General features: G+C 70.9%; 51 protein-coding genes (1 of these 51 only partly in view). 28 read left to right on the top strand and 23 right to left on the bottom strand.

Annotation, left to right across the window (positions count from 1 at the left end; genetic code table 11):
• Positions 1–209: 209 nt before the first annotated feature.
• From AC07EQ_RS39490 to AC07EQ_RS39500, 3 genes are read right to left on the bottom strand one after another with little or no spacing between them, the layout of a single operon-like run.
• Positions 210–1214 carry a substrate-binding domain-containing protein gene (locus AC07EQ_RS39490; protein WP_478392925.1) on the bottom strand — a complete coding sequence of 335 codons (1005 nt, stop codon included), beginning with the start codon at positions 1212–1214 and terminating at the stop codon, positions 210–212.
• Positions 1215–1239: 25 nt separating this feature from the next.
• Positions 1240–2277 (bottom strand): ABC transporter permease, encoded by a 1038-nt coding sequence (locus tag AC07EQ_RS39495; RefSeq protein ID WP_478392926.1) that lies wholly within the window; start codon positions 2275–2277, stop codon positions 1240–1242.
• Positions 2274–3866 (bottom strand): sugar ABC transporter ATP-binding protein, encoded by a 1593-nt coding sequence (locus AC07EQ_RS39500; RefSeq protein WP_478392927.1) that lies wholly within the window; start codon positions 3864–3866, stop codon positions 2274–2276. The genes AC07EQ_RS39495 and AC07EQ_RS39500 overlap by 4 nt, the downstream gene beginning before the upstream one ends.
• Before the next feature lie 239 nt (positions 3867–4105).
• On the opposite strand from AC07EQ_RS39500, the gene AC07EQ_RS39505 reads away from it, so the two are divergent.
• Positions 4106–4981, top strand: a complete 876-nt coding sequence (locus tag AC07EQ_RS39505) for a DUF6542 domain-containing protein (RefSeq protein ID WP_478392928.1) — start codon at positions 4106–4108, stop codon at positions 4979–4981.
• A gap of 57 nt (positions 4982–5038) precedes the next feature.
• On the opposite strand, the gene AC07EQ_RS39510 is transcribed toward AC07EQ_RS39505, so the two are convergent.
• Positions 5039–6058 carry a 4-hydroxy-3-methylbut-2-enyl diphosphate reductase gene (locus AC07EQ_RS39510; RefSeq protein WP_478392929.1) on the bottom strand — a complete coding sequence of 340 codons (1020 nt, stop codon included), beginning with the start codon at positions 6056–6058 and terminating at the stop codon, positions 5039–5041.
• A 293-nt stretch (positions 6059–6351) separates the two neighbouring features.
• Here AC07EQ_RS39510 and AC07EQ_RS39515 point away from each other — a divergent pair, with 293 nt between their 5' ends.
• From AC07EQ_RS39515 to AC07EQ_RS39530, 4 genes are all read left to right on the top strand, one after another.
• Complete coding sequence (locus AC07EQ_RS39515; protein WP_478392930.1) at positions 6352–6798, top strand: lipid droplet-associated protein; 447 nt, start codon at positions 6352–6354, stop codon at positions 6796–6798.
• A 111-nt stretch (positions 6799–6909) separates the two neighbouring features.
• On the top strand, positions 6910–8136 hold the full coding sequence (gene xseA / locus AC07EQ_RS39520) for an exodeoxyribonuclease VII large subunit (protein ID WP_478392968.1): 1227 nt from the start codon (positions 6910–6912) through the stop codon (positions 8134–8136).
• Between the two features lie 14 nt (positions 8137–8150).
• Positions 8151–8570, top strand: a complete 420-nt coding sequence (locus AC07EQ_RS39525) for a hypothetical protein (RefSeq protein ID WP_358575137.1) — start codon at positions 8151–8153, stop codon at positions 8568–8570.
• Between the two features lie 35 nt (positions 8571–8605).
• Positions 8606–8821, top strand: a complete 216-nt coding sequence (locus AC07EQ_RS39530) for an exodeoxyribonuclease VII small subunit (RefSeq protein ID WP_478392969.1) — start codon at positions 8606–8608, stop codon at positions 8819–8821.
• A 191-nt stretch (positions 8822–9012) separates the two neighbouring features.
• Here the strand turns inward: AC07EQ_RS39530 and AC07EQ_RS39535 are convergent, their stop codons facing one another.
• On the bottom strand, positions 9013–9606 hold the full coding sequence (locus AC07EQ_RS39535; RefSeq protein WP_478392931.1) for a DUF4245 domain-containing protein: 594 nt from the start codon (positions 9604–9606) through the stop codon (positions 9013–9015).
• A gap of 179 nt (positions 9607–9785) precedes the next feature.
• Between AC07EQ_RS39535 and glpX the strand changes: the two genes are divergently transcribed.
• Together glpX and AC07EQ_RS39545 are read left to right on the top strand one after the other, a co-directional pair.
• Positions 9786–10820 (top strand): class II fructose-bisphosphatase, encoded by a 1035-nt coding sequence (gene glpX, locus AC07EQ_RS39540; protein ID WP_478392932.1) that lies wholly within the window; start codon positions 9786–9788, stop codon positions 10818–10820.
• A 211-nt stretch (positions 10821–11031) separates the two neighbouring features.
• Positions 11032–11778, top strand: coding sequence for a S1 family peptidase (locus AC07EQ_RS39545; RefSeq protein WP_478392933.1), 747 nt, complete (start codon positions 11032–11034; stop codon positions 11776–11778).
• 81 nt (positions 11779–11859) lie between these two features.
• On the opposite strand, the gene AC07EQ_RS39550 is transcribed toward AC07EQ_RS39545, so the two are convergent.
• On the bottom strand, positions 11860–12843 hold the full coding sequence (locus tag AC07EQ_RS39550; protein WP_478392934.1) for an NAD(P)/FAD-dependent oxidoreductase: 984 nt from the start codon (positions 12841–12843) through the stop codon (positions 11860–11862).
• A gap of 198 nt (positions 12844–13041) precedes the next feature.
• Between AC07EQ_RS39550 and AC07EQ_RS39555 the strand changes: the two genes are divergently transcribed.
• Positions 13042–13803 (top strand): S1 family peptidase, encoded by a 762-nt coding sequence (locus tag AC07EQ_RS39555; RefSeq protein WP_478392970.1) that lies wholly within the window; start codon positions 13042–13044, stop codon positions 13801–13803.
• A 267-nt stretch (positions 13804–14070) separates the two neighbouring features.
• Entirely contained in the window at positions 14071–15465 is a 1395-nt protein-coding gene (locus AC07EQ_RS39560) for a class II fumarate hydratase (protein WP_478392935.1), read from the top strand.
• Positions 15466–15525: 60 nt separating this feature from the next.
• Here AC07EQ_RS39560 and AC07EQ_RS39565 read toward each other — a convergent pair whose 3' ends face one another.
• The gene (locus AC07EQ_RS39565) at positions 15526–17376 is read right to left on the bottom strand and encodes a vWA domain-containing protein (RefSeq protein ID WP_478392936.1); all 1851 of its coding nucleotides are present in this window, start codon (positions 17374–17376) and stop codon (positions 15526–15528) included.
• A gap of 118 nt (positions 17377–17494) precedes the next feature.
• Here AC07EQ_RS39565 and AC07EQ_RS39570 point away from each other — a divergent pair, with 118 nt between their 5' ends.
• The 4 genes from AC07EQ_RS39570 (at position 17495) to AC07EQ_RS39585 (ending at position 21866) form a co-directional block, all read left to right on the top strand.
• Positions 17495–19009, top strand: coding sequence for an ATP-dependent DNA ligase (locus AC07EQ_RS39570; RefSeq protein ID WP_478392937.1), 1515 nt, complete (start codon positions 17495–17497; stop codon positions 19007–19009).
• Positions 19010–19021: 12 nt separating this feature from the next.
• Positions 19022–19435, top strand: a complete 414-nt coding sequence (locus AC07EQ_RS39575; protein WP_478392938.1) for a DUF4288 domain-containing protein — start codon at positions 19022–19024, stop codon at positions 19433–19435.
• 139 nt (positions 19436–19574) lie between these two features.
• Positions 19575–20132 carry a hypothetical protein gene (locus AC07EQ_RS39580; protein ID WP_478392939.1) on the top strand — a complete coding sequence of 186 codons (558 nt, stop codon included), beginning with the start codon at positions 19575–19577 and terminating at the stop codon, positions 20130–20132.
• Positions 20133–20426: 294 nt separating this feature from the next.
• Positions 20427–21866 (top strand): GuaB1 family IMP dehydrogenase-related protein, encoded by a 1440-nt coding sequence (locus tag AC07EQ_RS39585; protein ID WP_478392940.1) that lies wholly within the window; start codon positions 20427–20429, stop codon positions 21864–21866.
• Between the two features lie 42 nt (positions 21867–21908).
• Here the strand turns inward: AC07EQ_RS39585 and AC07EQ_RS39590 are convergent, their stop codons facing one another.
• Positions 21909–23252, bottom strand: a complete 1344-nt coding sequence (locus tag AC07EQ_RS39590) for a PhoH family protein (RefSeq protein WP_478392971.1) — start codon at positions 23250–23252, stop codon at positions 21909–21911.
• Between the two features lie 493 nt (positions 23253–23745).
• Complete coding sequence (locus tag AC07EQ_RS39595) at positions 23746–24960, bottom strand: DUF885 domain-containing protein (RefSeq protein ID WP_478392941.1); 1215 nt, start codon at positions 24958–24960, stop codon at positions 23746–23748.
• Positions 24961–25218: 258 nt separating this feature from the next.
• Here AC07EQ_RS39595 and AC07EQ_RS39600 point away from each other — a divergent pair, with 258 nt between their 5' ends.
• Both AC07EQ_RS39600 and AC07EQ_RS39605 read left to right on the top strand, forming a co-directional pair.
• Positions 25219–25464: a hypothetical protein gene (locus tag AC07EQ_RS39600; protein ID WP_478392942.1), complete on the top strand. Its 246-nt coding sequence runs from the start codon at positions 25219–25221 to the stop codon at positions 25462–25464.
• A gap of 310 nt (positions 25465–25774) precedes the next feature.
• On the top strand, positions 25775–26020 hold the full coding sequence (locus AC07EQ_RS39605) for a hypothetical protein (protein ID WP_478392943.1): 246 nt from the start codon (positions 25775–25777) through the stop codon (positions 26018–26020).
• A 63-nt stretch (positions 26021–26083) separates the two neighbouring features.
• Here AC07EQ_RS39605 and AC07EQ_RS39610 read toward each other — a convergent pair whose 3' ends face one another.
• Positions 26084–26860: an isoprenyl transferase gene (locus tag AC07EQ_RS39610; protein ID WP_132483056.1), complete on the bottom strand. Its 777-nt coding sequence runs from the start codon at positions 26858–26860 to the stop codon at positions 26084–26086.
• A 176-nt stretch (positions 26861–27036) separates the two neighbouring features.
• Between AC07EQ_RS39610 and trhA the strand changes: the two genes are divergently transcribed.
• Positions 27037–27714 carry a PAQR family membrane homeostasis protein TrhA gene (trhA, locus tag AC07EQ_RS39615; protein WP_478392944.1) on the top strand — a complete coding sequence of 226 codons (678 nt, stop codon included), beginning with the start codon at positions 27037–27039 and terminating at the stop codon, positions 27712–27714.
• 81 nt (positions 27715–27795) lie between these two features.
• On the opposite strand, the gene AC07EQ_RS39620 is transcribed toward trhA, so the two are convergent.
• Both AC07EQ_RS39620 and AC07EQ_RS39625 read right to left on the bottom strand, forming a co-directional pair.
• Entirely contained in the window at positions 27796–28389 is a 594-nt protein-coding gene (locus tag AC07EQ_RS39620) for a hypothetical protein (protein ID WP_478392945.1), read from the bottom strand.
• A 348-nt stretch (positions 28390–28737) separates the two neighbouring features.
• On the bottom strand, positions 28738–30762 hold the full coding sequence (locus AC07EQ_RS39625; protein ID WP_478392946.1) for a thioredoxin domain-containing protein: 2025 nt from the start codon (positions 30760–30762) through the stop codon (positions 28738–28740).
• A 275-nt stretch (positions 30763–31037) separates the two neighbouring features.
• On the opposite strand from AC07EQ_RS39625, the gene AC07EQ_RS39630 reads away from it, so the two are divergent.
• The 3 genes from AC07EQ_RS39630 to eccCb all read left to right on the top strand — a co-directional run bounded on the left by AC07EQ_RS39630 (position 31038) and on the right by eccCb (position 35508).
• Complete coding sequence (locus AC07EQ_RS39630; RefSeq protein ID WP_478392947.1) at positions 31038–31175, top strand: hypothetical protein; 138 nt, start codon at positions 31038–31040, stop codon at positions 31173–31175.
• Between the two features lie 67 nt (positions 31176–31242).
• The gene (gene xylB / locus AC07EQ_RS39635; RefSeq protein ID WP_478392948.1) at positions 31243–32628 is read left to right on the top strand and encodes a xylulokinase; all 1386 of its coding nucleotides are present in this window, start codon (positions 31243–31245) and stop codon (positions 32626–32628) included.
• A gap of 312 nt (positions 32629–32940) precedes the next feature.
• Positions 32941–35508: a type VII secretion protein EccCb gene (eccCb, locus tag AC07EQ_RS39640; RefSeq protein WP_478392949.1), complete on the top strand. Its 2568-nt coding sequence runs from the start codon at positions 32941–32943 to the stop codon at positions 35506–35508.
• 59 nt (positions 35509–35567) lie between these two features.
• Here eccCb and AC07EQ_RS39645 read toward each other — a convergent pair whose 3' ends face one another.
• Together AC07EQ_RS39645 and mca are read right to left on the bottom strand one after the other, a co-directional pair.
• Positions 35568–35882 (bottom strand): hypothetical protein, encoded by a 315-nt coding sequence (locus AC07EQ_RS39645; protein WP_478392950.1) that lies wholly within the window; start codon positions 35880–35882, stop codon positions 35568–35570.
• Positions 35879–36760 carry a mycothiol conjugate amidase Mca gene (gene mca / locus AC07EQ_RS39650; RefSeq protein WP_478392951.1) on the bottom strand — a complete coding sequence of 294 codons (882 nt, stop codon included), beginning with the start codon at positions 36758–36760 and terminating at the stop codon, positions 35879–35881. Before mca ends, AC07EQ_RS39645 begins: the two co-directional genes overlap by 4 nt.
• 200 nt (positions 36761–36960) lie before the next feature.
• Here mca and AC07EQ_RS39655 point away from each other — a divergent pair, with 200 nt between their 5' ends.
• Both AC07EQ_RS39655 and greA read left to right on the top strand, forming a co-directional pair.
• On the top strand, positions 36961–37398 hold the full coding sequence (locus AC07EQ_RS39655; protein WP_478392952.1) for a DUF4307 domain-containing protein: 438 nt from the start codon (positions 36961–36963) through the stop codon (positions 37396–37398).
• Between the two features lie 194 nt (positions 37399–37592).
• Positions 37593–38081: a transcription elongation factor GreA gene (gene greA / locus AC07EQ_RS39660; RefSeq protein WP_207954845.1), complete on the top strand. Its 489-nt coding sequence runs from the start codon at positions 37593–37595 to the stop codon at positions 38079–38081.
• A 302-nt stretch (positions 38082–38383) separates the two neighbouring features.
• Here the strand turns inward: greA and AC07EQ_RS39665 are convergent, their stop codons facing one another.
• Positions 38384–38884 carry an Lrp/AsnC family transcriptional regulator gene (locus tag AC07EQ_RS39665; protein ID WP_478392953.1) on the bottom strand — a complete coding sequence of 167 codons (501 nt, stop codon included), beginning with the start codon at positions 38882–38884 and terminating at the stop codon, positions 38384–38386.
• Positions 38885–39100: 216 nt separating this feature from the next.
• Here AC07EQ_RS39665 and hppD point away from each other — a divergent pair, with 216 nt between their 5' ends.
• Entirely contained in the window at positions 39101–40246 is a 1146-nt protein-coding gene (gene hppD / locus AC07EQ_RS39670; protein WP_478392972.1) for a 4-hydroxyphenylpyruvate dioxygenase, read from the top strand.
• A gap of 150 nt (positions 40247–40396) precedes the next feature.
• Here the strand turns inward: hppD and ilvA are convergent, their stop codons facing one another.
• Positions 40397–41608: a threonine ammonia-lyase gene (gene ilvA / locus AC07EQ_RS39675; RefSeq protein ID WP_478392954.1), complete on the bottom strand. Its 1212-nt coding sequence runs from the start codon at positions 41606–41608 to the stop codon at positions 40397–40399.
• A 236-nt stretch (positions 41609–41844) separates the two neighbouring features.
• Between ilvA and AC07EQ_RS39680 the strand changes: the two genes are divergently transcribed.
• Positions 41845–42084, top strand: coding sequence for a hypothetical protein (locus AC07EQ_RS39680; RefSeq protein WP_478392955.1), 240 nt, complete (start codon positions 41845–41847; stop codon positions 42082–42084).
• Between the two features lie 148 nt (positions 42085–42232).
• Here the strand turns inward: AC07EQ_RS39680 and AC07EQ_RS39685 are convergent, their stop codons facing one another.
• The 3 genes from AC07EQ_RS39685 to AC07EQ_RS39695 all read right to left on the bottom strand — a co-directional run bounded on the left by AC07EQ_RS39685 (position 42233) and on the right by AC07EQ_RS39695 (position 46013).
• Complete coding sequence (locus AC07EQ_RS39685) at positions 42233–43372, bottom strand: cystathionine gamma-synthase (protein ID WP_478392956.1); 1140 nt, start codon at positions 43370–43372, stop codon at positions 42233–42235.
• 103 nt (positions 43373–43475) lie between these two features.
• Entirely contained in the window at positions 43476–44543 is a 1068-nt protein-coding gene (locus tag AC07EQ_RS39690; protein ID WP_478392957.1) for a hypothetical protein, read from the bottom strand.
• A 102-nt stretch (positions 44544–44645) separates the two neighbouring features.
• Positions 44646–46013 carry a cystathionine beta-synthase gene (locus AC07EQ_RS39695; RefSeq protein ID WP_358575174.1) on the bottom strand — a complete coding sequence of 456 codons (1368 nt, stop codon included), beginning with the start codon at positions 46011–46013 and terminating at the stop codon, positions 44646–44648.
• A gap of 245 nt (positions 46014–46258) precedes the next feature.
• On the opposite strand from AC07EQ_RS39695, the gene AC07EQ_RS39700 reads away from it, so the two are divergent.
• A complete protein-coding gene (locus AC07EQ_RS39700) occupies positions 46259–47185 on the top strand; it encodes an SGNH/GDSL hydrolase family protein (RefSeq protein ID WP_478392958.1) in 927 nt (308 codons plus the stop codon).
• A 218-nt stretch (positions 47186–47403) separates the two neighbouring features.
• A complete protein-coding gene (locus tag AC07EQ_RS39705) occupies positions 47404–48624 on the top strand; it encodes an acetyl-CoA C-acetyltransferase (protein WP_478392959.1) in 1221 nt (406 codons plus the stop codon).
• Between the two features lie 393 nt (positions 48625–49017).
• On the opposite strand, the gene AC07EQ_RS39710 is transcribed toward AC07EQ_RS39705, so the two are convergent.
• Complete coding sequence (locus AC07EQ_RS39710; RefSeq protein ID WP_478392960.1) at positions 49018–49812, bottom strand: Bax inhibitor-1/YccA family protein; 795 nt, start codon at positions 49810–49812, stop codon at positions 49018–49020.
• Positions 49813–50241: 429 nt separating this feature from the next.
• On the opposite strand from AC07EQ_RS39710, the gene AC07EQ_RS39715 reads away from it, so the two are divergent.
• Positions 50242–51645: an MSCRAMM family protein gene (locus tag AC07EQ_RS39715; protein WP_478392961.1), complete on the top strand. Its 1404-nt coding sequence runs from the start codon at positions 50242–50244 to the stop codon at positions 51643–51645.
• Entirely contained in the window at positions 51642–52289 is a 648-nt protein-coding gene (locus AC07EQ_RS39720) for a class F sortase (protein WP_397526125.1), read from the top strand. Before AC07EQ_RS39715 ends, AC07EQ_RS39720 begins: the two co-directional genes overlap by 4 nt.
• Positions 52290–52458: 169 nt before the next feature.
• Here the strand turns inward: AC07EQ_RS39720 and yidC are convergent, their stop codons facing one another.
• The 3 genes from yidC to AC07EQ_RS39735 all read right to left on the bottom strand — a co-directional run bounded on the left by yidC (position 52459) and on the right by AC07EQ_RS39735 (position 56402).
• Positions 52459–53511: a membrane protein insertase YidC gene (gene yidC, locus AC07EQ_RS39725; RefSeq protein WP_478392962.1), complete on the bottom strand. Its 1053-nt coding sequence runs from the start codon at positions 53509–53511 to the stop codon at positions 52459–52461.
• A 180-nt stretch (positions 53512–53691) separates the two neighbouring features.
• Entirely contained in the window at positions 53692–55086 is a 1395-nt protein-coding gene (locus tag AC07EQ_RS39730) for an FAD-binding oxidoreductase (protein ID WP_478392963.1), read from the bottom strand.
• Complete coding sequence (locus tag AC07EQ_RS39735) at positions 55083–56402, bottom strand: MFS transporter (protein ID WP_478392964.1); 1320 nt, start codon at positions 56400–56402, stop codon at positions 55083–55085. The genes AC07EQ_RS39730 and AC07EQ_RS39735 overlap by 4 nt, the downstream gene beginning before the upstream one ends.
• 130 nt (positions 56403–56532) lie before the next feature.
• Here AC07EQ_RS39735 and AC07EQ_RS39740 point away from each other — a divergent pair, with 130 nt between their 5' ends.
• Positions 56533–57087, top strand: partial view of a LysR family transcriptional regulator gene (locus tag AC07EQ_RS39740; protein ID WP_478392965.1) — the 5' portion only. It continues 402 nt past the right edge of the window; only the first 555 of its 957 coding nucleotides appear in the window; its start codon is at positions 56533–56535; its stop codon lies beyond the right edge, outside the window.

The raw sequence follows: 57087 nt of genomic DNA on the forward strand, positions 1-57087 counted from the left end.
CATCACCGCCAGCCCACGCAAAATCACCACGATCGTCCGCGCCGCACTCACCCTCACCCACCACGAACACACCAAAACCCACTGAGATCACCTCAATGAAATTATTCGGAAATCGCGATCATTCGCAATAGCGCAGGGCATTGCCACGAGCGCCCAGTCGTGAGTGGTCGTGGCCGCCGGGGCGACCACGACCACTCACGACGCGGATGTCAGCTCTGGTTCAGCCGGGCGTAGACCTCGGCGGCGTTCTCCTTGGTGACCAGCTCGGTCTGCAGGGTCTGTGCCTTCCCCACCGGCTGGCAGTCGATCAGCAGCTTCTTGGCCGCTTCCACGGCTTCCGCGCCGCCGGTCGGGTACAGGTTGGTCGCCTGCAGCCGGCCGTCCTCGACCGCCTTGATGCCTCCGGACGGGATGGGCAGCCCGTCGATGCCGACGAACTTCAGGTCGTTGCGGCCCGCCGCCTGGGCCGCCAGGTACGCGCCCTCGGCCATCGGGTCGTTCTGCGCGTAGACCGCCTTGATGTCGGGGTTCGCCTTGAGCAGCGCGTCCATCTTCTGCTGCCCGACCGACCGCTCCCACTCACCATCGGCGGTGGCCACGACCTCGATCTGCGAACCCTGGATGCCTTCCTGGAAGCCCTTTTCCCGCTCCGCGGCCGGGGTCGACCCGGACAGCCCCTTGATCTGCACGATCTTGCCGCCCTCCGGCAGCAGCGTGCTCTTGAAGTACTCGCCCGCCTGCCGGCCGATCTGGACGTTGTCCGCGCCGATGTAGGTGGTGTAGGCGTCGCCGTCGACCTTCCGGTCCAGCACCACGACCGGAATGCCCTTGTTGTAGGCCTTCTTCACCACGTCGGTCAGGGGTGCGGCCTCGTTCGGCGAGATCATCAGCAGGTCGACCTGCTTGGTGAGGAAGTTCTCGACGTCGCTGATCTGCTTGGAGTTGTCCTTGGCCGCGTCGGAGAACTGCACCTCGAACTGCGGCACCTTCTCGGCCGCCTTGCGGATGTCGTCGTCCATCCGGACCCGGTACGGCTCTGCGAGGTTGGCCTGGCTCATGCCGATGGTGTACTTCTCGTTCGGCCCCTTGCAGTGCTGGGTCGGGTCTTGCGCCTGCACCTTCCCGGTGTTCTCGCTGGTCGTCCCGCAACCGGCGGCGGCGAGCGCGGCCGCGGCGCACGTGACTGCGATCAAGGACTTCGTTGTCTTGCGCATCGTGCTTCCTCCCGGACGAGGGGTTTCAGGACGTCGGTCGCAGGCGCTGCAACGCCGCCGCCGCGACGATCACCAGGCCCTTGATCAGCAGTTGCAGGTCGGTGTTGACGCTGTTGAGGCTGAGGATGTTGTTCAGGATGCCGAGCAGCAGCGCACCGGCGATGGTGCCGATCACCGAGCCCCGGCCACCGGCCAGGCTGGTGCCCCCGACCACCACGGCGGCGATTCCGTCGAGTTCGTAAGCGATTCCGTCGTTCGGGCTGCCCGCGTTGAGCTGGCCAGCGTGCACGATCCCGGCCAGCGCGGCGCAGAACCCGGCGATGCCGAAGGCGATGATCTTGACCCGGTTCACCGGCACGCCGGAAAGCCGGGCCGCCTTCTCGTTGCCGCCGATGGCGTAGAGGTGGCGGGAATAGGCGCTGCCGCGCAGGAACAGGATCGCGACGATGGCGACCACCGCGAAGATCAGCGCCGGGATCGGCACCACGCCGCCGAAGGTGCGCTCCCCGAGCAGGGAGAACAGCATCGGCGCCTGGCCCGGCCCGTCGCCGTAGGAGATCTGCACCGTCTCGCCGCCGGACCACATCCGCGCCAGCCCGCGCGCGATCTGCAGTCCCGCCAGGGTGACGATGAAGGCCTGCACGCCGAGCAACGCGACGGCGGTGCCCTGCAGCAGGCCGAAGACGATGCCCGCGAGCAGCACCAGCGCGACGGTGGCCCAGACGCCGTAGCCGTCCTCGACCATCAGCACGGCCGAACCCACCGCCGCCAACCCGAGCACCGAGCCGACCGACAGGTCGATGCCGCCGATCAGGATCACGAAGGTCAGCCCGATCGCGATGATCCCGATCTCGGACACCGCGCGCACGATGTTGAACAGGTTGTCGCTGGTCAGGAACAGGATCTGCCCGTCGTTGCGGGGCGAGAAGACCACCGCCGCCAGGAACACCGCGACCAGGCCGAAGAAGCTCTGGAACCGGAACAGCGTGGCCACGACGTTCGTCCGCCGCGGCGCGGCGGACGCGCCGGACCCCGCGGGCCGTTCCTCCGTCTGGTTGCTCACCGCGCTCCTCCCCCAGTGCTCTGCCGACCGGTGCCGACGACCGGCCCGGCCCCGCCGGCCGCCACGCCCTCGCCCATGGCGGCCGCCAGCAACTCCGCTTCGCCGACCTCGGCGGTGTCGAACTCGGCCACGCTGCGGCCGGCGCGCAGCACCACCACCCGGTGGCACACGCCGACCAGCTCCGGCAGCTCCGAGGACGCCAGCAGCACCCCGATGCCGCGTCCCGCGATCTCGCCGAGCAGCTGGTAGATCTCCGACTTCGCGCCGATGTCCACGCCGCGGGTCGGATCGTCCAGCAGCAGCAACCGCGGCTCGGTCAGCAGCATCCGGCCGAAGACGACCTTCTGCTGATTTCCACCGGAAAGGGTGCCGACCGGGTCGAGGATCCGGCCGAGCTTGATCTTGAGCTGCTGCACGCTGCGCTCGGTGGCGGACACCTCGGCGCGGCGGCGCACCAGCCCGGCCACGCCGAGCCGGTCCAGCACCGAGAGGACCGTGTTGGCCAGCACCGAATGCTCCAGCACCAGCCCGGAACTCCTGCGGTCCTCCGGCACGAAGGCGATGCCCTCGCGCAACGCGCGGTGCGGACCCCTCGGCCGCACCGGACGCCCGTCGAGGGACACCTCCCCCTCCCACGTGCCGGAGGACCCCGCCCCGAACAGCGATTCCAGCAGTTCGGTGCGACCTGAGCCGAGCAACCCGCACAGCCCGACGATCTCCCCGCGACGCACGGTCAGATCGATGCCGTCGGGTTCCCGGCGACCCACCCGCGGCCGGCGCGGGCGGACGGCGAACCCGGACACCGACAGCAGCTCTTCGCCGACGGCGCCGCTCTCGGCGCGGAACATCGTCTGCACCGAACGGCCCACCATGGCCTCGGCGGCCTGCTCCGCGGTCAGCTTCCGGGCGTCGAACTCCGCGACCTTGCGGCCGTTGCGCAACACGGTGGCGCGGTCGGCGACCCGGCCGATCTCATCCATCCGGTGCGAGATGTAGACGATGCCGGTGCCGCCGCGGCGCAGCTCGGCGATCACCGCGAACAGCCGCTCGACCTCCGTGCTGGACAGCGCCGACGTCGGCTCGTCCATGATCAGGACCTTCGCGTCCAGCGACAGGGCGCGGGCGATGGTCACCAGCTGCTGCTCGCCGACGCGCAGCTCGCCGACGGACCGCAGCGGGTCCAGGTCGATGCCGGTGTGGCGCAGCAGCTCGCGGGTGCGCACGGCCATCTTCCGGCGGTCCACCACGCCGAACCGGTTGCGCAGCTCGCGGCCGAGGTAGAGGTTCTCGGCGACGCTCAGCCCGGGAACCAGGTCGAGCTCCTGGTGGATCATCGCGACCCCGGCGTGCTGCGCGTCGGCCGGCTTGCCGAACTGCACCACCCGGCCTTCGATCGAGATCGACCCAGCGTGATCGACGACGTCGCCGGAGAGCACCTTCATCAGCGTGCTCTTGCCCGCGCCGTTCTCGCCCAGCAGCGCGTGCACCTCGCCGGCGCGGACTTCCAGGTCCACGCCGTCACACGCGAGCACACCCCCATAGCGCTTGGTGATGCCGGTCATCTCGACCAGCGGTGGCGCCGTGCTCATAGCACCCCCGTCACGCCGCTCGCGAATCGTGAGAAAACGATTGCCCGGACGCTAAAATGGTCACGCTACCTGTGTCAAGGTTCACACACCCGCCCAAGTGACAGGGCATCCATTCGGCTGCACCGACATCACATGGCGGTCACGTCGGCGAGGGTCGCAGGTAACCCAACGTGCATTAACGCGCAAGTTCCGGAAGAGGGCTCTCGGCCCGGGGTACTGGACCGTTACCGTTGGGACTCGTGACCGCGATCCGCGATAGCCAGAGCGCCCCACCCCCCAGCAGCGGCGCCTCCCAGTGGTCGACGCGCTCCGCATTCGGGGCGAAGGGCGTGCCGCTCTGGGGAGCCGTGCTGCTGGCTGCCGTCCCGACCGCGGTCGGAACAATCCTCGACATCCTGCTCTGGTCGCAGCCCGACATCCTGTTCAAGGCGTGCTTCTTCGTCGGCTGCGTGCTGGCCGTGCTGCTGGTCAAACGCCGCAGCGTGTTCGGACCGATGGTCCAACCGCCGCTCGTGCTCACCATCGTCATGCCGCTGCTGGTGCTGATCACCGGCAACGGGGTCACCGCGGGCGCCGGCATCACCGCCAAGGCGCTCGCCATCGCGCGACCACTGATCAGCAGCTTCCCGATCATGGCGGGCGCCACCATCGTCTGCCTTGGCATCGGCCTCGTCCGCATGTTCGTTACCCAGCGGTCCCGGCCCCGCCCCGAGATCGCGGACAGCGACGCGGCGACCAAGAAGCGCCGCCCCGTCGCGCCGCCGCGCAAGAAGCCGGCCGAAGACGTCAAGAAGCGGCGGCCCGAAGAGCGCGAACGCACCAGGAAACCGCGCGCTGACGACGCAGCGCGCCCGCAGCGAGCCCAAGCGGAGCGCGGGCGGGCCCAGGCCCCCGGGCGGCCGCGCAGCGGCGATGCGCCCGGCCGGGCACGAGGCGACGCGCCCGGCAGGGCGCGCGGAGCCGAGCCGCGGCCGGAGCGCGACGGGCGCGCGGTGCCGCCGCGGCGGGGCGCAGCCCCGCGGCAGGCGCCCGGGCGGCCGCGAGCGGCGGAGCCGCCGCAGGGGGAGCCGCCCCGGCGACCCCGGCGGCCGCGACGGGACGAGCAGTTCGGGTGAGCCGGGACTGAAAAAGGGGCATCCGCGCAGCGCGGATGCCCCTTTTTCGCTACTCGGTCAGCGGACGCCCTTGGGCTTGTCCGGGTTCTCGTCGAGGTCCTTGCGGAGCTCCCGCGGCAGCGCGAAGCTGATCTTCTCGTTGGCCGTGGTGACCTCGTCCACCTGGTTCCAGCCGCGCTCGGCCAGGTGGTCCAGCACCTGCAGCACCAGCACGTCCGGCACCGACGCACCGCTGGTCACGCCGACGGTGGTGACGCCGTCCAGCCAGGCCTCGTCGATCTGGTTCGCGAAGTCCACGAGGTGCGCGTCGGACGCGCCCGCCTGCAGCGCCACCTCGACCAGGCGCTTGGAGTTCGAGGAGTTCTGCGAGCCGACGACGATCACCAGGTCGCACTCCGACGCCATCGCCTTCACCGCGTACTGCCGGTTGGAGGTCGCGTAGCAGATGTCGTCGCTCGGCGGCGCCTGCAGACCCGGGAACCGCTCCTTGAGCTGGTCGACCCGCTCCATCGTCTCGTCCACGCTGAGGGTGGTCTGCGACAGCCACACGACCTTGCTCGGGTCGCGGACCTCGACCTTGTCGACGTCCTCCGGCTTGTCGACCAGCTGCACGCGGTCCGGGGCCTCGCCTGCGGTGCCCTCGACCTCCTCGTGCCCCTCGTGGCCGATCAGCAGGATGTCGTAGTCCTCGCGGGCGAACCGGTTGACTTCCTTGTGCACCTTGGTGACCAGCGGGCACGTCGCGTCGATGGTGCGCAGGTTGCGCTGCGCGGCTTCCGCGTGCACCGCCGGGGACACGCCGTGCGCGGAGAACACCACGAGCGCGCCCTCCGGCACCTCGTCGGTCTCGTCCACGAAGATCACGCCGCGCTCGGTCAGCGTTTCCACCACGTGCCGGTTGTGCACGATCTCCTTGCGCACGTAGATCGGCGCGCCGTAGGTCTCCAGTGCCTTCTCGACGGTGATCACCGCGCGGTCGACACCTGCGCAGTACCCACGCGGTTTGGCCAGCAGGACCCGCTTGGCCGGCCGGGTGTCCTGGTCAACGAGGTCAGTGGCCTCGGGCGAGGTCGTCATACCGCCAAGGGTACGGACCTTGCCCAACGAGCTCAGCCCCGCAGTGGCCCGCCTGCTCCAGATCACAGTCGTGCGGCGGTCCCCGGCGGGAGTTCCAACCGCCGCCCCGCCACGGCTGCCCGCAACTTCAATGGAAATCAGAGGTTCGATTTCAATGGAAATTGCGGCGAGACCCGGTGCCGGGCCGGCGCCGGGCCGGGTCCGCAGTTGGACGGTGGGCCGCGGCTTGTTCCAGATCACAGTCGTGCGACGAGGCGATGGCTTCGCGGGCCCGAGTGCGGCAGGCTGGGCGCATGTCATCGTTCCCCCTGCCGGTGCGGATCGCCGCCGGGCTCGCCGCCACCGCCGTCGAGCAGGCCCGCCAGCTGCCGGCCACCCTGATCGGCCTGCCGGTCACCGTGGCCAGCCAGGCGCTGCAGGCGTCGATGCGGATCCAGCAGCAGATCACCGAGCTGGCGATCAAGGGCGACGAGGCCCTCGCCGGGCTGCGCACCCCGGAGGAGCAGCCCGCCTGGGCGACCTTCGACGAGGACGAACCGACCGAGCCTGCGGTGCTGTCCGAGGACCTGTCGGTGCTGCCCGACTACGATCACCTGACGCTGCCGCAGCTGCGGGGCCGGCTCCGCTCGTTCTCCGAGGCGGAGCTGGCCGAACTGCTGGCCTACGAGCAGCGGCACGGTCAGCGGCCGGAGTTCGTCCGCATGCTCCACAACCGCCTCGACCGCCTGCGCAACCAATGACCCCAGACGACATCCGCAGTGTCAATTGAAACTGCGGCCCCGAGACCCCGGTGAACAGTTTCAATTGAAACTGCGGACCGGACCGGGGCCGGGAAGCACCGAGGAGTGACGCTGAGTTCCCCGACCAGTCCCGAGGAGCCCTGGCCGGTACGGACCGTGGCGCGCAAGATCGCCGACTGGATCAACCGGCTCGGCACGATCTGGGTGGAAGGGCAGATCACCCAGATCTCGCTGCGCCCCGGCGCGGCCACCGCGTTCCTGACGCTGCGCGACCCGTCCGCCGATGTCTCGCTGACGCTCACCTGCGCCGCCGCGATGCTGCGCAAGATGGAGCCGCCGCTGACCGACGGCAGCCGGGTCGTGGTGCACGGCAAGCCGACGTTCTTCGTCGGCCGGGGCACGCTGAGCCTGCGGGTCGACGAGATCCGCGCGGTCGGCATCGGCGAACTGCTGGCGCGCATCGAACGGCTCCGCCAGCTGCTGAAGGCCGAGGGCCTGTTCGACCCGGCGCGCAAGCGGCCGCTGCCGTTCCTGCCGAACCGGGTGGGGCTGATCACCGGCCGCGCTTCGGCCGCCGAGCACGACGTGCTGACCAACGCGCAGCTGCGCTGGCCCGCGGTGCAGTTCGAGGTCCGCAACGTCGCCGTGCAGGGTTCGACCGCGGTGCCGCAGATCCTGACGGCGCTGCAGGAGCTGGACCGGATGCCGGAGGTCGACGTGATCGTGCTGGCGCGCGGCGGCGGCAGCGTCGAAGACCTGCTGCCGTTCTCCGACGAGGCGCTGTGCCGCGCGGTGTCCGCCTGCCGCACGCCGGTGGTCAGCGCCATCGGGCACGAGCCGGACTCGCCGCTGGTGGACCACGTCGCCGACGTGCGCTGCTCGACGCCGACCGGCGCGGGCAAGCGGGTCGTGCCGGACGTCGCCGAGGAGACTCAGCGGATCCACCAGCTGCGCGACCGCGCCCGCCGCGCGCTGCACGGTTGGGTCGACCGGGAACGCAGGCTGCTCGACGCACTGCGCAGCCGCCCGGTGCTGGCCGACCCGATCGGGCCGCTGGAACGGCGCGCCGAGCAGGTCGAGCTGATGCGCGACCGCACCCGCCGCGCGATGACCACCGCGCTGAACACCGAGCGACACGCGCTGACCGCGACTCGATCTCGCTTGACGACCTTGGGTCCGGCGGCCACGCTGGCTCGTGGATACGCAATCGTGCAGCGCATCGAGGACGGCGCGGACGGCGTTCTCCGGTCTGTCGAGGAGGCGCCGCCGGGAACTCGACTGCGGGTGCGGGTCGTTGACGGAGCGATCCAGGCAGTCGTACCGGACCGAGCAGGTTGAACAGGACTGAGAACGTGCACCCGAAGCAGGAACCATCGTTCCTCCCCCTGACCGTCGGCGTCGCGAGGTCGGCGACCGACGGCTCGGCGCTGCTGCGGAACGGGGCCGGCGAGGTGCGCCGCTGCGCCGAGGCGGCGGACGCCGCGGCGGTCGGCTGCTGGGCCGCGCTGCTGGGCGGCTGCCAGTCCGCCGAGCGCAAGGACCTGCCGTCGCGCCTGCGCGCGCTCGCCGAGGCCACCTCCGGGTACGTGGGGGCCGGGTGGTGGGCCGCTTCGGCGCACCGACGTAGGGTCGCGGAGGCGCAGTTGCGCATCAACGACGCGGTGCGCGAGGGCGACGGTGCCGAGTTCGCGGAGGCGTTCGTCGGCTACGACCAGGCGATCGCCACCGCGGTGGTGTCCGTGCAGAACAACGTGGAGAGTCCGACCCCGTGACGGCGAACGATCAGCAGGACGAGCACTTCGACCCGGTGGCCGAGCACCCCGAGGTCGCCGAGCTCGGCTACGAGCAGGCCCGCGACCAGCTGGCCGAGGTGGTCAAGCAGCTGGAGGCCGGCGGCCTCTCGCTGGAGGACTCGCTGGCGCTGTGGGAGCGGGGCGAGGCCCTGGCGGCGGTCTGCGAACGCCACCTGGCGGGAGCCCGCGAGCGCGTGGAGCAAGCCCTGGCAGCAGTCGAGCAGGACTGACCCCGCCGATCTTCCGAATCGCGGAGCCCGGCTTTCACGCCGTCCGATTTTGCCTAAAATTGGGCACTCCGCACTTCCGCGACGCTCCGTCGCCCCTACTCAAGAGCAACGTTCCTGCACGTGCGAACCCGTGAGTCACGGCCCCATGACCAGCGGAAACGCAAGCCTGAAACCTAGGCGGTCGGTGCCGGTCAGGCTCCGGGCGGGGCGTTGATGGCCGCTTCGGCGAGGGCTCGGAACTCCGCCTCGCCGGCGTTGCCGGTGATCAGCAGCCGGACTCCGTCCCGCTCCGCCACCCAGGCCTGCTCACCGCGCACGCTGTCGTAGACCACCCACTGCCGCCCCGCGGCGTCGACCGTGCCCCGGGCGTGCGGCGCCTGCCGCGTCTCGCTCTCGACCAGCTCGCCCTCGGCGGCCGTCGACTGCGCCAGGCGCAGGTACCGGCCGCCGCCGGTCAGCCACCCGACCCGGACGACCTGCGAATGGGAGGCGAGCGTGGTCACGTTCGCCGCGTTGGCCCGCCAGTTCGCGGGCAGGTTCGGTTCGAGGACCGGGAAGTCCACCCGCCCCGCCGCGCGCCGCAGTTCGGCGGGCACGTCGACCGTCGGCACCGAGCCGCCCTGGATCGACGGACCGCCCGGGTTGAACGAGCACTGCCCCGCCATCCCGGCGATCCCGAAGGCCACCAGCACCATCGGCAGCAGGGCGAACACCATTGCCGACACGGTCCGGGGCGGACGGGATGCGGGCGGTTGCTGGTTGCGGGGTTCGGCCACGGCTCCCATGCTCTCACCGGCCGACCAGCGGCCCGCCAGGCGGCCGAGCGGGAGTGGGCTGCCCCACGAGGGAGCTCCGACGGGCCTGCCGATCTGCGAAGATCGGGGGCAACGAGCCTGAGCGCGGGCCTGGATCCCGCCGTCCTCGGGCAGTGGAACCTGAAAACCGCTCACCACCGGGAGGCGCGATGAGCACCGAACGACACCGCGAAGCACCGGACCGCAACCTGGCGATGGAACTGGTCCGCGTGACAGAGGCCGCGGCGATGGCCGCGGGGCGCTGGGTCGGCCGCGGCGACAAGAACGCCGGCGACGGCGCCGCGGTGGACGCGATGCGCAAGCTCATCGGGACCGTGTCCATGCGGGGCGTCGTGGTCATCGGCGAGGGCGAGAAGGACGAAGCCCCGATGCTCTACAACGGCGAGCAGGTCGGCAACGGCGAAGGCCCGGAGTGCGACGTCGCGGTCGACCCGATCGACGGGACGACGCTGCTCAGCAAGGGCATGCCGAACGCTCTTGCGGTGCTCGCGGTGTCCGAGCGCGGCACCATGTTCGACCCGTCCGCCGTGTTCTACATGGAGAAGATGGCGGTCGGGCCGGAGGCCGCCGGGGTCGTGGACCTGACCGCCCCGATCGCGGAGAACATCCGCCGGGTCGCCAAGGCCAAGCACATCGACGTCTCCGACGTCACGGTGTGCATCCTGGACCGCCCGCGGCACGAGCAGATCGTCAAGGACGTCCGCGAGGCCGGTGCGCGCATCCAGTTCATCTCCGACGGCGACGTGGCGGGCGCGATCGCGGCCGCGCGGCCGGGCAGCGGCGTCGACATGCTGCTGGGCATCGGCGGCACCCCGGAGGGCATCATCGCCGCCTGCGCGCTGAAGTGCCTCGGCGGCGAGATCCAGACGCGGCTGTGGCCGCGGGACGACGCCGAGCGGGCGAAGCTCCGCGACGCCGGGCACGACGTGAACCAGGTGCTGACCACTTCGGACCTGGTGCGCGGCGACAACATGTTCTTCTGCGCCACCGGCATCACCGACGGCGCGCTGCTCAAGGGCGTGCACTACCGCGCCAACCGGTGCACGACGCAGTCGATCGTGATGCGCTCCAAGTCCGGCACGGTCCGGGTGATCGAGGGCCAGCACAAGCTGTCCAAGCTGCGCGAATACGCCGACGTCGACCTCGGCGAGAGTGACACCCCGCTGCACGGACTGCTGCCCTGAGCGGGTGACACCACCGGGAAATTGGTAAAAACTCGCCGATTGCCCGGAATGACGCCGTTTTCCGAGCGGTGACCTGCGGTTTCGACCGCGGGTCACCGCTTTTGACGTTGTCGATCTAATCCCTTCGTGGGTACGCCGATGGGATGGCTCCGCTTACCGTCTGTGCCCAGCCCGGCCAGTGGTGCCGGACACACGGGAGGATTCGACGGACATGCGGAAGCGTTCGGTTCTGATCGGAGCCATCGCCGCGGTCGGCGCGATCGGTGCACTCGGTCTGCCCGCGGTCGCGGCACCCAGCGACGTCAACCCCTACATCGTCGGCGGCCACGACGCCACCGAGGAGTACTCGTTCATGGTGTCGCTGCAGCAGCAGGGCCGGCACGGTTGTGGCGGCTCGCTGATCAAACCCGACTGGGTGGTCACCGCCGCGCACTGCGTGCAGGGCGGCGGCCAGTTCAGCGTCCGGGTCGGCAGCAACGACCACACCAGCGGTGGCGAGCAGGCCAACGTGACCAACGTGCAGACGCACCCCTCCGGCGACATCGCCGTGCTGCAGCTCGACCGCCAGCTGCAGGCCACCCCGATCAAGATCGCCGCCGACTCGGGCGCGGCGGGCACCGCGACCCGGATCATCGGCTGGGGCCAGACCTGCGCCGAGCCCGGCTGCGGCCCGGCCCCGCAGGTCCTGCAGGAGCTGGACACCCAGGTCGTCGAGGACTCCGGCTGCCAGGGCATCGACGGGCAGGGCGAGATCTGCACGGACAACCCGAACGGCAACTCGGGCGCCTGCTACGGCGACTCGGGCGGCCCGCAGATCAAGGGCACGCCGGGCAACTGGGAGCTGACCGGCGCGACCAGCCGGTCCGGCAACGGCGACTCGACCTGCGCCACCGGCCCGTCGATCTACACCGACGTCGTTGCCTACGCGGACTGGGTCAACCAGAACACCGGCGGCTGATCCCGCTCCGGGTGGAGCGGCACGCCCCACCCGAGAACCCACCCGGGCACGGCGCGATTCCGCGCCGTGCCCGGGCGTTCGTCAGCCCATGTCCGACGAGTGGCCGGGGAACAGGTGGGCCCCCGGGTCGAGCTCCACGGCGATGTTGTTGACCGCCGTGGCCGCCTCGCCGAAGCCGGTGGCGATCAGCTTGACCTTGCCCGGGTACGCCGCGACGTCGCCCGCCGCGTACACCCGCGACCGGCTGGTCCGCATCGCGCTGTCGACCAGGATCGCGCGCTTCTCCAGCGCCAGGCCCCACTCCTCGATCGGCCCCAGGTCGGCGGTGAAGCCCAGCGCGGCCACCACCGTCTGCGCCGGCAGCACCCGGCGCTGCCCGTCGCCGAGCTCGACCTCCACCTCGCGCACCCCGGTGTCGTCGCCGCGGACCTCCGCGACCTCCGCCGGGATGATCAGCGGGACGCCCAGGTCCTCTACCTTGCCGACCAGGCCCGCATGCGCGCGGAACCGGGTCCGGCGGTGCACCAGGGTCACGCTGCGGGCCACCGGGTGCAGGGCCAGCGCCCAGTCGAACGCGGAATCGCCACCGCCGACCACCACCACATCGTGTCCACTGTGCACGGACAGTTCCGGGATGAAGTGCACGACGCCGCGACCGACCCAGTCGCCACCGGCGGGCAGCGGACGCGGGGTGAACTCGCCGATCCCGGCGGTGACCAGCACCGCGCCGGCGCGCACCGCCTCTCCCCCGCCGACCCCGACGAGCAGCCCACCATCCACATCGGACATCTCGGTCGCGGGCCTGCCGAGCAGGTAGTCCGGGTCGTACTGGCCGGCCTGCTTCACCAGCGCGGCAACCAGATCGCGGCCGCGCACCTCGGGGAACCCGGCCACGTCGAAGATCATCTTCTCCGGGTACATCGCGGTCACCTGGCCGCCGGGCTCGGGCAGCGCGTCGACCACCGCCACCGACAACCCGCGGAATCCCGCGTAGTAGGCGGCGAACAAACCGGTCGGACCCGCGCCCACGATCAGCAGATCGACCTCATGCGACACCGCGGTCATGCCCACCACCTCGTCGTCGACCGTGTGGACACACCCAGGCTAGCCGGATCTCCGCCGTGATGTCCGCATCACGGCGAGCGCTGCACCAGAACGCCGAACTCGCTTCCGCAGTTGGCGGTACCCGTTCGGCGGACCCGCCCTTACGTTCACCGGAAAAGGGGATCACGTCGGGGAGGACTGCCCGTGAAGAGGAAATCCATGCTGCTCGCCGGTCTCTCGGCCGTCGCGCTGAGCACCGGGCTGCTGCCCGCCACCGCGAGCGCCGCGGACGACCCGGGCGCGCTGATCGTCGGCGGCCACGACGCGACCGAGCAGTACGGCTGGATGGCATCGCTGCAGCGCGCCGGGAACCACAGCTGCGGGGCGTCCCTGATCGACCAGCAGTGGGTGCTCACCGCCGCGCACTGCGTGCAGGACGTCACCCCCGCCGACCTCGGCCTGCGGATCGGCAGCCCGGACCACACCACCGGCGGCACCGAGGCCGGCGTCGCCGAGATCGTGGTGCACCCGGACTACGCCACCAAGAACCCCAACGGCGACATCGCGCTGCTGAAGCTGGACCGCGCGGTGACGCAGACGCCGGTCGAGATCGCCGACGCCTCCGGCCCGGACGGCACCGCGTCGCGCATCATCGGCTGGGGCGTGACCTGCCCGGTCCGCGGCTGCGGCCAGCCGCCCGCGCAGCTGCAGGAGCTGGAGACCAAGGTCGTCCCCGACGGCCAGTGCTCGCTGAGCGGGGTCGACGGCGCGACCGAGATCTGCACCGGCAGCAACGAGCTGCTGGCCAACGCCTGCTTCGGCGACTCCGGCGGCCCGCAGCTGGAGGGGCAGCCCGGCGACTGGAAGCTGACCGGCGTCACCAGCCGCCTCGGCAGCCTGATCCCGGTCTGCGGCACGGCCCCGTCGATCTACACCGACGCGACGGCCTACAAGGACTGGATCGCCGCCACCATCGGCTGACGACCATCCGCTGACGCTGCGGGCCGCCCGTTCCCACCTGGAACCGGCGGCCCGCAGCGCTCGAGCCCTTCCAATTTTGCCTAAAATTGGACGCTCCCCCGGCCGAGGCGGAGTCCAATTTTGCCTAAAATTGGAGATATTCCCGCTGCGAGATGCGGCACCTTCATCGGTCCAGTGAGGACGTTCGGGTGCTCCGGGCCACAGATCGGCCGCCGAGTGGGGCGGGCCACGCTGACCGGGAGGCCCTTCCAGCGGGACACTTTCGGTATGGCTGAACAGGATTACCGGATCGAGCACGACACGATGGGCGAGGTGCGGGTTCCCGTCGACGCCCTGTACCGCGCGCAGACGCAGCGAGCCGTCGAGAACTTCCCGATCTCCGGCCGGGGCCTGGAACGGTCCCAGATCCGCGCGCTCGGCCTGCTGAAGGCCGCCGCGGCCCGCGTCAACGGCCGGCTCGGGGTGCTGGACGCCGACGTGGCCGAGGCGATCGCCGCCGCGGCCGACGAGGTCGCCGAGGGCGCCCACGACGCGCACTTCCCGATCGACGTGTTCCAGACCGGCTCCGGCACGTCGTCGAACATGAACGCAAACGAGGTCATCGCCACCCTGGCGTCCCGGCGGCTCGGCCGCGACGTGCACCCCAACGACCACGTCAACGCCTCGCAGTCGTCCAACGACACGTTCCCGACGACCATCCACGTCGCGGCCACCGAGGCGGTGCTCGCCGACGTCATCCCGGCGCTGGACCACCTCGCCACGACCATCGAGGGCCGCGCCGCGCAGTGGACCGAGGTCGTCAAGTCCGGCCGCACCCACCTGATGGACGCGGTGCCGATCACGCTGGCCCAGGAGGCCGGCGCGTGGGCCTCGCAGGTGCGCTACGGGATCGAGCGGCTGCGGGGCGGCCTGCCGCGGCTCGGCGAGCTGGCGATCGGCGGCACCGCCGTCGGGTCGGGCCTCAACGCCCCGGCCGGGTTCGGTGCCGCGGTCGCCGCGGAGCTGGCGGAGGTCACCGGGCTGCCGCTGACCGAGGCCCGCGACCACTTCGAGGCGCAGGCCGCGCAGGACTCGGTGGTGGAGATCTCCGGCGACCTGCGCACCGTCGCGGTCAGCCTCACCAAGATCGCCAACGACCTGCGCTGGCTGGGCTCCGGCCCGCGCACCGGGCTGGCCGAGCTGGCGCTGCCGGACCTGCAGCCGGGCTCGTCGATCATGCCGGGCAAGGTCAACCCGGTGATCCCGGAGGCCACCCTGCAGGTGGTGGCGCAGGTGATCGGCAACGACGCGGCCGTGGCGTTCGCCGGCTCGCAGGGCAACTTCCAGCTCAACGTGATGCTGCCGGTGATCGCGCGCAACGTGCTGGAGTCGGCGCGGCTGCTGGCCGCGGTGTCGCGGCTGCTGGCCGACAAGGTGTTCGCGGGCGTGCAGGTCAACGTCGAGCAGGCCCGGGCCTACGCCGAGGGTTCGCCGTCGATCGTCACACCGCTGAACCGCTACATCGGTTACGAGGAGGCGGCCGCGGTCGCCAAGCAGGCGCTCAAGGAGCGCAAGACGATCCGCGAGGTGGTCCTGGAACGCGGTCACGTCGACGCGGGCAAGCTCACCCTGGAGCAGCTGGACGAGGCCCTCGACGTCCTCCGCATGGCCAACGGCGGCTGATTTCCCAGCGTCGTGAGTGGTTGGGTCGCCCCAGCGGCCCAACCACTCACGAACGCCGCGTCACCGCCACTGCTGCGGCGTCGCCTTCCGGTTGCGCCGCAACAGAATCAGCGTTGCCGCACCACCACCGCCGAGGAGCACGACTGCGGCGATCGCCGCCCAGAACCACACCGGCACGCCGGAGGAATCCTGCTCCTCCAGGGACGCCAGCCCGGAACCGCCGACCGGGTCACCGGCATCCGCGATCGGCGCCGCCGGCAGGTTGCCGACCTGCGCGTACTGCGGACCGGCGGCCGGCCGACCGACCTGGCTGACCGCGAGCCTGATCGGCATGTCGCCCTGCTCCCGGCTGCTGGAGCCTTCGAGCGTGATGTAGTACCAGCCCGCCACCGACGGCAGGTGATCGGCCTTGGTCTTCGTGGTGCGGTTGTTGTAGAGCACCCGCGGCGTGGTGATCGCCTCCGACGTCTCGGTCTCGTGGGCCAGGAAGATGGTCTTCTCCCACGAGTCGTCGCGGGTCCGCGTCGAGTCGAACACCGAGGTGGTCAGTTCCGCCGCGCCGTCGACCGCGTTGCTGTCGGCGGTGGTCATGACCGCCAGGGACTCGCCCCAGTTCAGCCTGACCTTGTAGGTCGCCATCTCGCCGGTGTGCAGGGTGTCCAGGTAGACGCCGCTGCCGGGCAGTTCCAGCGCGTCGTTGAAGCTCCCGCCGCCGGTCACCGGCTGCTCCGCGCCGCCCGGTGCGGCGAACGGCACCGCGGCCGGGTCGCCGAGCGGTCCCGCATTCCCCGTCACCGGTGGTTCCAGGACGATCAGCAGCTCGGTCTTCCAGGGCTTGCCGGTGGTCCGCTCGGCGTCGTTGGAGCGTTCGAGGCTCAGCACGACCTCTTCGGCGCCCTTGCAGTCCTTGCCCTGGCCCTGGGTCCACTCCGCGGCCGCGGTGAGGTGCGCCCGCCACAGGGCGACGCCTTCCCAGCCGCGAGCGCAGGTCTCGCCGTTCCAGTCCATGATCTTGGCGGTGATGTCCGGCGCGCCGGAGGTCTCGTCGTTGGGGACGATCGCGCTGCCCGCGAAGTGCACGGTGAAGCCCTGCGGCACCGTCACGCGGTAGTGCTTGATCTCGGCCGGCGCGATGGTGTCGACGTACTGCCCGGCCCGGACTTCCGGCGCGTTGCCCGGTGACGGGGTGCCGGTCACCGGCGTGCCCCGCACCTCGTAGCTGCGCCGGGCGCTCTCGACCACGGTCGGCAGCTTCTGCTCCAGCGTGCCCGCGTCGGTGTCGGTGTAGGTGCCGCCGGTGGCTTCGGCGATGCACGAAAGCTGTTGCCGCGCTTGGTCGTCCACCTGGTAGCCCACGGTGTGCACGCTGAGGTCCACACCGGCGGCGTCGAGTTCCTTCGCGACCTCGCACGGGTCCGGCGGCGCGCACGTGTCGAGGCCGTCGGAGATCAGCACGATGGCGCGCGGGCCTTCCTTCGGCAGCGCTTCGGCCGCCGCGCGCAGCGCCTGCCCGATCGGCGTGTACCCGGACGGCCGGATCCCGTCGACCTTCTGCTTCAGCTCGGCGGCGTTCAGCGGGCCGACCGGCTGGGCGGTGACGATGTCCTGGCAGCCCCGCGCCTTCTCGGCGTCGCCGCTGCCGGTCTGCGTCCCGTAGACCTGCAGGCCCAGCTGCGTGTCCGCGGGCAGGCCGTCGACCAGGGAGTTCAGCGCGTGCTTGGCGGCGTCCATCCGGATGCCGCCGGTCGGGAGCTGCTCGGTCATCGACCCGGAGGCGTCCAGCGACACCATCACCGGCGCCGGCCGCGGTGCCTCCTGTGCGACCGCCGTCGCCGGCAGCAGCGGAACGGCGGCCACCGCTGCCGCGCACAGCACTCCCAGTCCGCGCAATGCGACCACCTCTTCGCTCATCGGGGCCTGACCACCCGTTCGGACGAACACGGCGGACATCGGGTTCCAGCCGATCTGGAAGTGCCGGTCCGCCGCGATGCGCGTGCGCCTTGTCGGGGGTCGTGCGCACCATGGGCGCATGGTGCTGCTCGCGGATGTGGTGACGACCTCGCGCGAGGTCTCGGCGACGCGTTCCCGCAAGTCGAAGACCGCCGCGATCGCCGGGCTGCTCGCGCGGCTCGACGCCGAGGAGGTCCGCCCGGCGACGGCGCTGCTGGCCGGTGAGCTACCCGGTGGCCGGGCCGGCGTCGGCTGGTCGACGCTGGCCGCGCTCGACGTCGAACCGGCTCCCGAGCCCACCCTGACGATCACCGATGTCGACTCGGCGATCAGCGCGGTGCGGCTGATCAGTGGCGCCGGTTCCGGTCAGCGCCGGACCGAGGCGCTGTCCGGGCTGCTCGGCAAGGCTCCCAACGACGAGCAGGAGTTCCTGGTGCGGCTCCTCGGCGGCGAGCTCCGGCAGGGCGCGCTGGAGGGCGTGATGATCGAGGCCATCGCCGCCACGGCCGGGGTGCCGACCGAGGCGGTGCGGCGGGCGTTCATGCTCTCCGGCCGGCTGCCCGCAACCGCCGAGGCCGCGCTGCGCGGCGGCGAACCGGCGCTCGCCGAGTTCCGCCTGGAGATGGGGCGGCCCGTCCGGCCGATGCTGGCCTCGCCCGCGGAAACCCTGGACGCCGCGCTCGACGAACTCGGCGAGGTCAGCATCGAGTACAAATTGGACGGTGCACGCATCCAGGTGCACCGCGACGGCGACGACGTGCACGTCTACACCCGGACGCTGCGCGAGATCACCGGCAACGTGCCCGAACTCGTCGAGCTGGTGCGCGGCCTGAACTGCCGGGCGGTGGTGCTGGACGGCGAGACGCTCGCGCTCGACGACACCGGGCGCCCCAGGCCGTTCCAGGAAACGATGGGCCGGTTCGGCGCCCAGAACTCGCGCGATCTCCTGCTGCACCCGTACTTCTTCGACTGCCTGCACCTCGACGGCGAAGACCTGCTCGACCTGCCGCTGCGGCAGCGCCTCGACGCGCTGGAACGGGTCGCGCCGCAGCATCGGATCCCCGCGACCCTGTCGCCGTCGGCGGATCGCGCGGCCGCGCTGTTCGACGAGGCGCTGGACGCGGGGCACGAAGGCGTCATGGTCAAGGCGCTGGACTCGGCGTACGCGGCGGGACGGCGCGGCCGCTCGTGGCGGAAGGTCAAGCCCGAGCACACCCTGGACCTGATCGTGCTCGCCGCCGAATGGGGTCACGGCCGGCGGCGCGGCTTCCTGTCGAACCTGCACCTCGGCGCGCGGGATCCCGACGGCGGCCCGCCGATCATGGTCGGCAAGACGTTCAAGGGCCTCACCGACGAACTGCTGGCCTGGCAGACCGCGGAGTTCCAGCACCGCGAGTCCCACCGCGACGACTGGACCGTCCACGTCGCGCCGGAGCTCGTCGTGGAGATCGAACTCGACGGCGTGCAGACCAGCACCCGCTACCCCGGCGGCGTCGCGCTGCGCTTCGCCCGCGTGCTGCGCTACCGGCCCGACAAGGACGCGGCGTCGGCCGACAGCATCGAGGCGGTTCGCGCCATGCTGCCGGGCGGGTGAGATCCTGACGGCATGAGCGGCAACGACTTCGACGAGATCGGCTCGATCAACATCGGACCGGGCACCATCAGCCCGAGCGACTTCCAGGCGGACGCGGTCGAGCTGGACTACTACGTCGCGGTCCTGGTCCTGGAGGCCACCTCGGACGCGGCCGACCACGAGCCGCTGTACGAGGAATCCTTCGTGCTGCTCAAGGCGGAATCCGAAGAAGAGGCGAAGGAAAAGGCCGTCGAGCACGGCAAGCAGCAGGAAACCAGCTACCAGAACGAGAACCACGAACTGATCACCTGGAAGCTGAAGCAGATCATCGAGGTGAAACCCCTCGAAGACGCCACCTTCGACGACGGCACGGAACTCTACGGCCGGTTCTTCCGCAATTACCAGGCCTACAGCTCCTTCGAACCATTGACAGAAGAAGAAGCCTAGAAACGCAGCGGCCGGGGTCCCGGCGTACTTCCACGTACCTCGGTACGCAGCCGAGCGGAATTTAGCAGGGTCGAGTCGGCAATCACCACCGGGTGTATCGATTTGATCTCGAACTGCAGTTCTCGCTTCACTACGGCTCGTGTTCGTCCACGCCTACGTCGATGAGTCCTACGACCTGACCATCGGCGTCTACATCCTCACGGCCAGCATCGTCGACCTCGCCGATGCCGAAGACATCCGATGCATGCTCCGCGAGCTTCGACGCGGCGGCGGAAAGCTCCACTGGAGCAAGGAACCCCCTCAGCGACGCTCGGAGATCGTCAAGGTCATAAGCACCCAGACCGTGCACAACGTGGCCGTCGTAGCTACGTCGAAACCGATCTTCCCTGAACGTGGGCGCCGGAAGTGCCTCGAAGCATTGCTTCCCGAACTGGAGCGCGCCGGGGCAACCATCGTGACATTCGAGACTCGACAAGAGAGGAACAACAAGCTCGACACGGACATGGTTGACGCGTGCAGGCAGAAGCGATTGATCACGCAGCGCACCGGTGTCACCTTTGCGCCTGGCGGGAGCGAGCCCCTGCTTTGGATTCCCGATGTCGCGTGCGGCGCCGTGCTAGCTGCAGAACGCGGGGACCACGGCTACCTTGAGCAACTCGGGGACACTGCTCGAATAATCAGGGTTACCGCCGGATGAACCGTGAAAAGTCCCCAGAAAACGCAGAGGCCGGGGTCCCGCCTCCGGCGGGGAGTCCCGGCTTACTTCCACACCCCAACAGAGCGTGGCTACGAGGAGTATAACAAAAGGCTGGTGCCAGAAATCAACTCCAGATGAGTCAACCTATCCGGTGATCTTGCGGCGACCACCCCGAAACGCGGCGGCCGAAACCCGGCTTACTTCCGAACCCCAGCAGAGCCCTGCGGCCGCAGGATTAGGCCGTCCGGCTTCGGGAGGCGACTGGGAGCGTCCGACCCCGTATGGTGGTGAAACGTGCAGTTCTTGAACGGGCAGCAGCCCTCCACCGACCTGACCTACGACGACGTCTTCCTGGCGCCCCGGCGCTCCGGCGTCGAGTCCCGCTTCGACGTGGACCTCGCCACCAGCGACGGGACCGGCGCCACCCTGCCGATCGTGGTCGCCAACATGACCGCCGTGGCCGGCCGCCGGATGGCGGAGACCGTCGCCCGGCGCGGCGGCCTGGTCGTTCTGCCGCAGGACGTCGACCCCAGCGCGGTCGCCGAGATCACCGCCTGGGTCAAGGCGCGGCACCCCGTGTGGGACACCCCGCTGGTGTTGCACGCCGATGACGCCGTCGCCGACGCCCTCAACCTCCTGCCCAAGCGCGCCCACGGCGCCGTCGTGGTCGTCGACGACGACAACCGGCCGATCGGGGTCGTCGGCGAGGCGGCCTGCACCGGCGTCGACCGGTTCGCGCGGGTCGGCGAGGTCGCCGACCGGCACCCGGTCGTCCTGCCGCTGGAGACCAAGCCCCGCGAGGTGTTCGAGCAGCTGGACCAGCACGCGCGCAACGTCGCGATCGCGGTCGACGCCGACGGCCGGCTGGCCGGGATCATGACCAGCCGCGGCGCGCTGCGCGCCGAGATCTACACCCCGGCGCTGGACGACGCCGGCCGGCTGCGGGTGGCGGCGGCGGTCGGGGTCAACGGCGACGTCGCGGCGAAGACGTCCGCGCTGCTGGAGGCCGGGGTCGACACGCTGGTCGTGGACACCGCGCACGGCCACCAGGAGAAGATGATCTCCGCGCTGCAGGCGGTCCGCTCGGCCGGCCCGCGGGTTCCGGTGGTGGCCGGGAACGTGGTGACCGCCGACGGCGTGCGCGACCTCATCGAGGCGGGCGCCGACGTGATCAAGGTCGGTGTCGGGCCGGGCGCGATGTGCACGACGCGGATGATGACCGGCGTCGGCCGGCCGCAGTTCTCCGCCGTCGCCGAATGCGCCGCCGAGGCGCGGCGGCTCGGCAAGCACGTCTGGGCCGACGGCGGCGTCCGGCACCCGCGCGACGTGGCGTTGGCGCTGGCCGCCGGCGCGGCGTCGGTGATGGTCGGCTCGTGGTTCGCGGGCACCTACGAATCGCCCGGTGACCTGCAGCGCGACGAGCACGGCCGGGCGTACAAGGAGTCCTTCGGCATGGCGTCCAAGCGCGCCGTGTCCGCCCGGACCCGCAGCGACAACGCGTTCGACCAGGCCCGCAAGGCGCTGTTCGAGGAGGGCATCTCCAGCTCGCGGATGCGGCTGGACCCGCAGCGGCCGAGCGTCGAGGACCTGCTGGACGAGATCACCTCCGGCCTGCGCTCGTCCTGCACCTACGCGGGCGCACGCAGCCTGGAGGACTTCTACGACCGCGCGCGGGTCGGCATCCAGTCCGCCGCCGGCTTCGCCGAGGGCAGGCCGCTGCCTTCCGGCTGGTGATCGAGCGGGGCGCCGCTCGGCGAGCGGCGCCCCACCTCGTGATCAGGGCGTGAAGTCCCCTTCCAGGAGTTCGGTGACCAGGGCCGCGATCGGCGAACGCTCCGAGCGGGTCAGGGTCACGTGGGCGAACAAGGGGTGGCCCTTGAGCTTCTCGATCACCGCCGCGATGCCGTCGTGGCGACCCACCCGGAGGTTGTCGCGCTGGGCGACGTCGTGGGTCAGGACCACCCGGGAGTTAGCGCCCAGCCTGGACAGCACCGTGAGCAGCACGTTGCGCTCCAGGGACTGCGCCTCGTCGACGATGACGAACGCGTCGTGCAGCGACCGGCCGCGGATGTGGGTCAGCGGCAGGACCTCCAGCATGCCGCGATCGATCACCTCGTCCAGCACGTTCTCGCTGGCCAGCGCGCCGAGGGTGTCGAACACCGCCTGCGCCCACGGGGCCATCTTCTCGTTCTCGGTCCCCGGCAGGTAGCCGAGTTCCTGACCACCGACCGCGTAAACCGGCCGGAACACCACGACCTTGCGGTGCTGCTGCCGCTCCAGCACCGACTCCAGGCCCGCGCACAGCGCGAGCGCGGACTTGCCGGTCCCGGCCCGGCCGCCCAGCGACACGATCCCGATCTCCGGGTCGAGCAGCAGCTCCAGGGCGATCCGCTGCTCCGCGGAGCGGCCGTGCAGGCCGAACGCCTCCCGGTCGCCGCGCACCAGCCGGACCTGTTTGTCCGCGGTCACCCGGCCCAGCGCGCTCTGCGAGCCGCAGAGCAGCCGCACCCCGGTGTTCGGCGGCAGGTCCCGGGCCTCGTCGAGATCGGCGATGCCTTCCTTGAACAGGACGTCCACCGAGTCCGACGGGGCCTCGACGTCGGCCATCCCGGTCCAACCCGAGGACACCACGTCCTGCGCGCGGTACTCCTCGGCGTCCAGGGCGACCGCCGCCGCCTTGACCCGCAGCGGCATGTCCTTGGTCACCAGCGTGACCCGGTGTCCCTCGGCGGCCAGGTTCAGCGAACAGGCCAGGATCCGGGCGTCGTTGGAGTCCGTGCGGAACCCCGGCGGCAGCACCTGCGGGTCGGAGTGGTTCAACTCGACGTGCAGGCTGCCCCCGGACACGCCGACCGGAACCGGTTCGTCGAGCCGACCGTGCTGAATTCGCAGGTCGTCGAGGGCACGGAGGGCTTCTCTGGCGAACCAGCCGAGTTCGGGGTGGTGGCGTTTGCCCTCCAGTTCGCCGATCACCACCACCGGGAGCACGACGTTGTGCTCGGCGAAGCGGGACAACGCCCACGGATCGGACAGCAGCACCGAGGTGTCCAGCACGTAGGTGCGGATTTCGGTGTCACCGGGTTGCGCGCTGCTCGCGGACTCGCCGCTACGGGCTGGGATCTCCGCTTGGGGCTGGGAACGTCGTGCGGTCACGGCTACTCCCTCGCGGGCGTGGCATGCACACCCGCTCGTCGGCGGGCCGGGCCTGCCCCCGTCGCGCCCCGGCCGGACCGGTGGTCCGCCGTGGCCGCAGGGGCCGGGCACCGGCCCTTCGCGACCAAGGTGGACGTGGTAACCGTCCGCTCCAGCCATCAGGCACGATCAGGGCCTCCCGGACGGGCCGCGTTCGGACTTGCACTGGGAACGGCCCGTCATCAGCGACGCTACCGGCGGGATTGCATCTCGGCAGGCAGCCACACAGGTGATTCGCCGACTGGTCAACTTTTCTTCATATGGCACGGGATTCGCCCAGGTCACGGATTCGCCGACGGATCAGGGCCAAGGTCGATCCGAGTCCGGCAGCAGGTCAGGCCCCCTCCGCGGCCCGGCGCGGAGGGGGCACGCCACGTGATCATGACTACGCCATTCAGGTGATCTTCACCGGGTGAACGACTCAGACGCGGGCCGCCAGCTCGGCCCGGACAGCCTCGGGCACCAGCGGTTCGTCAAGCAACCGGCGATAACGATCGGCGCTCGATGTGCCCGCCGGGCGGTTCTCCAGCCAGCTCCGCAACAGCCGGTAGCCCTCGACGTAGGTGGTGGTGTAGGCGCGCCACAGCGGATCGCGCATGAACCGGACGAGGTGCCGCGCCCGCTGGTCCGGCATCAGCAGCCAGCGCTGCAGGTACGCGGAAACCTCCGCCTCGTCCGCGCCGTCGGCGTGCAGCATCAGCAGGGCGTCCTGGCGGACCGTCAGCAGGCGGCTCATCGCGAGCTCCAGCCGCTCCGACAGCTCACCTTCCATCCGGATGCCCAGGTCCGCGAAGATCTCCGCCGCCCACGGGCCCCAGCCCGGCCCCACGACCGCCTGCAGGCCCAGGTCGGCGAGGCCTTCGGCCATCAGGCACTGCGGGGTGTTGACCAGGAAGATCGTGTGCTCGGCCTGGGCGTCCCGGACCGCCAGGCCGGCCTCCTTGCGGCAGTGCTCGGTGTGGTGGCCCGGGTAAGACTCGTGCGCGACGAGCTGCGGCAGGTTCGCGGCCCGGTGCCCGACATCGGCGTTCACGGCCACCCGCGATCGGTAGTCGCCGACGTAGTGGTTGAAACCGCTCCAGGGCTTGTCCGTCACGATCTGGTATTCGACGACCTCCTGGACCGGCAGGCCGAAGCGGCGCCGCACGCGATCGCGCAGCGCGCTCGAAAGCGCCTGGACGCAGACCTTGAGCCGGTCGGCGGGCACCGCGTCCCGGCTGCGGACCGCGGCCAGGCGCGCGGGCATCGAGCCCCGGCCGGGCAACAGCTCGGCCAGCAGGCGGTGCGCCTCGCGGTACTCGTCCTGATCGCCGAGCGCCGGCGTGACCTGGAAGTACGCCTCCACCTCCGCCGGGAACGGCACCTGCTCGCCGGCCAGCTTGCGCCCGGAGCACTCCAGCGCGGTGAGCTGCGCGGCGAGGAACCGGCGGCGCGGTTCGGCCAGGCCGGATTCCGGCAGCGCGGCGAGCAGCCGGCGCGCGTCGGCGGTCAGCCGCGCCGGGTCGGGACTCGCCTCGTTCTGCACCCGCCGCCGCAGCGCCGGGTCGCCGGTGTAGGAATCCACGAATCCCTGGACGAGCCGGTCGAATCTGAGCCCGAGGAGCACGTATTCGGCCACGAGCGCTTCGGAGTCCACATCCGGACACTACGCCGCGCGCTCGCGGGCCGGAACGGTGGTCCCCTTTTCCGCGGCCGCCGAAACCGCGCGCATTTGCCGACGCAACAAAAAGGACGGCCGCGACACCTGAAGATCACACAATGGTGTTAACAAGGTGTCGTTTTTCCACTTTGGCTGGATATCTTTCACGCCGAGCGGGTCACCCCGGCTGAACATTGGGGTGCGCAGCCGGGAATTCGATCGCGCTCTTCATCCCATCCAACAAGGAGTACCCAAGTGCTTAAGAAGGCAGCGATCGTCGCCGGTGCCGCCGCCGGCCTGCTGGCCCTGGCCCCCGTCGCCTACGCCGACAGCGCGGACAACGACGGCATCAACATCGGGAACGACAACAACGTCAGCGTCCTGCCGATTCAGGCCTGCGGCAACAACATCGCCGTCCTCGGCGCCGTCGTGCCGATCGTGTCGCCGCAGCTGAACAACTGCGTCAACGCCCCGATCATCGACCACCCCAAGGGCTACTGACCCAGCGGGCGGATCACCTGGATCTGGTACGCGGAATTAGGTGACGAAAAGGGCGCCGGGCCTGCCCCGGCGCTCCTTTTTGCGTGCCGGAAAACGGGCCGGTAGTCCACTCCCCGCCGGAATTCCGGGCCGCGACGAGCGGAAACGAGATTCGCGTTCACACAATAGTGTTACGGAGTTTGGGAATCCGGCCCGCGCCGGGTTAGCTTTTCTGCCGGAACGCGCCAGACTCGATGGCCACCTCGCGGGCTTTCCGAAGTCCCCGGTGTGAACTCCGAATACCGCGGTAATCAAAGGAGAGTGAACCCTAGTGCTGAAGAAGGCTGCGATCGTCGCCGGTGCCGCCGCCGGCCTGCTGGCCCTCGCCCCCGTTGCCAACGCCGACAGCGCGGACAACGACGGCATCAACATCCTGAACGACAACAACCTGAGCGTCCTGCCGGTTCAGGCCTGCGGCAACAACATCGCCGTCCTCGGCGCCGTCGTGCCGATCGTGTCGCCGCAGCTGAACAACTGCGTCAACGCCCCGATCATCGACCACCCCAAGGGCAGCTGACCCAGGGCGAATCGCGTCGGGAGGGCCAGGTCCTGCGGGACCTGGCCCTTCGCCGTCCCGGGGTCAGCGGCCCAGGCGGCGGTGCCGGACCGCGTAGTCGCGGAGCGCGCGGGTGAAGTCGACGCGGCGGAAGGCGGGCCAGTACGCCTCCGTGAACCAGAACTCGGAGTGCGCGGACTGCCACAGCATGAAGCCGGATAGCCGCTGCTCCCCCGAGGTGCGGATCAGCAGGTCGGGGTCGGGTTGTCCGGACGTGTAGAGGTGCTCGGCGATGTGGTCGACGGTGAGCACCTCGGCGAGCTCTTCGATCGTGGTGCCCGCTTCGGCGTGCTGCTGCAGCAGCTTGCGCACCGCGTCGGCGATCTCCCGGCGCCCGCCGTAGCCGACCGCCACGTTGACCTGCATGCCCGTGCGGCCCTTGGTCCGCAGGGCGGCCGCGGACAGCCGGGCGGCGGTCTCGGTGGGCAGCACGTCGAGGGCGCCGACGATCCGCACCCGCCACGGGGTGGCCGGGTCGGTGAGCTCGTCCACCACCCCGGCGATGATCTCCATCAGCGCGTTCAGCTCTTCGGACGTGCGGTTGAGGTTGTCGGTGGACAGCAGCCACAGCGTGACGACCTCGACCTCGGCCTCGTCGCACCAGCCGAGCAGTTCGGCGATCTTGCGGGCGCCGGCGCGGTGTCCGTGGGCTGCGTCCAGGCCGGCTTCCTTGGCCCATCTGCGGTTGCCGTCCAAGATGACGCCGACGTGCCTGGGGTGTTCCACCCCGTCGAGCTTGCGGCGCAGCCGCCGCTCGTAGACGTCGTAGATGAGTTCTTTCAACCGAACCTTGAGCGCCACGCCCGATGAGCCTACGCGGATGCCGGCGGGCCGTGGCCCCCACCTCAGCTCAGCGTGCCGCGCAGGTCACGGACGGGATGCGCGACACCCCGCCTTCGAGTGCCGTTGGCCACTTCCGATCACAGGGGCGGGTGCGAGGTCTCCGCACCGAACCTACGGTCCCGTAACCTCGAGGTGTGACTAGCGCCCTCACCGCTCGCCGCCCGACGGCATTCGTCAAGCCGCGGATGCGCGGCTGGATCCACTTCTGGTCGCTGGTGGTGTCCGTCGCCGCCGGTGCCACGTTGATCGCCCTCGCCGCTTCGACCGTGTCGGCCGCCGCCGCGGTGGGCACCTCTATCTACGTCGCGACCGTGCTGGGGCTGTTCGGCGTCAGCGCCCTCTACCACCGCAAGACCTGGAAGACGATCGGCGCGCGCACCTGGATGCGGCGACTCGACCACTCGATGATCTTCCTGTTCATCGCGGGCACGTACACCCCGTTCGCGATGGTGGCCATGCAGCCCACGACGGGCGCGGTGGTGCTCTCCGTCGTCTGGGGCGGGGCGCTGGGCGGCGTGATCTTGAAGCTCGCCTGGCCCAACGCGCCGCGCTGGGTCGGCGTGCCGGTCTACATCGCGCTCGGCTGGGTCGCCGTGTTCGTGTTCCCCGACCTGCTGCAGAACGCCGGGGTGGCGGCGCTGGTGCTGCTGATCGCCGGCGGGCTGATGTACACGGCGGGCGCGATCTTCTACGCGACCCGGCGGCCCGACCCGTGGCCGAAGACCTTCGGCTACCACGAGTTCTTCCACTCGGCGGTGTCGCTGGCGGCGATCTGCCACCACATCGCGATCTGGCTCGCGCTCTACGCCTGACGCGCGTTCCGCCAGGTCAGGGCCCGTGAGCATTTTGTGCCGCTATGGCAGCACGAAGTGCGCACGGGCCCTTTCGCTTGCTCAGCCGCCCTCGGGGCCTCGGTTGCGCAGCTCGTCGACCTTGGACAGGGCCTCGCGCAGTTCGCCGAGCCAGTCCTCGGTGTGCCTGCCGACCAGCCGCACCGCCCAGGCCAGCGCCTCGGACCGGGACCGGGCGACCCCGGCGTCCACCAGCGTGTCCAGCACCATGCGCTCGGGCTGGTGCAGCCTCGTCATCACCGGCACGGACAGCGTGGTGAACAGTTCCTCGGTGCCGCCGAGGCTGGCGCCCCAGGCGACCTTGCGCCCGTAGCGGTGCTCCGCCTGGCGGGCGATTTCGATCCGCTCTTCGCGGGTCTCTTCGCGGAACCGGGCGATCCGCCCGCTCTCCGCTGCGGCGCGCTCGGCGTCGTCGGCGAACTCGCCGTCCACCGGCGGCAGTTCGCCGACCACCAGGATCTCCTCGCGGTCGACGGTGACCGCCGGGCCGCCGGCGAACCAACCCTCGGGCAGCCGCCCGGTGAACCAGGCCGTGGCGTCGGCGGCGGTCGGCGGCTCGCTGCGCCGGCCACCGCCCGCCCACGGCGGCCCGCCCCTGCCTCGGCCGCGAGCCGTTCGTCCGAATCTCGAATGCATGACTCCCACCTCCCGATTACATGATTACACGCTTACATCGCAGGTGGGTAGGGTTGTCGTTCGGCTCGCGGCGAAACCGGGGGCGTCCTCTTGGGGGTAGGCGTGTGCGCAAAGCAGGCCGGGAGGGCGGCTTGCAGCACCCGGAGCGGCCGGAGTGGAGTGAACGGCCCGTTCGCCTCATCTATCGCGACGAACAGGCCGTTCACTCCCGGATAGCAGCGCTCGCCAGCCCTGGGCGGATGAAGTGAACGGCCCGTTCGCCTCGTGCATCGCGACGAACAGGCCGTTCACTTCACATCGGCCAGGGGCCGCCGCATACGCGAGTCGGGGTCCTGAGCGCGCAGAGGGTCAGCGGGCGAGGGAATCGACGAGCTCTTCGGTCGTGGTCACCGGGCGGTCGCACACGTAGCCCCGGCACACGTACGCCGCCGCGGCTCCGCCGACCAGCGGCCGCTCCGCCAGCAGCGGCACCCGGGTCGCCTCCGGCTCCCCCGCCAGCGCCACGGCTCCGCCTGGGGCGTGCCGCCGCGCCGCGGCGATCAGCGCCGCGCGGTCGGCGTCGTCGGCTTCGCCGACCACCGCGACCTGCAGCGGGCCGTGCGCGCGGGCCTCGGCGACGCTGAGCCAGTGACCCGCGAAGCGGGGAACGCGCTGCGCGAGGAGCCCGGCGCGGCCGAGCGCCTGCTCCGCCGCCGAGCGGTAGCGCCCGGCTGCGTCCGGGCCGGCGAGCGCGGCAGCGGCGAGCAGGGCCGAGGCGATCGCCGAGGCCCCGGAGGGGCTGGCGTTGTCGGTGGGATCGGAGGGGCGCCGGACGAGGGACTCGGCGTCGGCCGCCGTGTCGTGGAACATGCCCGGGTGGTCGGCGTCGGCGAACTGCTGCAGGGCCGTGTCCAACAGTCCGCACGCCGCATCGAGCCATCGCGGCTCGGCGGTCGCCTGGTGCAGCGCGAGGAGCCCGTCGGCGAAGCAGCCGTAGTCCTCCAGCACCCCCGCGGCCGTTCCGACCACTCCGTCGCGGGACGTGCGCCGCAACCTGCCGTCGACGAGGTGCCGCTCCAGCAGCAGATCCGCCGCCTGCGCCGCCGCCTCGACCCAGCTCGGCTCGTCGAGCACCGCCGCGGCCTCGGCGAGCGCCGTGATCGCCATGCCGTTCCAGGCGGTGACGACCTTGTCGTCCTTGCCCGGCTGCGGGCGCCGGTCGCGGGCTTCGCGGAGGCTGTCGCGCACCCGGCGCCAGCGGGCATGGTCGTCCGGGTCCCGCTTGAGCTGCAGCGTCGATGCGCCGTTCTCGAAGGTTCCCGTCTCGGTCACCTCGAACAGCTCCGCCGCCCAGTCCCCGTCCACCGGCCCGAGCACCTCGCGCAGCTGGTCGGGCGTCCACACGTAGGTGAGCCCTTCGACGCCTTCGGTATCGGCGTCCAGCGATGCCGCGAAGCCGCCTTCCGGCGTTCGCAGGTCGTGCAGCAGGAACTCGGCCGTCTCGCGGGCCACCCGCTCGCCGAGCGGGCTGCCGATCCTGGCGAGGTGCGCGTACACGCGGAGCAGCAAGGCGTTGTCGTACAACATCTTCTCGAAGTGCGGCACCACCCACGCGGCGTCGACGCTGTAGCGCGCGAAGCCGCCCGCCAGCTGGTCGTAGATGCCGCCGCGGGCCATCGCCGAACAGGTCGCTTCGGCCAGTTCCAGCGCGGCGTTCTCGCCGCCCGGCACGCCGACCCGCTCGTGGTGGCGCAGCAGGAACTCCAGCACCATCGACGGCGGGAACTTCGGCGCGCCGCCGAACCCGCCGTGGGCCGCGTCGAATTCAGCGTGCAGCCGGGAGACCGAACCGGCCAGCACCTCCTCGTCCAAAATGGACTCCGGCAGCGGGGCGCGCTGCGCGGCCAGCTGCTCCACCACCCGGGCGGCGGCCTTCCGGACCTCTTCGCCGCGGCCTTCCCAGGCCTGCGCCACGGCGTGCAGCAGCTGACCGAACGACGGCATGCCGCCCATGGGCGCCGTCGGGTAGTAGGTGCCGCAGTGGAAGGGCTCGCCTTCCGAGGTGAGGAAGCAGGTCATCGGCCAGCCGCCCTGCCCGGTCATCGCCTGGGTGGCCTCCATGTAGACCGCGTCGATGTCCGGCCGTTCCTCGCGGTCCACCTTGATGTTCACGAAGTGCTCGTTCATCACCCGCGCGATCTCCGGGTCCTCGAACGACTCGTGCGCCATCACGTGGCACCAGTGGCAGGCGGCGTAGCCGACGGACAGCAGCACCGGCACGTCCCGCCGCCGCGCCTCGGCGAACGCCTCGGGCGACCAGGGCCACCAGTCGACCGGGTTGTCGGCGTGCTGGAGCAAGTAGGGGCTGGTCGCGTTCGCAAGCCGGTTCGCCATGCGCCCAGCCTCCCACTTCGCCGAACCGGGCGCACCCAGCCCGCCCCTCCTGGCACCCCGGCTGCGCGCTCCGATTTATCACACAACGTGTTACAACCGACGGCATCTCTGCTAATAATGACGGCCACTCGCGGATCTTGAGGAGCGGCGGATGACGACCATGCGCCTCGGCGCTGTGCGAACACGCGACGAGACCACGGTGGATGCCGCCGCCCGCCCGCAGGAGTAGCGATGGGGAACGTGCGGCCATCGGACGCCGGGCCGCGCCGTGCTCGATGACGTGCCGCAGCACGTCCTGCCTGCGCTGCTCGGCAACTGCGCCGCGACACTTCGTCGTCACCGACGACGCCACGCCCGAGCACGAACTCGCCACGGACCGGGCTCCCGGCACCGAGGTGCGGCTCGTGCCGTGACAGCAGAATCATCCGAGGAAACGATGCGAGCGAGGAATTCCACTGTGGACAACCTGGGAGCGGCCCGATGAACCTGGTCGCCGGAATCGACTCCTCCACCCAGTCCACCAAGGTCGTGGTCTGCGACGCCGACACCGGAACCGTGCTCCGGGAGGGCCGCGCACCGCACCCGGACGGCACGGTCGCCGACCCGGAGGACTGGTGGCGGGCGCTGACCGCGGCTTCCGACGGCCTCCTCGACGACGTCGCGGCCATCGGCATCGCGGCTCAGCAGCACGGCATGGTGGCGCTGGACGAGCAGGGCGTGCCGGTGCGGCCCGCGCTGCTGTGGAACGACAACCGCTCCGCGCAGGCCGCGATCGACCTGACCGAGGAGCTCGGCGGGCCGCAGGCGTGCGCGGAGGCGATCGGCTCGGTGCCGGTCGCCAGCTTCACCGCCAGCAAGCTGCGATGGCTGGCCGAGCACGAACCGCACCTGGCCGACCGGGTGACCGACGTGCTGCTGCCGCACGACTGGCTGACCTGGCGGCTGACCGGCGAGTTCGTCACCGATCGCGGCGACGCCTCCGGCACCGGCTACTGGTCGCCCCGCGAAGGCCGGTACCGGGAGGACGTGCTGGCCACCGCGTTCGGCGGCCGGACGCCCCGAACGCCGCGGGTGCTCGGCCCGGCGGAAGCGGCCGGGCACACCCGGGACGGCAAGCTGGTGTCGGCCGGAACGGGCGACAACATGGGCGCCGCGCTGGGCCTGGACGTCCGGCCCGGCGACGTCGTGGTGTCGCTGGGCACGAGCGGCACGGTGTTCGCCCGGGCGGATCGGCCGAGCGCGGACCCGAGCGGCCAGATCGCCGGATTCGCCGACGCGACGGGCGGTTTCCTGCCGCTGGTGTGCACCCTCAACGCGGCCCGGGTGCTCACCGCGACGGCGGCGATGCTCGGTGTCGAGATGGCCGAGTTCGACGAGCTGGCGGGCCGGGCCGAGCCCGGTGCGGGCGGCCTTGCGCTGCTGCCGTACCTGGACGGCGAGCGCACGCCGTTCCTCCCGGACGCCGCCGGAACCCTCACCGGGCTCCGGCGGGACAACATGACGCCGGAGAACCTCGCGCAGGCCGCGGTGGAGGGAATGCTGTGCGGGCTCGCGGCCGGCGTCGACGCGCTGCGCGCGGAGGGCGTCGAGGTGGGCCGGGTGCTGCTCATCGGCGGCGCGGCCCAGTCGCGGGCGGTGCAGGTGGCGGCGCCGCTGATCTTCGGCGTTCCGGTGACGGTGCCCGCGCCGGCGGAGTACGTCGCCCGAGGCGCGGCCCGCCAGGCGGCATGGGCGCTGGCGGGAACGCCGAATCCGCCCGAGTGGCTGCTACCAGGAGCTGCGGAACTGGACGTCACCGACCCGGAAGCGGGAGCCCGCATCCGAGACCAGCACACCGGCGCATTCACCCAGGTCCACGGCGCCTGACCGGGCATGCTCGTGAGTGGTGAAGCCGGTTCTTACCGGAATCGCCACTCACGACGCCATGGCGAAGCCGCTCGTCCGGCCGAGGGCGGCCGCCCGATCGGATACGGTGCCGTTGCGCAGGTGATCGATCAGGGGGAGTTTCCTTTGCAGCCAGGGCATCCGCCGTTCCAGCCGCACCGGCCCATGGCGCCGCCGCCGCACCCTGGCATGCCGCCCGGCTCTCCCCCCGGTCGGTCTCCCATGCCGCCGCCTCCGCCGCCCGCTCCTCCGCGACCGGTCGCGCCGCCGGCCCCGAACGCCGAAGCGACGCAGGTGCTTCGCACCCAGGCGAAGCCGGAGGAGCCGATCAACCTGTTCGACCTCGTCGGATTCGGCGACCCGGCACAGGCCAGGCTCGACGAGGCCTGGCAGCCGCGCGGCGCCGAGGAGCGGTTCCGGGTCGCCATCGGCGTTGACGACCACGGCAGGCCGGTGCACCTGGACTTCAAGGAAACCGGCAGCGGCGTCGGCATCTTCGGCTCCGCCGGGTCCGGGAAGTCCGAGCTGTTGCGCACGATCCTGTACGGGCTGGCCGCGACGCACTCCTCCGCTGCGGTCAACTTCGCCTGCATCAGCCGCGAGCACGACGACCAGGTCTGGCGCTCGCTCTACCCGATCCCGCACACCGCGCTCGCCGAACCGATGCGCTCGAACGACCTCACCGGCCGGCGGTTCGACGAGGCGCTGACCGGCCTGCTCGCCTGGCAGGTCGAGCAGTTCAACCGGTGGGAGGTCAAGAACTTCGCTGACTACCAACGCCTCCAGCCGGAGGCCGATGCCGAGCCGGTGCCGATGCTGCTGGTCGCGATCGACGACCTGCCGGGCGTCCTGCGCGACCGGCCCGGATTCGCCGCGACCATCGACCGGCTGGTCCGCTACCGGCATTCCGGGATCAAGCTGGTGTACACCGCGACCTCGACCGAGCAGATCCCGGAGCTCGCGAGCGCAACCGCGACCCGGATCGCACTGCGGACCAGCGAAGCTGACGCGGTCAGACTCATCGGCCGGGCCCGCGACCTGCTGGATGCCCCGGGTCACGGGTACTTGGCTCGCCTGCGCCAGGAGCCGATCCGCTTCCGCGCCGCCTACACCGACCTGCCGCACGGGACTCCTCAAGGCGACTACTTCCAGACCATCCCCCAGATCTTCGCCGAGCGGGTCCGGGGGCAGGGCCCGCCGGCCCGCCAACTCGTCCTGCCGCCGCCGGGCGAACAACCGGCCGGAATCGACCTGCCGCTGGGGGTCACCGAGGAACGGGGATTCAACGCCGAGCCGGAAACTCCGCTGAGCGTGCCCATCGGCGTGCTCGACAACCCGTTCCACCACCGGCACGAGCCGCTGCTGCTGGACCTCGCCGGCTCGGATGGCAACGTCGCGATCGTCGGCCGCCCGCGCAGCGGGAAGTCGACCGCCGTGCGTACGACCCTGCTGACCTTGGCGCTCACCCACACCCCGGCCGAAGTCCGCTTCCACTGCCTGGACTTCGGCGGCGGCGGGCTGGCCTCGCTGCGCGACCTGCCGCACACCAGGGTGGTGACCGCCAGCCACGACTCGGACTTCGTGGCGCTCGCCGTCGAGGAACTCGAAACGCTGCTCGGCGAGCGGGAGAAGTCCTTCGCGCAGCACGGCATCGACTCGGCCGACGAGTTCCGCCGACGCCGCCGCGAAGAGCCGCTCGGCGAAGCCGCGACCGACCACTTCCTCGTCGTCGACGGCTGGCCCGAAGTGCACCAGCACCCCGGTCTCGCCGATCGGATCCTGCGCCTCGCCCGGCGCGGCCTGTCCTACGCCATCCACGTGGTCGTCACCGCCAACCGCTGGGACGACCTGCCCCGCGAGCTGCGCGACCTCGCGGGCGGCCGCATCGAGCTGCGGCTGGCGGACCCGCGGGACTCGCTGATCTCCGCCGAGCACGCCGACTCCGTCCCACCGGACAAGCCCGGCAGCGGACTCCACAGTGGACTCCGATGCGCGATCAACGTCCCGGTGCTGGGCGACGAACTGCCGGACCACGCCGACGAGCCCCTGCCAGACGACCTCGCCGCGAAGACCCGCGAGGTCGTCCAGCTCATCAGCAAGTCCTGGCCCGGCGACCGACCTGCCCAACTGCGCCGCCCACCGGAGCTCGTCGGCTACGACGAACTCCCCGAGGCCGAGCCGGACGCCATCCCCATCGGCATCGACGGCCACGGCAACCCGGTCATCCTGACGCTGAACGGAGACCGCCACCGCCACGTGCTGATCGCGGGTGGCCACGAATCCGGCAAGAGCACCGTGATCCGCAACGTGCTGCGCGGGATCGCGGCGTACCCGGCGAAGGAAGCGATGGCGCTGGTGATCGACTACCGGCGCGAGCACCACCACGCCCTGCTGCCCGACAGCCACACCTTGTCCTACGTCCGGGCGGCGGGCCAGGCGAGGAGCGACCTGAAGGACTTCACCGCAGCGCTGCGCAAACGACTTCCGGATGCGGGCGGCGAACCCAAGTCGTGGGTCGGGCCGAAGGCGTTCCTCGTGGTGGACGACTTCGACCTGGTGCGCCGCGAGGAGGGCTTGAACGCGCTTTGCGGCCTGGACGAGTTGCTGCCGCACGCCGAGAAGATCGGTCTCCACGTGGTCCTCGCCTACAACGCGGACCTCGAACGAGGCCGGGACCAGATCGTCTCAGAGCTCAGCTACGAGGCGTACCGGTTGATCCTGAGGGACGCGCCCGGGATCACGTGGGGCGCCGGCGGCCTCGGCGAGCGCCCGCGCGACGCAGGTGAGGCACGCCTGGACCGGAGGATCGGAACCGACACCAGCCTCCGCGTGGCCTGGATCCCGCATCCGCTGGAAACCTGACCCCCAAAGCGAGCGGGGCCATCCGGCACTCCGGATGGCCCCGCTCCTGCTTCGCCTCGCTAGGAGGCTTCGCCCTTGCCCGGCTTCGCCTCGCTCTGCTCGGCTTCGGGTTCTTCCGCCGGCTCCGCTTCGGCGCGCTTCACCCTCGCCGGGGCCGCCGCCGCTGCTTTCTGCTCGTCGAAGACGACCGGCACCTTCTTCAGGTGCTTGGTCATCGAGCGGATCAGGAACACCACCGCGATGGCGAACACCACCAGCAGCACCAGCCCCACCGGAGAGGACTTGCCGAAGTCCTCGCCCTGGCCGCCCGGGTCCGGCGTCACGGGGACGGGCGTCTGCGCGAGCACGTAGGTGACCGCTTCCGTGGCACTCATGCGCACACCTTCTCCTGCACACCGGAGAACAGGTCGTCCTCCGGCAACGTGGTGTCGACCAGCGAGCGCACCAGTTCGTAGTCCTCGGTCGGCCACAGCTCGCGCTGGATGTCGAGCGGGACCGCGAACCAGCGGCTGGTCGGGTCGATCTGGGTCGCGTGGGCGCGCAGCGCGTCGTCGCGCTGCTCGAAGTACTCCCCGCACTCGACCCGCGTGGTGACCCGCTCGTCCGGATCGGGGCGGGTCGAGTCCCACTTCGCCAGCCACTCGCCGTACGGGGACTCCATGCCCCCGGCCAGCAGCGCCTCGTGGAACAGCTGCATGCGCTTGCGGGAGAAGCCGTGCGAGTAGTACAGCTTCAGCGGCTGCCACGGCTCGCCCGCGTCCTGGTACAGGTCGGGGTCACCGGCCGCGTCGAAGGCCGCCACCGAGATCTCGTGGCACCGGATGTGATCCGGGTGCGGGTAGCCGCCGTTCTCGTCGTAGGTGATCACGACGTGCGGGCGGAACTCCCGCACCACCTTGACCAGCTCGCGGGTCGAGACCTCCATCGGCACGGTCGCGAAGACGCCGTCCGGCAGCGGAGGCAGCGGGTCGCCCTCCGGCAGCCCGGAGTCGACGAAGCCGAGCCACCGGTGCTGCACGCCGAGGATCTTGGCCGCCTCGGCCATCTCCGCGCGGCGGACCTCCGTCAGGTTCTCGACGACCTCCGGCCGGTCCATGGCCGGGTTGAGGATGCTGCCCGCTTCACCGCCGGTGCAGGTGACAACCATCACTTCGTGCCCATCGGCCACGTAACGCGCGGTCGTCGCGGCACCCTTGCTGGACTCGTCATCCGGGTGCGCGTGCACCGTCATCAGCCGCAGCTTGTCCGCCATCGCCGGGTAATCCCCTCCTGCTTTGCAAGCATCTCTCATGAACACGGCCCCGCCGACAGGCCGCGGGACACCCCAGGGATACTTAACGTGGATGTCGGGTCCCATTGTTCCCGGTGGGTCCGACTTGCTCGGCGCCAGCCCCCGCATCACCCGTCCGCGGGCGGCGGCGAAGCCCGAAGTCGAAAGGCCGTCCAGCCCCGGTGACGAACCAGCAGATCCCGCAGGACCGGTACGGATCGCGTGCTCGCACGCGCCCGCGCCCGGCCCTCCGCTGGGCGCTGATCTCGGTTGTGCTGGTCGCCCTGGTGGGCGTGGCGATCGTGGGCTACCGCAACCTCGGCAGCGCGCCGATCGAGGGCAAGCAGATCGCCTTCGAAGCGATCGACGACCACTCCGTGCGCATCGTGCTCGAAGTGCAGCGCGACGAGCCGCAGCGGCCCGCCGACTGCGTGGTGCGCGCCCGCGCCAAGTCCGGCGTGGAAGTCGGTCGCAAAGAAGTTCTGATCCAACCCGCGGACGGCACCATCAGGCAGGAGACTGTGCTGCGGACCTCCGCCCTAGCCGGCACTGGGGAGGTGTACGGCTGCACTTACAACGTTCCTGAATATTTGTCCACCCACCTACGGCCAACTGGGTGAACACCGGCGTACCACGCCGGGTGCAGGGAAAATCCCGACCCGGGGTGTGGTGCTTCGTGCTATTGTCGACTTCAGCACGGTCCCGCGCGGGCCGTGTTTTTCCGTTACTTGGCCAATGGCCGAGAAATCAAAGGCGCGGAAATGCAATTCGCCCGTGGGAAAACGCGGGCCGCAGTCGACGAGGAGTGGTGACCGTGAGCGAGACCCAGGTGACCTGGCTGACCCAGGATGCTTACGACCGGCTCAAGGGAGAGCTGGACGAGCTCGTGGCCAACCGCCCGGCGATCGCCGCGAAGATCAACGAGGCCCGCGAGGAAGGCGACCTGCGGGAGAACGGCGGCTACCACGCGGCCCGCGAGGAGCAGGGGCAGATCGAGGCCCGCATTCGCCAGCTGCAGGAACTGCTGCGCACCGCCAAGGTCGGCGACGTGCCCACCGAGTCCGGCATCGCCCGGCCCGGCTCGGTGCTGACGGTCCGCTACGACGGCGAGGACGAGACCGAGAAGTTCCTGCTGGCCACCCGCGAGGAGGGCGCGCACGGCGAGCTGGAGGTCTACTCCCCGAACTCGCCGCTGGGCCGCGCGCTGCTGGACGCCAAGGAGGGCGAGACCCGGGAGTACGAGCTCCCCAACGGCGGCACCATGTCGGTGACCCTGGTCAAGGCCGAGCCCTTCGCCGGCTGAAGGATCTGTCTGACGCACTCATCTTGCGTGGCGGTGCGGGTGGCGGCCCCCCTGCGGGAATTACGGCCGCCGCCTGGGCTGTGGGAGCCCCGACTTACGTATGACCAATACGCGGCATCGGGGCTGTCCTCGCCCAGTAGCCCAGAAGGGCGGGCACCGTCTGAGAACCCGCGGCGGTGCAAGCTGCGAGGGTGGGCTAAGCGGCTTCGCCGCTTCAACGAAAGAACGTGTTCAAGGACTGACACCGAGACCGCGGGCGTCCCCGATCCAGGGGGCGCCCGCGGTTTTTCGCCCGCCGGGCGTCAGTCTTCCGGCCGGTCGTCCTCGGCGGCCAGCCGCTCCAGCAGCGGGCGGACGCGCGGCGCGACCGGCGTGGACAGGGCGATCGAGGTCGAGGTGCGCCGCACCCCGGCCACCCCGACGATCTCGTCGATGACCCGCTGCAGGTCGGCGTTGGAGCGCGCGACCATCCGCACGAACAGGTCCCCCTGCCCCGTCGTCGCGTGCACCTCGCACACCTCGTCGATCGCCCCCAGCTGATCCGCCACCAGGCCCCGGTGCCCCTGGGCGATCTCCAGGACCGCGAAGGCCGTCAGGCCGTAGCCCATCGCCGCCAGGTCGAGCTCCGGCGGGAAGCCCAGCAGGACGCCGCGATGCACCAGCCGATCCATCCGCGCCTGCACGGTGCCGCGCGCCACGCCGAGCCGCCGCGAGCACTCCAGCACCCCGAGGCGGGGTTCGTCGGACAGCAACAACAGCAGCCTGGCGTCCAACGCGTCCAGGCCCTCGGCATTGGGAGCCATGTCACACCCCTTGTTCAGGTTGACCAATCCAGCCAGCGGTTCGGCTTGAATACTGAACAGGTTGCGCAGCGAAATCAACGAGTGTTGCTCAGGATGACCTGCCCGGCGCACGCTGAGCCTCGTCACCGCTTCGGCGAACAACGGGAGGACATCGTGACCGGCACCGTCAACCACGGCAGCCAGACCGAGCAGCTCGACGACGTCACGTTCGACCAGATGAAGCGCCTCGTCGGCCTCGTCGAACACGACGATTCGAAGGACCCGTTCCCGGTCAAGGCGCTCGACGCAGTGGTGTTCGTCGTCGGCAACGCCACCCAGAGCGCGCTGTTCTACCAGGTCGCGTTCGGCATGGAGCTGATCGCCTACTCCGGTCCCGAGCACGGCAACCGCGACCACAAGGCCTACGTGCTGAAGTCCGGGTCGGCCCGCTTCGTGCTGAAGGGCGCGGTGGACCCGGACAGCCCGCTCGCCGACCACCACCGCCGGCACGGCGACGGCGTGGTGGACCTGGCGATGGAGGTGCTCGACGTCGACAGGTGCGTGGAGCACGCCCGCGCCCAGGGCGCCACGGTGCTCGAAGAGCCGCACGACGTGTCCGACGAGCACGGCACGATCCGGACGGCGGCCATCGCCACCTACGGCGAGACGCGGCACACGCTGCTCGACCGCAGCCGCTACACCGGCCCCTACCTGCCCGGATACGTCGTTCAGCAGGGCAGCTACGTCAAGCCCGCCGGCGCACCCAAGCGGCTGTTCCAGGCCGTGGACCACTGCGTCGGCAACGTCGAGCTCGGCCAGATGGACAGCTGGGTCGAGTTCTACAACCGGGTCATGGGCTTCGTGAACATGGCCGAGTTCGTCGGCGACGACATCGCCACCGACTACTCGGCGCTGATGAGCAAGGTGGTGGCCAACGGCAACCACCGGGTCAAGTTCCCGCTCAACGAGCCGGCCGTCGGCAAGCGCAAGTCGCAGATCGACGAGTACCTGGAGTTCTACCGGGGCTCCGGCTGCCAGCACATCGCGCTGGCCACCGGCGACATCATCAAGACCGTCACCGCGATGCGGGCCGCCGGCGTGGAGTTCCTGAACACCCCGGACGCCTACTACGACGACCCGGAGCTTCGGGCGCGGATCGGCCAGGTGCGGGTGCCGATCGAGACGCTGAAGGAGCACGGCATCCTGGTCGACCGCGACGAGGACGGCTACCTGCTGCAGATCTTCACGAAGCCGATCGGCGACCGGCCGACGGTGTTCTACGAGCTGATCGAAAGGCACGGTTCGCTGGGCTTCGGGAAGGGCAACTTCAAGGCGCTCTTCGAAGCGATCGAGCGCGAACAGGAACGCCGCGGCAACCTCTGACCCTCCCGGACGCTTCGATGTTTTCGCTGGTCACGGGGCCGTGAGTCTTTTGGGTTGCTATCGCGACCCAAAAGACTCACGGCCTGCGGACCTGCCGGAACGCCGCTCCGGAGGCCGGCCGGGCCAACCCACCGCACCCACGGCCCGGCGTCAGCCTTCGGCGGCGACGGTGAAGCCCGCGGCCCCGAGCTCCTCGACCACGTAGTGGCGGTGCTCGGGACCGCGGGTTTCCAGGGATATCTCCACGTCCACCTCGCCCAGCGCAAGGGCGCCGGAGATCCGGGAGTGCTCGATGTCGAGGACGTTCGCCGACAGCTCGCCCAGCTTCGCCAGCAGGCCGGCCAGCGAGCCGGGCCGATCCGGCAGCCGCACCCGCAGCGACAGGTAGCGGCCCGCCGAACCCATGCCGTGCTGGATCAGCTGGAGCAGCAGCAGCGGGTCGATGTTGCCGCCGGAGAGCACCGCCACGGTCGGCGAGCGGACCTGCTCGGGGTGCTCCAGCAGCGCCGCGACCGCGGCGACCCCGGCGGGCTCGGCCACCAGCTTCGCCCGCTCCAGGCACAGCAGCAAGGCCCTGGACAGGGCCTCCTCGCTGACCGTCAGCACCCCGTCGACCAGCTCCGCGACGTGCGCGAACGTCACCGGGCCGGGCTCGCCGACCGCGATGCCGTCGGCCATCGTCTGGGCTTCGGCCAGCCGCACCGGTTTGCCCGCCGCCAGCGAAACCGGCCACGCCGCGGCCTGCTCGGCCTGCACCGCGAGCACCCTGACGTGCGGGTGCTCCGCCTTCACCGCCGCGGCGATGCCCGCCACCAGCCCGCCGCCCCCGGTGGGCACCACGATGCTGCGGACCTCCGGCAACTGCTCCAGGATCTCCAGCCCGACGGTGCCCTGACCGGCGACGATGTCGGGGTGGTCGTAGGGGTGGATGAACTCCGCCCCGGTCTGCTGCGCGTGCTCCCGCGCCGCGGCGAGCGTCTCCTCCAGTCCCGCGCCGTGCAGCCGGACGTCGGCACCGTAGGACTTGGTGGCCGCGAGCTTCGGCAGGGGCACGCGCACCGGCATGAACACCGTGGCGTGGATGCCGAGCAACGATGCCGCGAGCGCAACGCCCTGCGCGTGGTTCCCGGCGCTCGCCGCGACGACCCCGGCGGCCCGGTGCGCCTCGTCCAACGCCAGCAGCCGCACGTAGGCGCCGCGGAGCTTGAACGAGCCGGTGCGCTGGAGGTTTTCGCACTTCAGGAAGACTTCGCCGCCGCAGTGCTCGCCGAGCACACGGGAATGCGCCAGCGGCGTGCGCCGCGCGATCCCGGCGAGCTGCTCGCCGGCGCCGCGGATTCGGTCCAGATCGACCAGCCGCATGGGCCAATCGTGCCACCGCGAATCGCAGGCGACCCGGGTAACACGTTCGGTACCCTCGGAGAAGCGGCCGGTCACCCGCAACCGGACGGCACCGCGACGAAGGCTGGTGGGGGCGAGCCGTCGCGGCGGGGATTCGAACGATCAGCGATCATCGGCGTACACCTGCCAGGTGTCGCGAGGTCCGCTGCCCGACGTCGGTGCCGGGGCTGCACACGGGAGGAAGCATGGCGCGGCTGATGCCAACGAATGGCGCGTTCCCGCTGGTCACCGGATTCGTCACGGCCGCTGCCCTGTCCGGCGCGGCGGTGTTCGCGGTGCTCCAGTCCGGCTGCGACGAACCGGGCTCCTACCGATCGCGCGACGGCGTGGTGGAGCTGATCGGCGGCTGCCTGCAGCCGGACGACCTCCCGGTCAATCCCCGCCAGCCGGCCGACACCCGCCCGCTCGGCAGCGGCGACCCGGCCCTCGAACGCTGACCTCGGCTGCCGGGACCGCAGACGGCGGTTCTCGGCGGTTCATCCGGCACTCCGTCCCGGAACGTGGAGAGCGGCGATTTCGCGCGAAATCGCCGCTCTCCACGCGTGCCTGGTGTCGATTTCGCGCGAAATCGACCGGCCCGCCCGGTCAGCCGAGGGCCGTGAGGAGGTCCTCGACCAGGTCGTCGGCCTCTTCGATGCCGACCGACAGCCGCACCAGGTCGGACGGGACCTGCAGCATCGAACCGGCCGTGCTCGCGTGCGTCATCCGGCCCGGGTGCTCGATCAGCGACTCCACGCCGCCCAGCGACTCGGCCAGGGTGAACAGCCGGGTGCGCGAGCAGACCTCCAGCGCCGCCTCCTCGCCGTCGGCGTGCAGGAAGGAGATCATCCCGCCGAAGTGGCGCATCTGCTTCGCCGCCACCTCGTGGCCGGGGTGCTCCGGCAGGCCCGGGTAGAGCACCTTCGCGACCTTCGGGTGGCCGGTCAGCGCGGCGACGATGCGCTCGGCGTTGGCGCTGTGCCGCTCCATCCGCACCGCGAGGGTCTTGATGCCGCGCAGCGTCAGGAACACGTCGAACGGCCCGGGCACCGCGCCCGCCCCGTTCTGCAGGAACGCGACCTGCTCGGCGAGCTCGTCGTCGGAGGTGATCACCGCGCCGCCGACCACGTCGGAGTGCCCACCCAGGTACTTGGTGGTCGAGTGCACCACGACGTTCGCGCCGAGCTCCAGCGGCTGCTGCAGGTACGGCGAGGCGAAGGTGTTGTCCACGACCAGCTTCGTGCCGGCGTCGCGGGAAACCTGCGCCAGGGCGGCGATGTCGCCGATGTTGAGCAGCGGGTTGGTGGGCGTCTCGACCCAGATCACCTTGGTGTTCGGCCGGATCGCCGCCCGCACCGCGTCCACATCGGACACCGGGGCGGGCGTGTACTCGACGCCCCAGGCGGTGAGCACCTTGTCCACCAGCCGGAACGTGCCGCCGTAGGCGTCGTCCGGGATGACCAGGTGGTCGCCCGGCTTCAGGGTGGCGCGCAGCACCGCGTCGGTGGCCGCCATGCCCGAGGCGAACGCGCGCCCGTGCCGGCCACCCTCCAGCGCGGCCAGACATTCCTCCAGCGCGGTGCGGGTCGGATTGCCGGTGCGGGAGTACTCGTAGCCGCCGCGCATGCCGCCCACGCCGTCCTGCGCGTAGGTCGACGTGGCGTGGATCGGCACGATCACCGAACCGGTCGTCGGGTCTGCCTCCTGGCCCGCGTGAATCGCGCGGGTGGCGAAGCCGTCACTCATGTGGAGCAGCGTACGACCCGGCGGCCGATCCGCCGACTCGGGTCCGCGATGCGAAACGGCCCCCGACCGGGCAGGTCGGGGGCCGCTTCCGTGGATCAGCGCGTCACCACTGCGGGGGCTGCGGCGGCTGCTGCCCGCCGGCGGGCGGGAAGCCGCCGGGCTGCTGGCCCGGCTGGCCGAACTGCTGCGGCTGGCCCGGCTGGCCGAAGCCACCCGGCTGACCGGGCTGGCCCGGCTGGCCGAAGCCGCCGGCGGCGGCCGGAGCCGGCACACCGGAACCGGCGGCGGCGATGTACTGCCGGGTGCCCGGCAGGAACGCCAGCACACCGATCGCCGCGGCGAACAGGACGGCCACGATGGTGCTGACGATGGAGATGCCGGTGACGAAGCCGGTGAAGAGGGTCACCAGCTGGCAGATGGCGTACAGACCCGAAGCGGCGACGACCAGGATCGGGCCGATGTTCTTCTTGAGGATGACCATGATCCCGCCGGCCAGCAGCACGAGGCTGGCGATCAGGATCCCGATGTACAGCGTCATCATCAGGCCGTACGGCGGGAGGCTGATCTCGGGGACCTCGATGCCATATTCCTCGTACTGCTGGAGGTCAGCGGTGCTCTGCTCCAGGTACGCGTACGCCGCGCCGAGGCCGAGCAGGCCGATCAGGTTGAAGATCAGGCCGAGGCCACCGATGGCGGTCGCGACCCAGCCTGCGGTCAGCGCGAGACCCTTGCTGCCCTGGCCCTTGGCCGCGGGCTGGCCGTAGCCGGCCTGCGGCGGCTGGGCGCCGAAGCCGCCCTGGGCCTGCGGGGCCGGGAAGCCGCCGCTGGGCGTGCCCTGCGGCTGCGAGGGGAAGCCGCCCGGCTGGCTCTGGGTGCCCGGCTGCTGGTACATCGGCTGCGGCGGCTGCATCGACGGCGGCACCATCGCGGTCGTCGCCTCGGCGCCCTGGCCGGCGAGGCCGGGCTGCTGGTACATCGGCTGCGGCGGCTGCATCGACGGCGGCACGACCTGGGTCGAGTCGGACGGTGGCTGCTGCTGGCCCTGCGGCTGGACAGGCCTCACGACCTGCGTCGCGTCGCTGCCGGCCTGGTTGGGGTCCTGCGGGTCCATCCGGTTCGAGATGGGGTCCGAACCCTGCTGACCGCCGTCCGGCGGCTGCGGAGAGCTCATCGGGTTGTCCTACTTCCTCGGGGCGTAATGCGAAGTCTGGGGCATGCGATCACACACGCTAGCTGATCGACCTGCAGCGTAGTGCCGTTCCGTAACAAGTCGTCATCGGCCGGCGATGAATCCAAGCACATCCTGGCGGGTCACCACGCCCGCGGGCTTGCCGTCGATCAACACCATGGCCCCGTCGGCACCCGCCAGCGCGGACATCGCCGCGCTGATCTCCTCGCCCGCGCCGATGGTCGGCAGCGGCGGCGACATGTGCAGTTCGACCCGGTCCGCGAGGTTCGCGCGGCCGGCGAACAGCGCGTCGAGCAGGTCCCGCTCGTTGACCGCGCCGACCACCTCGGCGGCCATGATCGGCGGCTCCGCGCTGACCACGGGCATCTGCGACACGCCGAACTCGCGGAGGATCGCGACGGCGTCGGCCACGGTTTCGCTCGGGTGCACGTGCACCAGGTCCGGGATGGTGCCGTCCTTGCGGCGCAGCACGTCGCCGACCGAACCGCCGCCGTGGTCCGGCGAGAGGAACCCGTAGGACGCCATCCAGGAGTCGTTGAAGACCTTGGTCAGGTAGCCGCGGCCGCCGTCGGGTAGCAGCACGACGATCACGTCGTCCGGGCCGGTCGTCTCGGCGAGCTCCAGCGCCGCCGCGACCGCCATCCCGCAGGAACCGCCGACCAGCAGCGCCTCCTCGCGGGCCAGCCGGCGGGTCATCTCGAACGAGTCGGCGTCGGAGACCGCGATGATCCGGTCGCAGACGTCCCGGTCGTAGGTGGTGGGCCAGAAGTCCTCGCCGACGCCTTCGACCAGGTAGGGCCGCCCGTTGCCGCCGGAGTAGACCGAGCCCTCCGGGTCGGCGCCGATGACCTGCACGCGGCCGTCGGAGACCTTCTTCAGGTACGAGCCGGTGCCGGAGATGGTGCCGCCGGTGCCGATGCCCGCCACGAAGTGCGTCACCTTGCCGCCGGTCTGCTCCCAGATCTCCGGGCCGGTGGAGTGCACGTGCGACTCCGGGTTGGCCGGGTTGGCGTACTGGTTCGGCTTCCAGGCGCCGTCGATCTCCCGGACCAGGCGGTCGGAGACGTTGTAATAGGAGTCCGGGTGCTCCGGCGGCACCGCCGTCGGGCACACCACGACCTCCGCTCCGTAGGCCTTGAGGACGTTGCGCTTGTCCTCGCTGACCTTGTCCGGGCAGACGAACACGCAGCGGTAGCCCTTGCGCTGGGCGACCATCGCCAGGCCCACGCCGGTGTTGCCGGAGGTGGGCTCCACGATCGTGCCGCCGGGGCGCAGTTCGCCGGATGCCTCGGCTGCTTCGATCATGCGCAGCGCGATGCGGTCCTTCACGCTGCCGCCGGGGTTCAGGTACTCGACCTTGGCCAGCACCGGGGTCTGCCCGCTGGCCACCGCGTTAAGCCGCACCAGGGGTGTGTTGCCCACTAGTTCGGTGACGTGCTCGACGTAGTCCACGTCCGGTCCTCGATCCTTCGTAACTGCTGCTCGCCGGGTGTGTGACGTCGAGCCTAATCGCCTGGTCACCGGCTAACTCAAGGGACCTGGAACGCGACACACCGGCAGGGAACGATTTCGGTCCGCGCCGCGTCTTGCCAGTGACGGGGAATTCGCCGCGCGGGCCCGCGGCGGTGTGGGTGACCATTTCCCACCCCCGTTGGCGCGGCCGTTAACCGGCCGCAGGACTGGTGAGGGAGGGCCGAATGATCGCGGCGAAGGCATTCCGGCTCGCACTGCTGGCGGCGGGCACCGCCGGCGGACTTTCCGGCGCGGCGTACGGGCTGCTCAACGGGCAGGCCGGGTACGCGCGGCGGGTGATCGGCCCACCGGCCAACGATCCCCTGCGCGCCGACGGCATCCACCTGCCCAGCGGCAGCGGCCCGGTGCCGCGCAGTGACCTCTCCGACGGCTCCGAGCCGCTGGAGTTCGCCGTGCTCGGCGACTCCGCCGCCGCGGGGCTCGGCGTCGACTTCCAGGCGGATCTGCCCGGGGTGCGGCTGGCCCGCGGCCTGGCCGAGGAGCTCGACCGGCCGGTCGCGCTGACCACGCACGCGATCGTCGGCACCACGTCGCAGGAGCTGGCCGCGCAGGTGGACGCCGCGCTGCTGCGCCCGCCGAAGCTGGCGCTGATCATCATCGGGGCCAACGACGTCACTTCGAAGCTGCCGGTGTCGGCCTGCGCGGAGCTGCTCGGCGACGCGGTGCGGCGGCTGATCGACGCGGAGGTCGCGGTCGTCGTCGGCACCTGCCCGGACCTGGGCGCGATCCGGCCGATCCCGCAGCCGCTGCGTTCCATCGCGCGGCACTGGAGCCTCGCGCTCGGCCGCGCGCAGCGGCGCGTGGTGGAGGCGGCCGGTGGGCGCGCGGTGCCGCTGGCGGACCTGCTGTCGCCGGAGTTCCTGGCGCGGCCGGGCGAGTTCTTCAGCCCGGACCGGTTCCACCCCTCGGCGGCGGGTTACGAGGCGGCGGCGGCGATCCTGCTGCCCGCGATGTGCTCGGTGCTCGGCGAATGGCGGGGCGGCCCGCTGCCGCCCGCCCCGACCAGGTCGAAGGCGGCCGAGGCACGCCGCCCGACCAGCCGGATCGTGGCCCGGCTCAACCGCAGGCTGCACCGGCGCGGGAACCCCTGAGCTCACCCTCCACCCGTGAGTGCTTTGGGGCGCTACAGCACCCCAAAGCACTCACGGGTGGTGACCAAGGCGACGTACTGACCGGTCGGTTTGGGGCTTGTCCGGTGACCGTCGTCACCGCGAAGATGGCGGTACCGGATCTAAAGTGACCGTTTGGTAGGCCATGTCGCCCTGAGGCGGCCGCACCGCGTTTCGCGGCCGCGAACAAAGGAGTTCCCATGCCCGAAGCAGTCATCGTCGCCACCGCGCGCTCCCCCATCGGCCGAGCAGGCAAGGGCTCGCTGAAGGACCTCCGGCCCGACGACCTCACCGCACAGATCATCCGCGCCGCGCTGGCCAAGGTGCCCGAGCTGAACCCGGCCGACATCGACGACCTGATGCTGGGCTGCGGCCTGCCCGGCGGCGAGCAGGGCTACAACATGGCGCGCGTGGTCGCCGTGCTGCTCGGCCAGGACCAGCTGCCCGGCACCACCGTCACCCGCTACTGCTCGTCGAGCCTGCAGACCACCCGGATGGCGCTGCACGCGATCAAGGCCGGCGAAGGCGACGTGTTCATCAGCGCAGGCGTCGAGATGGTGTCCCGGTTCGCCAAGGGCAACTCCGACTCGCTGGAGGACACCAAGAACCCGCTGTTCGCCGAGGCCCAGGCGCGCACCCAGCAGACCGCCGAGCAGGGCGCGGACTCCTGGACCGACCCGCGCACCCTCGACGTGATCCCGGACGTCTACATCCCGATGGGGCAGACGGCCGAGAACCTCGCCCGGCTCAAGGGCATCAGCCGCGACGAGATGGACGACTTCGGCGTCCGCTCGCAGAACCTGGCCGAGAAGGCGATCGCCAACGGCTTCTGGAGCCGCGAGATCACCCCGGTCACCACCCCCGACGGCAAGGTCGTCGACGCCGACGACGGGCCGCGGGCCGGCGTGACCAAGGAAGGCGTCTCCGGGCTCAAGCCGGTGTTCCGCCCGGACGGCCGGATCACCGCGGCCAACTGCTGTCCGCTCAACGACGGCGCCGCCGCGCTGGTGATCATGAGCGACACGAAGGCCGAGCAGCTCGGCCTGACCCCGCTGGCGCGGGTCGTGTCGACCGGCGTCTCCGGCCTGTCGCCGGAGATCATGGGCCTCGGCCCGGTGGAGGCGTCCAAGCAGGCGCTCGAGCGCGCCGGGCTGGGCATCGGCGACATCGACCTGGTGGAGATCAACGAGGCGTTCGCCGCCCAGGTGATCCCCTCCTACCAGGACCTGGGCATCCCGCTGGAGAAGCTGAACGTCAACGGCGGCGCGATCGCGGTGGGCCACCCGTTCGGCATGACGGGCGCCCGGATCACGACGACGCTGATCAACTCCCTCCAGTGGCACGACAAGCAGTTCGGCCTGGAAACCATGTGCGTCGGCGGCGGCCAGGGCATGGCGATGGTCTTGGAGCGCCTGTCCTGATACAGGCGATGAGCAAAGGGCGCCTCTGACCGAAGACTCGACCAGAGGCGCCCTTCATTCCGGACAAAACCGCCCACAGGAGAGAAGAAACGGGCCCAACCATCCAATAGGACGGTTGGGCCCGTTCCCGTGCCTCTGGCGGACCTTGCAATCAACTACTGCGAACCGCCGCCGCGACGTTGAAGAGCGCACTGCGGGAGCCGTCGCAAGCGGCGAAGCCGCTTAGCCCACCCTCGCAACTCGCACCGCCGCGGGTTCTCAGAAGCCTTCTCGCGAGGACAGCCCCGATGCCGCGTATTGGTCATACGTAAGTCGGGGATCCCGGAGTCGAGAAGGCTTCTGAGGTTCCGCCACCCGCACCGCTACGCAGAACGAGTCCAGAAACGGTCTTCGTCAGTCGCTGCTTTGGAAGTAGGAGAGCAGGCGGAGGATCTCCAGGTAGAGCCAGACCAGGGTGGTCATCAGGCCGAAGGCGATGTACCAGGCGAACTTGGCGTCCACGCCGCCCTTGATCGCCTGGTCCGCGGCGTCGAAGTCGAGCAGGAAGCTGAACGCCGCGATGCCGATGCACAGCAGGCTGAACGCGATCGCGAGGCCGCTGCCGTCGCGCAGGCCCAGTCCGCCCGGGGTGAAGAAGCTGGCGATCATGTTGACCAGCATCAGCACCGCGACACCGGCGAGGGCGCCGATGATCCACTTGGTGAGCTTCGGGGTGACGCGGATGGCGCCCGTCTTGTAGACCACCAGCATGGCCGCGAAGACACCGACGGTGCCCGCGATGGCCTGGATGATGATCCCCGGGTTGCCGACCGCCAGGGCGATCACGTAGCTGATGCCGCCGAGGAACACGCCCTCGACCGCCGAGTAGGCGATGACCAGTGCCGGGCTGACCTTCTTCTTGAAGATGATGACCAGCGAGATCACCAGGCCGATGATCGCGGCCGGCAGGGCCAGCGCGACGGCCGGCGGGCCGACCAGGTAGGTCAGGGTGCCGGTGATCACCGCCAGGCCGAGCGTGATCGCGGTCTTGGTGACCACGTCGTCGATGGTCATCGGTCGCGCGGTCTGCGGCGGCGCAGCCGGCGCCTGGCCGTAGGGCGCAGCAGGCTGCCCCTGGCCGTAGTTGAAGTTCGCGTAACCGCCGGTCGTCGGCAGGTTGCGGAACGCTGGGTTGCTCGATGTGCGCAACTCATCCTCCTGGGGCGTGCTTGCGCCGTCACTCGGAACAACGATCGGGGGCGTTGACCGGTTCCCGGTTCGGTAAAACCGACTTTACCGTTCGATCTCGCCGCTCCCCATCGAGGCGGGGCACTTACTGGGTATCGATTTCGCGAACAGTAACGATCGCATCGCGTCGCCAACCGATCACCGGCGCTGCGACCGGTAGGCGACGGACGAGGCCGGGACGCCTGCGGTGCGGCCCAACGGGTGACCGAACCGAACGGTCCGTGCGCGACCGTCGGCGGGCAGTAACCGGAAAGGTCCACCTAATGACCTCTTGTGGGCACACTCCGTGATCGGAATCATCGCGTGAGGCGACCCGTGCTCCTGGTCGGGGTCGGAGAACGAGCACGTGGCGCCTCTCACCTCCACCACCGGAACTGGAGCTTCATGCGCATGTTCAGGAAATGGCTCACGGCGGTGCTCGGCACCGCCGTGCTCGCGGGGGGCAGCTTGCTCGCCACCCCCGGCGCCGCTAGTGCCGACCCGCAGGAGGCGATCGGCCACGAGACCCGGCCCGGGCAACCGTACCGGGGCAACCCGGAACCGGACCGCGACTGGCTGGGTTCCTACCTCGTCAACGGGCAGCAGGTCTGGTGCGTGCAGTTCGCGCTGACCGCTCCGGACAGCGGCGAGGAGTACCAGCCGGGCGACGAGCTCAAGACCAAGTGGGGCACGCAGCTCCCGGACGACGTGGCGGCGAACATCTCGTACCTGCTGCTGCGCTACGGCAACACGCAGTCGCCGGACGAGGCCGCCGCGCTGGCGCACCTGCTGCACTCGTGGACCGCCGCGCCGCGCAGCCAGGCGGACCTCGACCCGGAGAACGACTTCAAGCGCATCGGCTACGACGTCGACGCCCACTTCGCCAAGCTGCCGCAGGGCGTGCAGGCCGCTGTCGAGGAGCTCAAGGCGGAAGCCGCGGCGAACCGGGGCCCCTGGAAGGCCGAGCTCACCGCACCTGAGGGCGAGCAGACCATCGGCCAGGCCGCGGACTGGACGCTCGCCGTGCAGCGCACGGACGACAAGGGCGTCGGCGGCGTCCCGGTCGAGCTCGCGCTGACCGACGCGACCGTCGAGGGCCTGGACGCCGACGGCACCGTCACCACGCCGGAGGACGGCAGCCCGCTGGCGCTGAAGGTCACGCCGACCGGCCCGAACCCGAAGATCACCGGCAAGCTGTCCGCCCCGGCCGAGCGGCCGTACGTGCGGCAGGCCGTCAACCAGCCCGACACGACCCAGCGCGTCGTGTCCACCGGCGGCGAGCAGGAGCTCTCCATCGAGGCCACCGCCACCGCGGTGACCGCGCCCGGCGTGGTGCACGTCGGCAAGGTCGACGCGGAGAGCCAGGCGGGCATCGCCGGCGTCTCGCTGCGCGTGACCGCCGCGGACGGTTCGCCCGCGCTGCGCCAGGACGGCACCCCGCTGCTCGGCGAGGACGGGCAGCCCCTCGTGGTCGTCACCGGCGAGGACGGCACCGCCACCGTGCCCGACCTGCGCACCCCGCAGGAGATCAAGCTCACCGAGGTCGCGCCCGCCAAGGGCTACGAGGAGGCCTTCGACGAGGCGAACCCGCCGTCGGTGTCCGGCACGGTCCAGCCCGGCGAGACGCTGGAGCTGAGCCTGGCCAACACGCCGAACACCCCGACCGTGCCGATCCACATCCCGGCCGGTGACCCGACCCCGGCGGACGGCGGGACTCCTGCCGGACTGATCGGCGGCCTGGCGGGCCTGACCCTGGTCGCGGCCTTCGGCGCGGTGGCGGTGCGCCGCCGGATCGGGGCGGGGCGGCAGCAGTGAGCAAGTCTCGACGTTCCCTGTTCGCGCTGGTGGCGGCCGGCGTCATCGGACTGGTCGCGGCGGTCGTCCTGATCGCCGGCGGCCTGTTCGGCGGCGATCAGCCGGCCGCCCTGACCGTCCCGGTCGCCCCGGCCGAACCGACACCGCACGCCGCGGCCGTCGCCCCGCAGGCGCTACCCGCCCAGCCGGTGCACGTGCCGGCCGGGCAGCCGCCGGGCACGATCCGGCTGCCGCAGGGCGGCACGGCGGAGCTCGTGCGCAAGGAGATCGACCGCTCGGGAACCCTGCCGGTGCCGGACGGCGTCGGCGAGGCGACCTGGTGGGGCGCCGGGCTGGACGCGCCGAAGGGCGCGACGGTGCTCGCCGGGCACGTCAACTGGAAGGGCACCGTCGGGCCGTTCGCCGAGCTGTGGGAATCGCAGACCGGCCAGCCTGTCACCGTCGTCGACGACGCCGGCCGGGAGTACCGGTACCGGGTGTCGGAGGTCGTCACGGTGGACAAGGACGAGCTGCCCGGCCGGGCCCGCGAGCTGTTCGGCCAAGGCGGCGCGCATCGTCTGGTGCTGGTGACCTGCGGCGGGCGCTACGTCGGCGGTGACCTCGGCTACGACGAGAACCGCATCGTCGTGGCCACCCCGGAGTAACCGGCCCGGCCGCCCCCTGGGCGGCCCGGCGGACCATCCCGGAACGAGCGAAAGGGCCGGTGGACTTCCTCCACCGGCCCTTTCGCCACTTCCGAACCACGGAACCTTCGTTCCGTTCGCCGCAATTTCAATGGAAATCAGAGCTCTGATTTCCATTGAAATTGCGGACCTAACGTCTCTTCTTGCCCTTCTTGGCCGACGCGGCCTGCTTCCCCGGCCGGTTCTTCGGCTGGTTCTTCTTGCCTCCCGGCCGGTTGCCCGGCCGCTGGCCGTTGGCTCCGCCGGCCTGACCGCCGGCAGGCTTCGCGCCGCCCGTCGTCGCCGCAGCCGGCTCCGCGTCCTCTTCGCCGTTCTTGGCCTCGGCGCGCACCGGCTTCTGGCCCGGCTTCGGCCGCGGGGCCGCCTTCTTGGCCTCGATCTCCTTGGCCTTCTCGCGCTCCTGCTCGTGGTCGATCTTCTTGGTCAGGAAGTGCTGCTGGCCCAGCGTCCAGACGTTGTTCGCCAGCCAGTACAGCAGCACCGCGATCGGCAGGAACCAACCGGAGATGATCGCGCCGATCGGCGCGATGTACATCATGAACTTGGCCATCATGGCCGACTGCGGGTTGGCCATCGCCGCGTCGGTCTGCTTCTTGACCGACAGCCGCATGGTGAAGAACGTGGCCACCGACGCGATGAGCATCAGCGGGATGCCGACGATCATCATGGACGTCCGGTCGGTGCCGAACAACGCGAGCTGGTCCGCCGGCTGGGTGATCCAGTTCCCCAGCTTGGCGCCGAAGATGTCGGCGTTGATGAACGACTCGACGCCGGCCCGGTCGAAGATGTAGTTGCTCTCCGCGCCCGGGTGGAAGTTCTGCAGCACGTGGAAGAGGCTCAGGAAGACCGGGATCTGCAACAGCGCGGGCAGACAGCCGCCGAGCGGGTTCACCCCGTGCTCGGACTGCAGCTTCTGCATCTCCTGCGCCATGCGCTGGCGATCGCCCTTGTACTTCTCGCGCAGCTTCTGGATCTGCGGCGCGAACTTCGCCATCTTGCGGCCCGCGCGCAGCTGGCTGATCGCCGGCTTCAGCAGCACCACGCGCAGCGAGAACACCAGGAAGAACACCGAAAGCGCCCAGGCGAAGCCGTTGTCCGGCCCGAGCACGGCGCCGAAGACCTTGTGCCAGAACCACAAGATCGCCGACACCGGGTAAAGGATGAAGGAGAAAAAGTCTGCCACTCAGCCACTCCTGGTCATGGCCCGGCTATCCGGCGCAACCGGGGCGTACGTGCGCAGCCGCACCCGTGCGAAATGCAGGAACAGCCAACCCAAGGGTGCCATGCCCGGCCATAACACGGCCGCCGCCCCCTGGAAATGTGACGCGACCCGAGCCGCCCGGCCCGTGGGACGGACCCCGTTTCACCTGCTCACCCGGTCGGGTGACGAAAGCGACCAGCCGAGGATCCCGTCCGGGTCGAAGCGCCGCTTCAGCGCCGCCGAGAGTTCGCGCACGTCCTCCGACACGTAGCGGCGGTACATATCCGCGTTCTTCGGCCCGATGCCGTGCTCGGCGCTGAAGGTGCCGCCGTGATCCCGCACCGCCGTGTCGTAGACGAGCCGGCGCACGCCATCGACCGCGTCGGGGTCGGCGGCGACCTGCACGGGCAGCGGCAGGATCAGGTGCAGCCCGCCGTCGCCGTAGTGGCCGAGCTCGATCGGCGTGATCTCCGGGTGCCTGGCGGCGAGGCGCGCGAGCACGTCGCGCCGGAACGCGGCGATCTCGCTGCGCGGCGTGGACACGTCGAAGCTCCACACGGGGCTCATCCGCTCGGTGATCTCCGGGATGGTGTGCCGCACCTGCCACATCTCGGCCGGGCCGCCCACCCGCGCGCCGATCAACCAGCCGCGCTCGTCCAAGTCGGCGAGCACCGCGAGCAGCCGCTCCTCCGCCGAGCCGTCCGGCGCCCCGACCTCCACCAGCATCGCGTGGTGGTGCGGCGACGGGACCCGGCGGAGCAGCGCGCCGTGCCGGTCGGCGAGCAGGGCTAGCGCCGACGGCGAGGCGACCTCGCAGGCGGAGAGCCACTCCGCGCAGGAATGCTCGAAGACGTTCAGCACGTCCGGCATCCGGTCCTCCGCCACCGCCAGCCACGCGGCCGCCCGGCTGCGCGGCAGCGGCGCCAGCTCGACGCTCGCCGCGGTCACCACGCCGTACTCGCCGCCGGTGCCGACGAACAGCTGGCTGACGTCGAGGCCCTCGTTGCACTTCCGCAGCGGTTTGAGCCGGTCGAAGACCGTGCCCCGGTCGTCCGGCACCACGGCCTGCACGCCGAGGAGCCGCCGGCGGACGTCGCCGTAGCGGATGACGTGCGAGCCGGCCGTGTTGGTGGCGACCATGCCGCCGACCGACGGGCTCGACCCGACCTCGACGGGCAGCTGCAGCGAATGCTCCGCCAGCCGCTCGTTGATCTCGTCCAGCCGCCACCCGGCGCCCGCGATCAGCGTCCGCGCCCGCGGATCGACCGAGAACGGCTCCCGCAGCCGTTCGGTGGAAAGCACTCCCCAGCCGCCGGAGGCGTCCGGCAGTCCCGCGCCGACCAGCCCCGAGTTCGCGCCCTGCACCACCAGCCTGGTGGCGTTCCCCCTGGCCCAGGCCAGGACGGCCCGGACCTCGTCCACCGTGGACGGGCGGACCAGGAACGCGGCCGCACCGGTGAGCAGGTTCGGCGCGATCTCGTAGCGCCGCAGGTCGGCGTCCGGCGGCAGCAGGCCGGCCGCGCCGACGATCGACCACAACTCCGCGAGCCCCGTCACGACGCACCTTCCACGACCCGGTCCCTGGACGGCGCCTCGGCCGGTTTGGTCTCCCGGAGCATGAAGATGGCCCCCAGCGCGGAAACCACCGCGATCGCGGCGATGTAGATGGCCGGCGACAGCCCCGAACCGGTTGCGGCGATCAGGAACGTGCAGACGTACGGCGCGGTGCCGCCGAAGACCAGGTACGCCAGGTTCTGCCCGATGGCGCCGGAGCTGTAGCGGACGTGCGGCGGGAAGAGCTCGGCGGTGATCAGGCTGTTCACCGGGCTCATCGCGCCCGCCATCAGCGCGAACAGCGCCTGACCGAGGAAGGCGGTCCAGAAACCGCCCTGCGCGGAGAGCAGGAATCCCGGGATCGCGACCACCGCGAACCCGACCGTCGCGTACACCATCATCGGCTTCCGGCCGAAGCGGTCGGCCAGGTATCCGTGCAGCGGCGCGGTCGCGATCAGCACGCCGTAGGCCGCGGCCGAGGACCACAACGCCTCGGTACGGGCCATCCCGGCGTGCTGGGAGAGGAACGTGGGCCAGTAGGTGCCCAGCACGTAGAACGCCACCGAGTTGATCATGATCAGCACGAACAGGGTGGCGATCGGCTTGCGCTGCGTGCGCAACGCCTCGGCCAGCGGAGCCTGCTCGACGTCGGCGGCGTGCTCCAGCCGCTTGAACTCGGGCGTCTCCTCGACCTTCAACCGCAGGTAGAGACCGACCAGGCCGAGGGGCAACGAGAGCAGGAACAGCGCCCGCCAGCCCCACGCCTGCATCGCCTCGACGCCGACCCCGCTGGTCAGCGCGGCGGTGATCATGACGCCGAGGGCGGACGCGGCGAACGTCGAGATGGACAGCGCGCTCATGTACAGCCCGCGGCGGTGCGGCGGCGCGTACTCGACGATCAGCACCGAGGCCCCGGTGAACTCGCCGCCGGCGGAAAAGCCTTGCAGCAAGCGCATCAGGAGCAGCAGCAGCGGAGCGCCCACGCCGATCGCGGCGTAGGTCGGCAGCAGGCCGATCACCGCCGTCGACCCGGACATCAGCAGCACGATGACCGACAGCGTCGTCCGGCGGCCCACCCGGTCGCCCATCCGACCGAAGTACAGCGCACCCAGCGGCCGCACGAAGAACGCGAGCCCGAAGACCGCGAAGGTGGCCAGCAGCGATGCCGCCGGATCCGAGTTCGGGAAGAACTGGGCGGCCAGCACCGGGGCGAGGAATCCGTAGAGACTGAAGTCGAACCATTCGACGAAGTTGCCGATGCCGGCGGCGGCGATCACCCGGCGCAGCCGCACCGGAGCCGTTCGTGCTTGCTCAGCCATGGAGGTCCCCTCGCTGGAAGCGGGCGGGTGCGGACGGCTGCCGGGACCCGAGCCCGTCGCGGTGAATACGGCGACGCTAGTCCGGGCCCGGCTGTTGACCATTGCCCGTTCGTCCTGCATCAATGCCGATATGGCTAACGATCCGACGGTCCAGCAGCTCCGGGTCTTCCAGGTGCTCGCCGAGGAACTGCACTTCGGCCGGGCGGCGCAGCGGTTGCACCTGACCCAGCCCCCGCTGACCCGGCACCTCCAGGCGTTGGAGCAGACGATCGGGGTCCGGCTGCTGGACCGCAGTTCCCGGCGCGTGGAGCTGACGGCGGCGGGCGCGGCGTTCGCCGCCGAGCTGACCGGCGTGCTCGCCCGGCTGGACCGGGCGCGCGACATCGCCCGCCGGGCGGAGCAGGGGCAGATCGGCCGGCTGGCGATCGGGTACGTCGAGCCGCTGGCGATCGACCTCCTGCCGCGCGTGCTGCGCGGCCTGCGGCAGCTGCACGCCGACCTCGACCTGCAGCTCCACGAGCTGCACACGGACGAGCAGGTCGAGGCGCTGCGCACCGGCACCATCGACTGCGGCCTGCTGCGCGCCCCGGCGAACGTCGACCCGGAGCTGGACTTCGACCCGGTGGGCAACGACGACCTCGTAGCGGCGCTGCCGGTCACACACCGGCTGGACTCCCCCGAGATC

Source organism: Saccharopolyspora sp. NPDC045839, assembly GCF_056431645.1.

What these genes read in the sequence shown, in the direction of transcription:
- AC07EQ_RS39490 (WP_478392925.1), bottom strand. Translation starts at nt 1,214, where the DNA reads ATGCGCAAGACAACGAAGTCCTTGATCGCAGTCACGTGCGCCGCGGCC.
- AC07EQ_RS39500 (WP_478392927.1), bottom strand. Translation starts at nt 3,866, where the DNA reads ATGAGCACGGCGCCACCGCTGGTCGAGATGACCGGCATCACCAAGCGC.
- AC07EQ_RS39510 (WP_478392929.1), bottom strand. Translation starts at nt 6,058, where the DNA reads ATGACGACCTCGCCCGAGGCCACTGACCTCGTTGACCAGGACACCCGG.
- AC07EQ_RS39515 (WP_478392930.1), top strand. Translation starts at nt 6,352, where the DNA reads ATGTCATCGTTCCCCCTGCCGGTGCGGATCGCCGCCGGGCTCGCCGCC.
- AC07EQ_RS39535 (WP_478392931.1), bottom strand. Translation starts at nt 9,606, where the DNA reads ATGGGAGCCGTGGCCGAACCCCGCAACCAGCAACCGCCCGCATCCCGT.
- glpX (WP_478392932.1), top strand. Translation starts at nt 9,786, where the DNA reads ATGAGCACCGAACGACACCGCGAAGCACCGGACCGCAACCTGGCGATG.
- AC07EQ_RS39545 (WP_478392933.1), top strand. Translation starts at nt 11,032, where the DNA reads ATGCGGAAGCGTTCGGTTCTGATCGGAGCCATCGCCGCGGTCGGCGCG.
- AC07EQ_RS39550 (WP_478392934.1), bottom strand. Translation starts at nt 12,843, where the DNA reads ATGACCGCGGTGTCGCATGAGGTCGATCTGCTGATCGTGGGCGCGGGT.
- AC07EQ_RS39555 (WP_478392970.1), top strand. Translation starts at nt 13,042, where the DNA reads ATGCTGCTCGCCGGTCTCTCGGCCGTCGCGCTGAGCACCGGGCTGCTG.
- AC07EQ_RS39560 (WP_478392935.1), top strand. Translation starts at nt 14,071, where the DNA reads ATGGCTGAACAGGATTACCGGATCGAGCACGACACGATGGGCGAGGTG.
- AC07EQ_RS39565 (WP_478392936.1), bottom strand. Translation starts at nt 17,376, where the DNA reads ATGAGCGAAGAGGTGGTCGCATTGCGCGGACTGGGAGTGCTGTGCGCG.
- AC07EQ_RS39570 (WP_478392937.1), top strand. Translation starts at nt 17,495, where the DNA reads ATGGTGCTGCTCGCGGATGTGGTGACGACCTCGCGCGAGGTCTCGGCG.
- AC07EQ_RS39575 (WP_478392938.1), top strand. Translation starts at nt 19,022, where the DNA reads ATGAGCGGCAACGACTTCGACGAGATCGGCTCGATCAACATCGGACCG.
- AC07EQ_RS39620 (WP_478392945.1), bottom strand. Translation starts at nt 28,389, where the DNA reads ATGCATTCGAGATTCGGACGAACGGCTCGCGGCCGAGGCAGGGGCGGG.
- AC07EQ_RS39625 (WP_478392946.1), bottom strand. Translation starts at nt 30,762, where the DNA reads ATGGCGAACCGGCTTGCGAACGCGACCAGCCCCTACTTGCTCCAGCAC.
- AC07EQ_RS39630 (WP_478392947.1), top strand. Translation starts at nt 31,038, where the DNA reads ATGACGTGCCGCAGCACGTCCTGCCTGCGCTGCTCGGCAACTGCGCCG.
- xylB (WP_478392948.1), top strand. Translation starts at nt 31,243, where the DNA reads ATGAACCTGGTCGCCGGAATCGACTCCTCCACCCAGTCCACCAAGGTC.
- AC07EQ_RS39645 (WP_478392950.1), bottom strand. Translation starts at nt 35,882, where the DNA reads ATGAGTGCCACGGAAGCGGTCACCTACGTGCTCGCGCAGACGCCCGTC.
- mca (WP_478392951.1), bottom strand. Translation starts at nt 36,760, where the DNA reads ATGGCGGACAAGCTGCGGCTGATGACGGTGCACGCGCACCCGGATGAC.
- AC07EQ_RS39665 (WP_478392953.1), bottom strand. Translation starts at nt 38,884, where the DNA reads ATGGCTCCCAATGCCGAGGGCCTGGACGCGTTGGACGCCAGGCTGCTG.
- hppD (WP_478392972.1), top strand. Translation starts at nt 39,101, where the DNA reads ATGAAGCGCCTCGTCGGCCTCGTCGAACACGACGATTCGAAGGACCCG.
- ilvA (WP_478392954.1), bottom strand. Translation starts at nt 41,608, where the DNA reads ATGCGGCTGGTCGATCTGGACCGAATCCGCGGCGCCGGCGAGCAGCTC.
- AC07EQ_RS39680 (WP_478392955.1), top strand. Translation starts at nt 41,845, where the DNA reads ATGCCAACGAATGGCGCGTTCCCGCTGGTCACCGGATTCGTCACGGCC.
- AC07EQ_RS39685 (WP_478392956.1), bottom strand. Translation starts at nt 43,372, where the DNA reads ATGAGTGACGGCTTCGCCACCCGCGCGATTCACGCGGGCCAGGAGGCA.
- AC07EQ_RS39690 (WP_478392957.1), bottom strand. Translation starts at nt 44,543, where the DNA reads ATGAGCTCTCCGCAGCCGCCGGACGGCGGTCAGCAGGGTTCGGACCCC.
- AC07EQ_RS39700 (WP_478392958.1), top strand. Translation starts at nt 46,259, where the DNA reads ATGATCGCGGCGAAGGCATTCCGGCTCGCACTGCTGGCGGCGGGCACC.
- AC07EQ_RS39705 (WP_478392959.1), top strand. Translation starts at nt 47,404, where the DNA reads ATGCCCGAAGCAGTCATCGTCGCCACCGCGCGCTCCCCCATCGGCCGA.
- AC07EQ_RS39715 (WP_478392961.1), top strand. Translation starts at nt 50,242, where the DNA reads ATGTTCAGGAAATGGCTCACGGCGGTGCTCGGCACCGCCGTGCTCGCG.
- AC07EQ_RS39735 (WP_478392964.1), bottom strand. Translation starts at nt 56,402, where the DNA reads ATGGCTGAGCAAGCACGAACGGCTCCGGTGCGGCTGCGCCGGGTGATC.